The organism is Sphingomicrobium clamense (assembly GCF_019264355.1).
Lineage (GTDB): Bacteria > Pseudomonadota > Alphaproteobacteria > Sphingomonadales > Sphingomonadaceae > Sphingomicrobium > Sphingomicrobium clamense.
In genome coordinates, this window is the sequence record NZ_JAHVAH010000001.1 from 1 (window position 1) to 57671 (window position 57671).

The following is a 57671-nucleotide window of genomic DNA, read 5'->3' on the forward strand; positions in this document are numbered from 1 at the left end:
TTGCCGGAGCCGTCAACCTCAACGCGGAAGGCAACCGCGCCTGCCGGATCGGCCATGCCGCCCGAGCCGACGAGACCAACTACATCGGTGCCGTCATAGTAGAGATAGATGCCTTCGCCTGTTGCCGTGTCGGTCAGGCCGCTGTCGGCGCCCTCGGTGATAACGAGCGAATAGACCAGCGACTGCTGCCCGTCCGCGCCGGGATCCAACGTAAAGGCACCGGCGTAAGCATTGCCATCGTCGTCGGTGGCGAGATCGCTCTCGTCGACCGCCAGTGCCGGCGCGCTGAATTGGTTGAGGCTTACCGAGGGGCCGTCATCGTCGAAGTTGAGCGAGCCGCCAATGTCGACCGACTGGGTAGCAACGTCGCCGTCGCCGTCCGTGACGGTCACGGTCAGCGAGATGGCGCCGCCATCGACGTCGACCGTTTCGTCGTAATTGTTGGGGTTGTCCGGGTGGACGACCGCACGCTGCTGGTCGAGCGAGACGTTGCCCATGCCGTCGACGCTGACGACGAACACGACTTCATCCGAGCCGCTGGTGCGACCTTCGATCGTGCCTGCGCCGTCATTGTAGAGCAGGACCGACTGACCGGTCGCGGTATCGACCAGGCCGCTGTCCACGCCCTGCGACGAGAGTGTCAGGCTCCAGGCGGTCGAACCGCCATCGGCACCTTCGCTGATCGTGAACAGGCCCGCAAAGCTGGCGCTGTCGTCGGCGGCGAGGTCGGTTTCGTCGACCGAAAGGTCGGGAACGGCAACCTGCGTACGACCGATGGTCGGCGTGTCGTCGTCGGCATTGATCGTCAGCGTGCCATTGGCAGTGTCGCCATCGACATCGGTCACGGTGTAGCCGATATTGAAGACGACGTTGTTTTCATCACCGCCTGCAGCATGGTCGATCGCCGCATTCTGGGTGACCGTATAGCCGCCCGTCGCTGCGTCGAGCGTCACGGTTATGACCGTCACGCCACCCTGCTGGATCAGGATATCGTCACCGCTGGCGACAAAGGTGAAGCCCGCAGGCGCGCCCGCGGTCGAGAATTCGAATCCGATCGGCTGGTCAGCACCGGCGCCCGAAAGCGTTCCGGCAAGGTTGGCGCCATCGGGGTCGTCGCCGACACCGCCCGGATTGCCACCCGGAAGCGCGTCGTCATCGACGCGAACCATCGCGTTATCGCCGACGATCACATCGCTATTCTCGATCGAGATGGTCAGCGTCGCAGTGACGCTGTCACCGTCGCCGTCGGTCAGCGTATAGGTGAAAACGTCATCGACGCCGCCCGGCGTCCCGTCGTTACGGACGTAGGAGTAGTTTCCTTCGGAATCGATCGTCAGCACGCCGTACTGCCCGGCGACGCTTTCGCCATCTGCATCGACCATGCTCGAACCACCGGCACCTTCGATCATGGTGACCGATGCGCCATCGGCCCCCTCGACGTCCGCGCCTGCACCGCCGGCACCTTCATTGGTGCCTTCGCCGGTCATGACGTTGCCGGTCTCCGGACCATAGGTGCCCGCCGCAACCGTGTCGCTGTCGTTATTGGCCTCGGGTTCGTCATCGATGATGTCGATCGTTACCGTGTCAGTGGCAACGTCGCCGTCGGCATCGGTGATGCTGACTTCGAAGCTGATCGACGTATTGTCGCCCGACGTATTATCATCGAGTGTAATTTCATATTCAATAATATTGGCGACGGGATCGTAGCTGATAATGACCAGCGTTCCGCCATCGATGTCGATGACCTGGCCGGGGCCGGTTACGATGACATCATTGATGCGAACGACATTTTCGCCGTCGCCATCGACCCAGGTGATGGTGCCGACGACTGTTTCGCCAGTATCGCTATTATTGTTGGGGTCGCCGTCGGCGACTTCGCCCGAACCGGCGGGCTCGTCGCCGCGCGGCGGGAGACCGCCTTCGTCGACGACCGTGCCGCCATTGGGATCGGGGACGATCGTGATGTCGTCGCCCAGATCGTCGATGACAATCGTCAGCGTCGCGCTCGACTGGTCGCCGTCACCGTCTTCGATCGTGTACTCGAACACGTCTTCGACGCCGCCGGGCGAAAGCGGATCGCGGGCATAGGTGTAGCTGCCGTCCGGGTTCAGCGTAAGCGTGCCATACTGGCCGACAACGACAATCGCGCCGTTGACCATCGTGCCGTCGCCGCCGTCGCCGCTGGCCGAAACGACCGAGGCGCCATCGGCACCTTCGGTATCTTCGCCCGAGGAACCGGTGGTCGTGCCCGAACCGGTCATGACATTGCCGTCGGCAGCCATGCCGCCAGGCGCGATATAGTCGGCGTCGTCGCGGGCGACTGGGACGTCGTCATTGATGTTGATCGTCAGGTCGGCCGTGGCCGTGTCGCCATCTTCATCGGTGACGGTTACCTGAAACACGTCCTGCGTGTCATCGCCCGACGTATTGTCTGTAAGCTTGTAAAGGAAGTCGATTTCGCCATCGCGGATCGCGGTGATCGTCAGGGTGCCGTACTGGCCCTGGATGATCTGCCCGACCTGCGAGATCACGACACCGTTGACGACGAGACCATCGATCGCAACCACGTTCGGGCTGTCGGGCGAGAAGTAGACGAAGGTGCCTTCGGTGCATTCGCCATCCGAAGCCTCGTCCGAGCCGGCGGGTTCGTCCCCGCGTGCGGGCAGGCCAGACTCGTCGACGTCGGCGGTGGCATTCTGCGCGCCGGTCGGATTGTTTTCGCTCTCGATTTCGATTTCGGGAACGTTGTCCGGCTCATCTTCCTCGATGAACTGGCCGAGCAATTCGGGCTCGGGCGGCGAATAGTCGAGCGCGGTCGGGGGCAGAAGATCGCCAAGCGGCTGCGGCGGACCGAGGTCCGGCACGGCAACAGAGAAGTTGCCGCCCGACGACTGGGTCTGGCCGGCAGCAGGTTCGGGCTCTTCACCGATCAGCAGTGCAGCGAGGTTGGTGGGGGGAACCTCGACATCGCCAATGACCAGCTGCGGCACGAAGACGGCGCCGTCGACGATCACCCACTGGGTGCCGTCGGGAAGCTCGATGACCAGGTCGGTGCCGACCACCGCGATGTCGCCGAGGGCAACCTCCGCGGGTAGTACGACGAGGCCGTTGGCATCCGGTTCGACGCGGATCGCGCCGGGACGGATCGTCACCGGCTCACGCGCCGCATCCTGGTTATTGGCGATGGTTTCTTCGCTGTCCTGGACGTCGCTGTTGGCGTTCAAGTTGCTCATGTCTTCGTTTCGCATTTCCCACCCTTTGCTTGGTCGCACCGGGCCGGAGCCGCGGCACTACTGACACAGACAGGATGAGTCGGGCGTTGAATCAAAAGAGTTAATGCCCCCGCGCTCACCCCGCGTTTGCGAAGTCAGAAAGCACATGAATTTGGGAAAAAGCAAGTTGGCGCCTAATGGAGTGTCGACAATCAAACAGAGGTAGCTGATGCAATTCTGAAGTTAATCCGTTAACTTTCAAATATTTGTACTCATTAGTATTTTAATGATTATGATCAACATTAGTCTTTTCGATGTACGGCAGTCGTAGATCACACAACACTATCTAAGAATTAGTTCAGCTATGCAGACTTATTCTCCACGCGCGATGACCGTGTGATCTAAACGAAAGTGGTTAACCGAAATTCAACACGATATCTTCTATGTTCCTGGGGTCCTAGCTACGCCTTTCGACTTTGAAGCCAGCCCCCGAAAAAATGCACCGCTTCCGTCCCGAAACGAAACAAATGGTCGCATGAGCGCTCACAACCCGTCGAGTCGCCGATCATAGGCTCCGAGTCGGCAGGCCCATTGCGCGGGGCGGTCAATCGGCTAGCTTGGCCGCCGATGACCACGGGAGCACAGACTTGAAAATCGCCTGTATCGGTGGTGGCCCGGCGGGCCTCTACTTCGCCATCTCTCTGCTGCTGCGAGCGCCCGATGCGACGATCGACATCTTCGAGCGCAACGCCGAGGGCGTGACGTTCGGGTGGGGCGTCGTCTTCTCCGACCAGACTCTTGGAAACCTTCAGGAAAACGATCCTGTTTCGGCCAGGGTCATCGAGCACGAATTCGCGCATTGGGACGATATCGACGTGCATCTGGGCGGCCATGTCGAAACTAGTTCGGGCCATGGCTTCATCGGCATCGGACGCAAGCGCCTGCTCGAGATACTGGCCGATCGCGCCACCGAACTGGGCGCGAACATCCATTACGAGACAGAAGTCGATCCCGACGCGCTGGCCGACGACTACGGCCTCGTCATCGCCGCCGACGGCATCAATTCGCGCGTGCGCGCGGCGGACCCGCAGGGCTTCGGCGAGCATGTCGACGAACGCGCCAATCGCTTCGTGTGGCTGGGCACGGCGAAGGTCTTCGACGCCTTCACCTTCATCTTCGAGAAGACTGGGGCGGGCTGGGTCTGGGCCCACGCCTACCGCTTCGCCGATGATGGTTCGACCTTCATCGTCGAGATGTCGGAAGAAACGTTCGAGAAGCTCGGGCTACCCGACATGTCGCAGGCAGACGCCATCGCGCTGTGCGAAAAGATCTTCGCGAAGTATCTCGACGGCCATGCGCTGGTCACGAATGCAACCCACCTGCGCGGCTCGGCACAATGGCTCAAGTTCCGCCGCATCACGTGCGACACTTGGGCGAAGGGCAATACGATCCTGATCGGCGATGCCGCGCACACCGCGCATTTCTCGATCGGATCGGGGACCAAGCTTGCGCTCGAAGACGCGATCAAGCTCGCCGAGGTGCTGACGCGCGAGGGTCTGTCCTACGAGCAGGCGCTGGAAGAATATCAGGACGAACGCGCGCTCGAGGTGCTCAAGCTGCAGAATAGTGCGCGCAACTCGACCGAGTGGTTCGAGACGCTCGACCGCTATCTCGACTTCGAGCCGTGGCAGTTCGCTTATTCGCTGATGACCCGCTCACAGCGTATCAGCCACGCCAATCTGCGCGTTCGCGATCCCGATTGGCTGGGCGAGATCGAAAAGCAGTTCTGGAAAAAGGCGAGCGGGATCGAGAAAGCAGCGCCGCCGATGTTCGCGCCGCTCCAGCTGCGCGATATGAAGCTGGCCAACCGCATCGTCGTCAGTCCGATGGCGACCTATTCGGCAATTGACGGCGTGCCCAACGACTTTCACCTGATGCACTATGGCGAGCGCGCGCATGGCGGCGCCGGGCTCGTCTTCACCGAGATGACCTGCGTCTCCGAGAGAGGCCGGATCACGCCGGGGTGTACGGGGCTATGGAACGAGGAACAGGCCGCCGCCTTCAGGCGCATCGCCGACTTTATCCACGACCGAACGCCCGCCAAATTCTGCCTCCAGCTCGGCCATTCGGGCGCCAAGGGATCGACCCAGCTCGGATGGGAAGAAATGGACGCGCCGCTCAAGGCCGGCAACTGGCCACTGATTGCCGCGAGCGACGTGCCCTGGTCGCCGCGCAACCAGCACCCCACGCCGATGACCCGCGCGGATATGGACGAGGTGCGCGACCAGTTCGTCGCCGCCACCCGCCGCGCGATCGAGGCAGGGTTCGACATGGTCGAACTGCATTGCGCCCACGGCTACCTGCTTTCCAGCTTCATCACGCCGCTCCAGAACAAGCGCACCGACGACTATGGTGGCAGCCTTGCGAATCGTCTTCGCTATCCGCTCGAGGTCTTCGCGGCGATGCGCGAGGCGTGGCATGACGACAAGCCGATGAGCGTACGCATTTCGGCCAACGACTGGGCAGGCGATGAAGGCGTGACCCCCGACGAGGCGGTCGAGATCGCCAAGGCCTTCAGCGATGCCGGCGCCGACCTGATCGACGTGTCGGCAGGGCAGACCTGGGCCGACGCGCGACCCGTCTATGGCCGCATGTTCCAGACTCCTTTCTCCGACAAGATCCGCAACGAGGGCGGCATGACGACGATGGCGGTCGGCAACATCGCCGAACATGACCAGGCCAACGCGATCCTGATGGCGGGCCGCGCAGATCTCGTGGCCCTCGGGCGCCCCCACCTGATCGACCCGCACTGGACGTTGCGCGCGGCGGCCGACCAGCAATATCGCGAGCAATGGTGCCCGCCCCAATATGAAGGCGGCCTCGTCCAGCTGGCACGCCTGCTCGAACGCGAAAAGATGATGGCGGGCGACCTGAAGGCCTGACGCCCGCCAACACCGGCTATTTCGACATCACGCCGACGATCCGCGGCCCGTGGCCCGTGTCTTCGAATTCGACCTTCACGCGAACCTGCACGTCGCCCTTGTCGAAGGCCATCCAGATGCCGCGTTCGGTCTCCGCATAGCCTGCGGGCGTTCCGCCCGAGACTTCCTCACGCAGCTGGCCGAACACCTGGAGATGCGCATCCATCGGCATTTCGGAGACCAATTGCGGATGCACGGCTTGCCTCACGAAGGCTTCCCATCGTGCGCGGTCATCGACGAGGATCGCCTCGACCATATGCGCGGCGATACGGCCCTTTTCATTGTCGGGAGCGGGGCCGAAGTCGAGCGCCTCATCGTCGCCCTCCGACCGGCCCAGGTCGAGCCCGGTCAACGATTCGAGCGTCGCCACAAGCACGTCGTCGATCATCGCGTCACCGTCATTCAAATGGACGACGATGCTCGTGTTGCTGTCGGCGATGTTCCACCATTCGGTACGGAAGGCCGGATTGCCGCCATTATGCCAGTAAATCTCACCAAGCTTGGGCGACTCCCGGACGGCAAGCCCGTAGCCATAATAGAAGCCGTCCATTCCTTCGGAGACTCGCTTGGTCTTCCACGCGCTGGCGACCTGTTCCGGGAGATCTCCAGCCAGCAGCGCCTGCCCCAGCGTCAACAGGTCGCTGGCGCTCGACACCATCCCCCCGTTGCCGGTGAGCGCCCAGCTGACGGGGCGAAGCCCGCCCCAGCTTGCCTGTGACACGGGGCCGCGCTCCGGATCTGCGTCGGCGCGCTCCTCTTCATAAGCGGCCCAATAGCCAGTCGAGTTCATGCCGATACCTTCGAACATCCGCAGCGCGACGGTCTCGAATGGCTCGCCGGTCAACTGCTCGATGATGGCCGCGACCAGCGAAAACCCCGTGTTGGAATAGCGATAGGTTGCGCCGGGTTCGGAGAGCAGCTCCGTCCCGAATACGTCGGCCAGCATGGCGTCGCGATCCATCGGCTTGAGGTCGTGGCCATGTGCTCCGGAGAAGCCGGCAGTGTGGGTCAAAAGCTGCTCCACCGTGATGTTCGATTTGTCGGCCGGGACATTGTCGAAGTGGTCGGCGAGCGTCGACTGGGGATCCAATACGCCCTCGACCATCAGCTGCGACGCGACCAGCCCGGTCAGCGGCTTGGTCACCGACCCGATATCGAACTGGGTGTCGGGCGTGTATCCACGACCGCTGGCTGCATCGGCCTTGCCGAAGGACAGGAACGATATCTCGCCATCACGGGCAATCGCGACAAACCCGGAGGCGCCCCGGGCCTCGTATTCAGCCAAGCGCGGGGCAAGCGCCGCCTCTGCGTTGGCGATCGAGACGACCTGCCCTGCCATATTCTCCTGCGCGCAGGCTCCAACGGGCAGCATCGTCAGTGCCGCACCGATCGTCAGCCAGGATTGAAACTTGCTCTTCATCGAAAAACTCCTCCTCATGGGGTGACAGACGAGGCTAGGTTGCGCCACCATCGCCTCTCCGGTCCTGAGGTCAGCCTGTCGAAAGGATTTGAAACCTGTCGTCACTTCCCGCGCACCGCACCGTTCGAATCGGCGACGCCCTTTACGTTCCGGCCGAACGAACACTGACGCTCGGCGGGCGCGAGCAAAGGCTCGAGCCGCGCATTGCTGGCCTCCTCGACCATCTGCTCGACAGACCCGGCGAGACGCTGGGGCGCGAGGAATTGCTTGACGAGGTGTGGGGCGACGAGGGGAGCGACGAGGCGCTGACGCAGGCGGTCTCGCGACTGCGCCAATATCTGGGCGACCGCAGCCTCATCCGGACCGAACCGCGTAAGGGCTATCGGCTCATGGTCGAGGCAGTCCCCGTGCTGGAAGCGGGTCGCACGCCGCCGGCGGCCGCAAGGCCGTCACCGCGTTATTCGGCTCGGGTGGTCCAGTTGGCCTTCGTCGCGGGTTTCGTGATGGCACTTGTCATTGCGGCTCTGGGCTGGGCGTTCTTCGGCCCCAAGCCGGTAACCGTCTTCGAGGAAATCACCCAACCGATCGAACCCAACGCTCCGCCCGAAAGACGGACGGTCCGGTGCGAGGGTGACCCCGAACAGTGCGAACAAGAGTTCCGGCCGGTGGCGGACAACTAAAAAGGGCGGGAGCCCTCCGGCCCGCCACCCTTTTGTCTCACCGAGTCGCGATTTAACGCAAAGTTAACAGGATGTCGAGTCTTGGGCTCGATTACGACTTGCCGATCTCTGCGAGAAGACGCTCCGCCACCACCTCTGCGCCGCGCGCATTCACGTGCACGTCGTCATAATAGAGGTCGTTGGGAAGCGCGCTTTCGAGGTCCAGCAGCGATACGCCCTGCTCGGCCGCAACCTGGCGCACGACCTCGTTGAGCTTGCGGCGCTTGTCCGCCAGCCCCTCATATTTCTCGACCGTGCGATGCCGGATGCGGAACCAGTTTTCCTTGTCATAGTCGGTGCCGATGAACGGCATCGTCGCCAGCGTCAGCTTGAAACCGAACCGCCGCGCCGTCTCGCACATGAGCGCGAGCAGCGGGGCGAGAGCCTTCGCATTCTCGTCGAAATCGTCGGTGCCATAGTCGCGGTCATCGATCGGGACGAGCGGCGAGTAGCGCTTGTTGCCGAAATTCCAGAAGCCGCCTTTCTCGATCAGCGCGAGCACGTCGTTCGACGGCAGGACAAAGATGACGTGCTTGGGGTCGTGCGGGAGGACCCGGTTCAGCAGTCCATTATAGATGTTTAGCGTCGTGCTGCCCGAATAGCCGCCATTATAGGCAACCCCGTCAGCCATCCGTGCATTCATCACGTCGCAAATGCGCTTGCCCTGCTGGATGAACGAGCATTCGACGAAGCTGTCGCCCAGCACATAGATGCGATCGCCCTGCCGCTCGCGATATTCGGGCGCGATCAGGAAGCCGTCGGCATCGGTCTCGATCAGATAGTCGTCCTGTTCGATCGTCCCGTTGGTCTGCTGCAGGTATGGCGGCGTCGGCGAGACTGTCCGGCTGACGTTCGCGCCAAATTCCTTCAGGCGAATTGAACGACGCACCGGCGGCTTGGCGGGTTTAGCAGGCGCCGCTTTGGGCGCTGCCGTCGCGGTCAGCCATTCGGGCTCGCGCGCGTAGCCCAGCTCGTCAAAGTCTCGCGCATAGGCCTCTTGGACCAACTCGACGGTCCGCTTGTTGAAGAACTCTGCCAGCCGCGACGTCGACCCGGTCTTGGACGGCGACGCGTTGACGTCCTCGGCCACCTTTTCCTGCGGCTTACCGGTGATCTTTGTCACCAGCTTGTCCATATCGGCGTCGAAACTCTCCTGCTTGCCGATAAAGTCGTAAGGGATGACGCCGACCAGCGCGTCCACGCACTGGACCCGCCAGTGATTATTCTGCTCGGCGGGCGGCTGCGCGCAGACCGTCTCGATAAACTCCTCGAACGAGGGTGCGTAGCCGACGGGCTTGCCCATCGCGCGGACAAACTGCGCATGCGGGCGCGACTTCTTGTCGGCGATGCGATCAAGATAGCAGGACAAGAGCCGCGAATAAGGATCTCGCACGAATGTGAAGCGCGTGAACTGAGGATCGTCGAGCACATCCTGCATCATCGTCTCGCCAAGCTGGAATGGCGAAAGCAGCGGCGACGCAGCGCGGTCGTGGACCGAAGGCATGCGCGCGCGGCGCCCCGCAAGGTCGATCGTGTAGAAGACGTGCTTCACGGTCGAGTTGGCGGCCTTCCCGACTGTATGAAAAAGATATTTGTTGCGAAGCGAGATGTAAGTGTGATCGTAAAAATCGCCGATCGGCTTGATTTCGGCGATCCGGGAGAACAGCCCTGATCGCGCCTGGTCCTGGTCTTCTTTCGGCATAGAGTCGCTCAATATGATCCCTTTTGTGGTGCGTTAGAACGCCTACTGTCCGGGCGCTAGGCCAACCCCAAAATTTCGTTCAGATGCGCAAAGATCTTATCGTGGCCATAGCGCTCGACCATCTCCGCGCGGTTGCTTTGCAGCTGCGCGATGCGCTCATCCTGGTCGAGGTTGCGAAAAGCGATGATCCGGCTTGCCGCGTCATCGGCATCGCTCACCACCCAGTCGGGCGGATAGACCTGGTCGGCATCTTCCCAAGGCCAGACGAGGGGCTGGCATCCGGCCAGGACTCCGTCGGCCAGAGCGTAGTGAAACGATTCATGGTCGCTTGGCGAGAGGATGTGATCGACTGTCCCATACCATTGCGCGACGTCGTTGCCCCATCCGTCAAAGATCACCTTGTCCTTGATCAGCGGGTCGGTCTTCAGTCGATGATATTCGATCAGGAAATGCTTGAGTTCTTCGGCGCGACCCGGCGCATGCATGAAGTCGAGCTCATCGGGCCGATGTCCCTTGATGTGCAATTCCGCATCGACCTTGCGCCGACCCAACTCGGCAAGCACGTCGAGCGCCCGGTCGAAGCGCTTGCTCTGCGGCACCATCCCGACAAGCCCGAGTCGAACAGTGTCGGTCTTCGATGGCGGCGAGAAGATATATTCGTCGTCGAGCAGGAAGTTGGGCACGAGCACGGTCTTCTCTTCGGGCCACCCATAGAGCTCCATGGCCCGGCACCGAATGCGATCCGACACGAAGATGAACTTCTCGACCTTATCGGCATCGATGCGGGACGCGAAGCGGCGTGCCTTGTCGCGAATTTCCTGCGCATGGCAGCGCACGAACAGCCGCTGGTCGTAGCGCACATTCTGAGAATGCCACACCGCATTGGCGAGCCCCCATTCGCAGAAAATCGTGTCCGCCCACTCGGCGTCCGCTTCGGTGCGCTCGAGGTCGGCCGGGCGCCCCCAGTCCCAACGATCGACCTTCACGTGATGGCCGCTTGCCTTGAGATGCGACACATAGGGCTCAACGAATTTCAGCCCATGGCCCGACACGAGCAACCTGGGCTTGGACCTGTCCTTGGGGGTGTTGATTCCCTCGCTGACCAGCCGTTTGCCGATCGTCTTCTGGCTGTAGGTGTCCTTGACCAGTTTTGCCCGTTCGACCGGGCGCGGCATAAAGGTCGCGACGATTTGCGCAACGTCCTCGTAATCCTTCGCGTAGAAGGCATAGTCGTCGCCGAGCACGTTGCGGTTGATGGCATTGGGATAGCAAATGCACCGCGCGCCCTGCGCCACCATCTCGATAAGTTTGGTCGACAGTTCGAGCGTATTCTCCTCAAGTGTCGCCGGGCGCCAGCACCAGACGAAATCCATCTTGTTCATGGTCGCCATCGACTCGCGCCGGTTGAGGCCGTCGTGGAAGGTCGCGTCGAGTGCCTCGAGCCGTTCCATGATCTCGCCGCGCAGTCCATGGATGTGCACGCCGCCCGATTTGTTGGAGAATTTGTTCGAGACGATGGTCAGTTCGACATCGAGCCCTTCGGCCCGCATCGTCTCTGTCCAGTCGAGCAGTTCGAGGATCCCCCACAGCGGGTTGATCTTGCCGGCATAGCCGATCCGGATCGGTCCTTCGTCGCGCTTGCGATCCTTGGGCTTGGTGAGCCGGATCGGCGGGATCGAAGGCGGCAGCAGGAAGGTGTCGACCTCGCGCCCCGCCAGCTCGACGAGCGCGTTGGACACTTCGCGATTTTGCACCAGCAGCTTGGCAGCATGCGTCGCCGCGATGCGCACGGCCGACAGCTTCTCTTCCGGATAGTCGATGCCGTCTTCGCCGACTTCGTAAAAATCCGTGAGATAGGCAAATCCGCGGTCGCGTAGCTGGCGCGTGGCGAACAGCTCTTCGGCCACTGCGCACCCGCGCACGATGACGTTCCGGAGCGCCGGCAGCCGGTCGTCGAGGCATCGGATGACGGCGACCGCCTCGCGGATCGAGAAAGCGCCTCGATTGCGCACCGCGCCCGGTCCGACCACCGTCAGGCGATCGCGGTTGCGCACGTTGCTGAGGACGATGTCGCTTTCGACGTTGAGGCGCGAAACAAGAATGCATCGCCCCTTTGCAGTCAGCATCGAAAGGACCGACGACAACCATACTGACGAGCCGTCCACCGCATTCACGTTGATGTCCGCGTAGACGACCGAATTGGTACGCTCGGGATTTTCGAGTTCCGCGACGAATTCGTTGACGCGATAGGCAAACGACTCCTCGGGCGTAATGACTGCCGCCGGCACGAAATTGGTGATCGAGGCCCGATCGACATTGATCCAGCGGTCGAGCGACGAGCCGATCTCGAGCACTGCCCAGTCCTGTTCGTCCACGACCGTGAAGTGTACCGCGTTGCGATAGCGACCGCGGCCTCGCGACACGACCGGAAGGGATGAGCGAAGATCGGAACCAAGGCGGTCATAGCCAAGCACGCGCTCCTCGATCCGCTCGTCGAGCGGTTCATCGAACTCGAAATGCGCGGTGAGCGCATCGCTGTGCTTTGCAAGCGTGGGGTCCGAATGGACGAGGTCGACCGTGTAGCGTCCCGGCTTCATTCCGAAAGTCGCAATGCGGATCGAGCCGGTCGGCCAGATCGTGAACGGCTCGGAGGGCTGGCGCAGCGACAGGAAAATGGGCCGCCCGTTGCTGGCCGGAAGCTCCAAGTCGGGCTGGTGCTTGAGCTTCGCCAGGCCGCGCGAGAAAACCTCGCGCTGGCGCTGCCAACTCAGTTTTTCGATCCGAAGCTCACCATCGCCATTGGTCCGCAGGGCGATGACGATCCGCGCGACATCGGCGCCCGGCCGGTAGAGGAGAGGTCCGCGACGGCGCCACCTGACCGTGCCGGTTCGTTTGCCCGCCGCATCATATTCCAGCACCAGAAGCGAATGCTGGACATCCTCGTCGGCCTCCGCCTCCAGCTCGAGGATGTGCATTTCCTCGGTCGAGACCGGGATGCCATTCTCGCTAGAAATCGACGCATAGGATATCGGCGGCACGCCTAGCGTGATGTAGCAGGAACCGCCGTCCTCGACGCGAACCCGGCCGACCAGTTCTTCTGCGTTCGTCGAAGCAAGGTCGGCGTCGCAGCTCGGCCCGAGCTGCCACTGCAATTTCTGCTCTTCTTTATTGGCCTGCGTGAACCACGCCATGAGGGTAACTGTCCTGAACGGAGGAGATGCTGGATGACTGGCTTGTTAGCCGTCAGGGACATTTTGTCTACAGCACATATGACAAGCCGCGCCTAGGGAGCGAGCGCCCGCCCCAACACATTCTCCCACTGCGATATCCGCCCGGTGCGCGCTTTGCGATCGCCAGCCGGCTCGAAACTTACAAATACCGGCAGCATCGCCGCGACGGCCTCACCGATCCCTTCGAACAGGCCCGCGCCCGCTGCGGCAAGCATGGCTGCGCCGCGTGCGGTGCTCTCGACATTGGAGGGGCGCTCGACTGTCAGGCCCAGCATGTCGGCAAGATCCTGCGCCAGCCAGTCGTTTGCGATCATGCCCCCGTCGACCCGCAGCGACTCCCACGCCGCGCCGTCGGCGGAGAACGCCTCTGCCAGGTCTCGGCACGACATGGTCACCGCCTCGAGTGCTGCGCGGACGAGATGCGCACGGGTGACGCCAAAGGTCAGGCCATGGACCGATCCGGTCACGTCCGGTCGCCAGTGCGGCGCCCCCAGCCCGGTGAAGGCGGGAATAATCGTCACCCCGCCATTGTCGCTCACGGATCTCGCGAGCGCTTCGGTCTCATCGGCGGTGTTGACCAGCCCCGCCATGTCGCGCAGCCATTGGACGAGACTTCCCGCCACGAACACCGAACCTTCGAGCGCGAACAGCCGGTGCTTGCCGTCATCGAGCAGCAGGGTCGACAGCAGGCGGTGCTGGGAAGACGGTCTCTCCTGTCCAGTCGAAGCGAGCGCGAACAATCCGGTCCCGAAAGTCGCCTTGGTCGCGCCCGGCATCAGGCAACCCTGCCCGATCGTCGCCGCCTGCTGGTCGCCCACCGACCCGGTCACCGGGATGGACGCCCCAAACAGCGTCGTCTCTCCCAAGTCCCCGCACATCGGTACGATTTCGGGCAGGAAGCGGGGAAGAATGCCGAACAAGTCGCACAGCCCTTCGTCCCAACGCACCTGTTCGAGGTCCATCAGCAAGGTGCGCGAAGCGTTGCTGGCATCGGTGACGTGTCGGCCGGTCAGCTTGAACAGTAGCCAGCTATCGATCGTCCCGAACGCAAGCTGCCGGCAGTTCGCCACCTTGGGCACATTGTCGATCAGCCAGCGCATCTTCGTCGCGCTGAAATAGGGGTCGAGCAGCAGCCCGGTGCGGGCCTGCACTTCGGCTTCGTGCCCCGCCTTGCATAGGGCCGCGCAAGCGTCGGCGGTGCGCCGGTCCTGCCAGACGATTGCCGGCGCCAGCGGTTCGCCGGTTTCGGGGTCCCAGGCCACGACCGTCTCGCGCTGGTTGGTGATGCCGATGCCGTCGATAACCTCGGCGCCGCCCGCTTTCGCGACCATCTCCTGCGCGACCGCGAAGGTCGCTTCCCAAATCTCGCTCGCGTCCTGTTCGACCCAGCCGGGCTGCGGGTAGCGGTTCTCGATCTCCCGCTGCGCGATGCCGTGTATCTGTCCCGTCCCGTCGAACAGCAGCGCTCGCGTCGAGCTGGTGCCTTCGTCAAGGACGAGGATCATTTTCCGGTCCCGTAGGCGCGCAGGAACACCTCGACCGCGCCCTCGATCCGGTCCTGGTCGCGGTCGGGGTCGATCCTGCCGCAAAAGCGGCGCTCCATTTCGCCGAAGCCCTTGACCATCGACACGAATTGCTCGGCCGCGAGCATCGTGTCCTCGACCTCCAGCTCGCCTGCATCGACCGCCGCCTGGATCATGCCCGCCATGTGGATGCACATCGGGCGCGGGCCGGCGTTCATGAAAGTGTCGCCGATGGTCGGGTCGCGATCGGACTCGGCGGCGATACGTCGATCGAAACGCATGATTTCCGGGCGCGAGACGAAATGGTGGAACGCCTCGCCGAGCAGGGTGAGCCGTTCGCGGATCGGGCGACCTTCGCCGTCGGGGGCGATCTGCATGGCGCCCGACATGCGCGAACATTCATGCTCGACCGCCGCGCTGAACAAAGCGGGCTTGCCGCCGAAATGATTGTAGACCGTCACCTTCGACACCCCGGCATCGGCGGCGATCGCCTCGATCGAGGCGGCTTCGTAGCCGACGTCGAAGAAGGCTTGCGCGGCGGCGTGGATGATCGCCTCGCGCTTGGCCTCGCTCGACGGACGCTGCGTCGGTTTGCTGGAAAGGGGGTTTGACAAAGTGAACGGCTCCGTTCAATTAAACGCTCGCGTTCAATAATGGACCCGAGTCGCCCGAAAGGCAAGGAAGCCCGCCCGAGATGATCTGGATCGCAATCCGCATGCTGACCGGCGACACGCAGAAATTCTTCGGACTCGTGTTCGGGATCGCCTTCTCGACGCTGCTCATCACCCAGCAGCTGACCATTTTCGTCAACCTGCTCGAGCGCGGGGCGAGCGCGGTCTACGACATCAAGACGAACGATATCTGGGTGATGGACAAGGTCAGCCGCACCCCCGACGTCGCCTACCCCATGCCCTCGACCGCACTCGATCGCGTGCGCGGGGTGCCGGGCGTGAAGTGGGCGGTCCCGCACCTGCGCGCGGGCGCGACGATCCGCACCCCCGAAGGCGACCTGGAAGGCGTGACGGTAATCGGGGTCGACGACACGACGCTGATCGGGATGCCGCAGAACATGCTGGAGGGCGACCGGTCGATGCTGGCAGCGCCCGACACGGTGTTCATCGACGATGTCGGCGCGACCCGCCTGTTCCCGCCCGGCGAGGAGTTTCTCGGCACGCGGCTGGAGCTCAACGACCGCCGCGCAGTGATCCGCGGGGTGACCGACAACATCCCCACCTTCACCAGCCAGGTGACGCTCACCACGCGCTACTCGAATGCGCTCGGCTACGTGCCGGGCCAGCGCAACCGTCTGTCCTTCATCCTGGTCAAGGCGAACGAGAGCGAGGATGTGCAGGCGCTCGCCGACCGGATCGAGGAGCAGACGGGGCTCCGCGCCCGCACCCGCGACCAGTTCGCGCAGGACGGGATCGACTTCATCATCGAGAATACCGGCATCCCACTGAACTTCGGGATCACCGTGGCGCTCGGCTTCGTGGTCGGAATCGCGATCGTCGGGCTGACCTTCAGCCTCTTCATTCGCGACAATATCAAGCAATTCGGCGCGCTGAAGGCGATCGGGGTCCATAACGGCAAGATTCGCGCGATGGTCGCGGCGCAGGCCGGCATGGTCGGGCTGATCGGCTACGGGCTCGGCCTGCTCGGCGCGACGCTGTTCATCGAGGCGTTTGCGGGCGACCCGACCTTCAAGGGCTTCTACACGCCGTGGCAGATCCCGCTGCTCAGCCTCGTCTCGGTCGCGGTGATCATCAGCGCCACCGGCTGGATCGCGCTGCGCGGCGTGCTTAAGACCGAACCCGCGGCGGTGTTTCGATGAGCGCGAACCCCAGCAATGGCGCGGCGATCAGCGCGCGCGGCATCGTCCGCGATTTCCAGGCGGGCCAGCAGGTGATCCGCGTGCTGCACGGGATCGACGTCCACATCCGCAAAGGCGAGCTGACCTATGTCGTGGGCGAGAGCGGGTCGGGCAAAACGACGCTGATCTCGATCATGTGCGGCATCCTGTGGCCGACCGAAGGCAGCGTCGAAGTGTTCGATACCGACATTTACGACCTGTCCGACCGCGCGCTGGTCGACTTTCGCCTCAACAATATCGGCTTCATCTTCCAGCAGTATAACCTCATCCCGACCATCGATGCGGCGTCCAACGCCGCGGTCCCGCTAGTCGCGCAGGGCATGGACCGGCTGGAGGCGCGCGCGCGGGCGGTCGCGATGCTCGAGAAGCTCAACATCGCCGACCAGGCCGACAAGCTGCCCAGGCAATTGTCGGGCGGACAGCAGCAGCGCGTCGCCATCGCCCGCGCGCTGGTCCACGAGCCCAAGCTGGTCGTGTGCGACGAACCGACCGCGGCACTCGACGCCAGTTCGGGGCGGCGCGTGATGGACCTGCTGCGCGAGGTGGCGGTCGCCGAAGACCGCGCCTGCATCATCGTCACCCACGACAATCGCGTTTTCGATCTCGCCGACCGTATCCTCGTGCTCGAGGACGGCCGGATTACCCATGACGGCACCGAAGTGCCGGCATCCGAATTTGGAGAGCATTAACATGGCCCGCAGCCTCTTCAGCCGCCTGAGCCTGACCCGCCACATCCTGCCCGTGATCGCAATGATCGGGGTGGCGATGGCGATCTACTTCATCGTCGTCCAGTCGCCCGACCGCTCGATGGCCGAAGCGACCGAGACGCCCGCGCGCGCCAATGGCGAATTTGCCGGCAAGCCGCGCGTCGCCGGCGCGGGGATCGTCGAACCGTCGAGCGAGACGATCGAGGTGGGCACGGCGCTGTCGGGACTGGTCGAGGCGGTGCTGGTGACGCCGGGCAGCGTCGTGACCAAGGGCGACCCGCTCTTCCGCGTTGACACGCGCAGCCTGCGCTCGCGCGTCGCCGAGCTCGAGGCCGCAGCGCGGCGGGCACAGGCCGCGATCGCCGAGGCCGATGCCGCGCGCGCCACCGCCGCGCGCCAGCTCGATCTCTACCGCTCGATCGACGACCCGGCCGCGGTCAGCCGCGCCGAAGTCATCCGTGCCGAAGGTGATGCGACGAGCGCCACTGCTCGCCGCCGCCTGGCCGAAGCCGAGCTGGCATCGGTCCGCGCACAGCTCTCCTCGGCCCGCACCGAGCTGGGCCGCGCGACGGTGCGCGCGCCGATCAGCGGCGAGATATTGCGCGTCGACATTCGCCCGGGCGAATTGGTCAATGCCGGCCCCGGTGGCGGCGGGCCCTATATCCGCATGGGGCAGACCAACCCGCTCCACGTGCGCATCGACGTCGACGAGGACGAGGCGCTGCGCGTAGCCGAAGGCGAGCCCGCCATCGTCAGCCCGCGCGGCGGTGCCGATACGCGCGTCGAGGCGCGCTTCGTGCGGATCGAGCCGCTGGTCGTGCCCAAGCAGAGCCTGACCAATTCGGCCGCCGAACGCGTCGACGTGCGCGTCATGCAACTGATCTACGCACTGCCCGCAGACGCCGGTTTTCGCGTCGGGCAACAGGTCGATGCCTTCATTCCCGCCAAGGAGGCGGCCGCCCAATGACCGCGCGCTTCCTCCTGACCGGCGCCGCCGCGCTGGCGCTCGCCGCCTGCGCGGGGAGCCCGGCACCGTCGCCCACGCCCGACATGGTGCAATTGCCCGACCGCTTCGCGCTGGCGCCCGCGGCAGCCGATGCGGAGGTCGCCGAAGCACAGTTGCAGGCGTTGCTCCCCGAAGATCCGGCGTTCGATGCCTTGGCCGCGCGCACACTGGCGGAAGGTCCAGACCTGCTCGCCGCGATCGCGCGGATCGAGGCGGCTCGCGCAGGCGCGGCCCGAGCGCGCGCCGAGCGGCTGCCGAGCGTGGGCTATGATGCGGGGGTCAGCGCAACGCGCACCAACCCCGACCAGTTCGGCGCGAGCCTGCCGCCCGGGGTCGAGATCGACACCGAGCGGACCAGCTATGCCGCCAACCTGACCGCGCGCTGGGACGCCGACCTGTTCGGGCAGCTCAAGGCGAGCGAACGCGCCGCGGGATTCCGGCTCGACGCTGCAACCGCGCAGGCTGCCGCCGTACGCCTCGCGCTGGTCGGCGAGATCGGGTCGGCGGTGATCGACTGGCGCACGCTCGATGCACAGGCCAAGGCGCTGGCCGCCGACGCTTCCTCGGCGCGTGAGCTGGAGCGACTGGCGCTGGTGCGCGAAGAGGCTGGGCTTGCGCCCGGGATCGACAGCGAGCGTGCCGCCGCGCAGGCCGCGGCGAGCGAGGCGCGACTGGCCGCACTCGAAAGCCAGCGCGCGCTATTGCTCGGACGGCTGATCGCGCTGACGGCGCTGCCTGCGCCCGAGGTGATCGCTGCGTTCGGGGCGGGATCGCTCGATGCGGACCTGCCCGAAGCGCCTGCCGCCCTGCCCTCGACGCTGCTTGTCGCGCGCCCCGACGTGGCGGCGAGCGCCGCGCAACTTGCCGCCGCCGATGCCGAGGTGTTGGCGGCCGCCGCCGCGCGCTTCCCCAAATTGTCGTTGAGCGCGGGCATCGGCTTGCTCGCCTTCGCGATCGGCGACCTGTTCGACGCCGACAGCATCGTCGGCAGCCTTGCGGCGGGCATCGCCGGACCGCTGCTCGATTTCGGACGCATCGATGCAGAGATCGACCGCGCCGAAGCCGAGACGCAGATCGCCTTCCAGCAATATCGCGGGACCGTGTTCACCGCGCTGGGCGAGACGGAAAGCGCCTATTTGCTGATCGAAGCCGCCGACCGCGAGGCGGACGCCGCCGCGCGCCAGGCCGCCAGCGCCAGCCGCGCCGCGCGGCTCACCCGCATGCGGCTCGACGCGGGGCTCGCCAACCTGTCGCAGGCGCTCGAGGCGCAGCGGCTGGCCGATGCCGGCAATGCCGAGGCAGCAGCGGCGTTGGGCCGTGCGCAGCGGGCGCGGCTCCTGCTGTGGCAGGCGCTCGGCGGCAGTGCGCTCGACTAGTCGGTCGTCGCGTGCGAGGCGGCGCGCATGGCGCCGACGAGGCAGCGGAAATCGCTCTGCTCGTCGGTTGCGCCCGCGATGGTCAGCCCCGTGTGCGGCTGGTGCAGCGCGAGCACGCCCCAGAAGCCCGAATGCGACCAGCTGGTGTTGCCGTCGGGATTAGTGTTGGCGAACAGGCCGAGCCGGTAGCGGTCGGCATTTTCATGCTCGCCCTGCCAGCGCATCGCCTCCAGCGTCTCTGCGTTCTCGAATAGACGGCCTTCGTTGATCGCGCGGAACAGCGTCGCGAGATCGCGCATCGACATGACCAGTCCGCCGCCTCCAAAGGCGTCGGCCGAGCCATGGACGTCGGTCACGTCCTCGCCCCCGACATGCTGGCGCCCGCGCCTGGCACGATCCGCTTCGAACACGTCCCACCAGCTTTCGCGAAGCCTGAGATCGTCAAGGTCGAGCAGGTCGCGGACGGCAGCGGCAAGCGGAAGGCGCGTCGCGCGCTCGATCATGTTGCCGACCAGCACGTATCCCGTGTCGCTATATTCGAATTTCTCGCCCGGCGCGCCGACCGGATCGCCATAGTCTGCCATCAACGCGACCTGTTCGTGGACGGTCCAGCGATGGTCGGGGTCGGCGAAGACGGCGGGGGCGTAGCGCGGGTCCTCGGCATGGCTGTAGAGCCCGGCGCTGTGGCTCAGTAGCTGGCGCAAGGTCATCGCGCCGGGGTCGTAGCCGTCGCCTTCGAGAATGTCGGTGAGCGCGGGATCGAGCCGGTCGGCGATGGGCGCGTCGAGGTCGAGCCTGCCCTGCTCGACCAGCCGCAGCGCGGCGGCGGCGGTGACGGTCTTGGTGGCCGACGCGGTGCGCAGCGGGGTGGCGGCGCTGATCGCCTTGCCGTTGGAAAGCTGCGCGCGACCCTCGGGCGTGATCATCGCGATGGCGATGGCGCTTTCGCACTGCAGTGCGGCGTCGCGGCCGGCGGTGAGGCGGGTCTCGATGTCGGTCGTCATCGCCAGCGCGGCGAGAATGGTGATGTTCATGCGCAAGTCTCCCTTGCGCACGAACACAACATGGCCCGGCAAAAGCGGGCAAGGGTCAATCGATCAACGGGGGGCTACTCGCCGGTGGCGTCTTCGACCGTGCGCACAAGCCGCTGCGGCGCGCAGGGCTTGGAACAGAAGGAGGCGGTCGGGAATTCGGCAGTGAGCTCTTCGGGGAGCGCGTGGCCCGAATGGAAGATGATCGGGACCTTCATCTCGGTCAGGCAATGCGCGACCGGGTGGACCGTCTCGTCGTTGAGCTGGACGTCGAGGACCGCGCAGTCGGGGCGGTTGGCCTTGATCGTCTCGAGCGCGCAGGCGACGTCCTCGCACGGGCCGATAATGTCGCAGCCGGCATCCTCGAGCGTGTGGGCGATATCGAGCGCGATGATATATTCGTCCTCGACCACGAGGACGCGCTTGCGGCCGTTCAGTCCTGCCTCCGGCTGCCGGGCGGAATCGAGAGCGTTAATGTATAGGCCCCTTCGTCACTCTGCTGGTCGAGTGTCGCGCCGATCTGACGCGCGGATGCCGCGACCAATGTCGAACCAAACCCTTCGGCCTCGGCGCGGTTCCGGCGCTCGGTCACTTTCTCGTGCCATGTGACGGTGACGCCAGCGTCGTCATTTTCGGCCCACTGGATCGAAAGCGAGCCGTTGCGGTCGCCCAGCGCGCCATATTTGACCGAGTTGGTCGCGCTTTCGTGGAGGATCAAAGCGAGGCTGGAGAGCGCGGCGGTTTCGACCGCGATCTCGGGGCCGTCGATGGTCAACTTGGGGTGGTCGGCATAGGGCTCGAGCGTCGCGGAAATGAGCGCGTGCAGCGTCCCCGGGCGGTCTTCGCCATGGTCGTTCGTGAGCGAATGCGCGCGCCCCAGCGCGGCGATGCGGTCGCGCAGGGTGGTCGCGAGTTCGTCCGCCTTGTCGGTTTCGCGTGCGGCGAGGCCAACCAGCCCGCCGATGATCGCGAACAGGTTTTTCACGCGGTGGTTCATCTCGCGCAGCATCAGTTCGCGCATGGCAAGCGCCTCGACGTCGCGGGTGATGTCGAAGAGCACGCCGATCATCGCCTTGGGATCGCTGCCCTCGACCATACGGCCCATGCCGCGCAGCGTGCGCGTGTCGCCGTCATCGCTCATGATGCGATAGGTCATGTCATAGTCGGATTCGCCGGCGATCGCGCGGCGCAGCGACGCTTCGACCTCGCCGCGATCTTCCGGGTGGATCCGCTGGATGATCTCGCTCACGGCATATTCGTCTTCGCCATGCGCGTAGAGAAGCCGCTCCGAATGATGGTCGAGATGGACGCGGTCTTCCTCGACGAAATATTCCCACACACCGATGCCCGCGACTTCCAGTGCAAGCCCGAGCCGTTCGCGTTCCTGCGCCAGTTCGCGCGCGAGTTCCTTGGCGGCGGTGATGTCGGTGAAGACGAGCGTCGCGCCTTCGACATTCCCGTCCATCGCGCGGTAGGGCATGACGCGCAGGAGATAGATATCTCCATCGGGGGTCGTGACCTGGCGTTCGATCGCGGGATGGCCGGCGATGACCGCACGCGCGTCTTCGAGATATTTCTTGCCCGAGAAATTGGCGGTCATTTCATCGAGCCCACGCCCGCGATCGCCGTCCTGGAATGGGAAGAGATTCTCGGCCGCCTCGGTATAGCTGCGGATCTTCAGGTCGGCATCGAGGACCACCACGGCGAGCTGGGTGCTGTCGAAGAAATTCTTGAGATCGGCATTGGCGACGGTGAGCTGGTCGACCTTGGACTTCAACTCGTCGTTGACCGTGGTCAGCTCCTCGTTGGTCGACTGGAGCTCCTCGTTCATCGACATCATTTCTTCGTTGGAGCTCTTCAGTTCCTCGTTGACCGTCTCGAGCTCCTCGACCGTCGTGCGGAGGCGATGGCGCGCGATGCGCAATTCATCCTCGAGGATCTGCACCTGGCCATCGCTCGGCCCCATGTCGGTGAGTTCGTCATCCTCGCCGGGGCGGAACGGGGCCACGTCTCGGAAGACCAGCAGCACCTGCCCGTCGGGGAGCGGGTCGGCGATGACGTTGATCGCCTGCTTGCCGAAATCGGACACGACCTCGACGTCGCGCGCGACCACGCGGCTGCGTTCGGACTGCGACTGCCGGATGAGAGGCAAGAGGATCTCGCGCAAGCCCGGCCGCGCCAGCGAGGCGGCGCTCGACGGGCCGGCCTGAATGCCGGGGAATTCGAAATAGCGGCTGAGACGACCGTAGCTCGCTTCCATGTCGCCATGCATGTCGACGACCATCGCGGCGGGCGAATAACGCTCGAGGAGGCGTTTGACCGCAATGTCGGCTTCGCCCTTGGGCGTGGCTTCGCGCAGGCGCGCCTGCGCACGCTGGAACCGTCCTCGCGGCGGCGCCGAACTGTGCAGCTCGACCGGATAGTTGCCGCGGCCCTCGAGGCGGCGGAAGATACGCGCTTTCTGGTCGACGGGTTCGAACAGGTTGTCGAACCGCCCGATCGTCTCCGAGGGGCCGAGGAATAGATAACCGCCCTCGACGATCGAGTAATGGAGGAGCGGGATGACGAGCTGCTGCAGGCGCTCGCCAAAATAGATAAGCAGATTGCGGCAGCTGACGAAGTCGAGTTTCGAAAAGGGCGCGTCCTTGATCAGGCTGTGGTGCGAGAAGCGCACCATTTCCATGATCCTTGGAGACACCGCCACGGACTCACCGGCGACGACGGTAAATTTCTCGCGCATGTTATCGGGCATGTCGGCGAGCGCCGCGGGCGGATAACGACCGGAACGCGCGATGTTGAGCATGCGGTCGTCAATGTCGGTGGCAAAGATCTGGACGATCGGGCGGACCTCTTGCCGGTCGGCTTCGTCGGCGATCATCATGGCGATCGAATAGGCTTCCTCCCCGCTCGAACAACCGGGGATCCAGACCCGCAACTCGCCGGTCGGCTGGTCGCCATATTTTCTGACGAGCGGTTCGATCACGATCTCACGCAGCAGTTCGAAATGTTCACGGTCGCGGAAGAAGCGGGTGACGTTGATCAGGAGGTCACGGAACAGCGCCTCGCATTCATCGACGTCGGCGCGGATGCGGGCGAGATAATCCTCGGCCTTGACGATATCGAGCACCTACATGCGGCGTTCGATGCGACGCTCCAGCGTGGAGCGTTTGTAGCCCGAGAAATCGTGCCCGATGAGTTCGTGAACAGTCGAGCAAAGCATGTCGATGTGACTAGCGACGGTGGACGAGCCATCGGCTGCGCTCTCGTCCCGCTTGCGGCGAAAATAATCGCCGATCGTGTCGATCAGCCCGCTGGGTTCCTTGACGAAATCGACGAGGCCCGTGCCCACCGCGGCAAGCGGCATGCCGTCATAGCGCGCACTGGTCGGCTCCTGCGCAAGCGCGATCCCGCCATGTTCCTTGATTGCGCGCAAACCGACCGCACCGTCGGCGCCGGTGCCCGACAGCACGACGCAGGCAGCCCTGTCACCGGCTTCCTCCGAAAGCGATTCGAAAAAATCGTCGATCGGTCTGCGCAGTCCACGGGGCCGCTCGAATTCCTTCAGGATCAAACTGCCATCCTCGATGGCGAGGCCGTGGCCGGGCGGGATGACATAGACATGGTCGGGCTCGGGCGTCTCTCCGCCGCGCACCTGGCTGACGGTCATGGACGTTTCGCGCGACAGGAGCTGCGCCATCAGGCTTTCGTGATCGGGGTCGAGATGCTGGATGACGACGAAGGCCATTCCGGTCGGCCCATTGGGCGCGCCGAGCATCTCCCGAAGCGCTTCCAGCCCGCCGGCCGACGCGCCGATACCCACGATCGGCAGGGGACCGGATTCCTCCGCCGATTTACCTTCGGACATACCTGACTCCCGTCCGCGAAAGGAAGTTTGGTACGGCTGCGCATCGAGATTGTGAAGTCCTGCGCATCCGCGGCCTCTACTGCAGCATGCCGGCACGGTCCGCTTCGTCAATCAAAAGCCGGCCCTGCGCGATCGACGCCGCGGCTTCCGCCATCGACTGATAAGAGCCGACGATCATCTCGCGATGCCCGCTCCCGCTCATGTCCACGCGCATCCGGTCGCCCCGTTCGTCGTGTTCGAGCAATTCTTCGGGTGCCGCGCGTGTGATGTCGAACTGCGAGCCAAGAATATATCGTGGCGTGCCACCCGGCCCCTTGAGCCGGGTCAGCGTCACCAGGTTGACGAACGGGTCGCCATTCGCGCGGAAGTTGATCAGTTGGACGCGAATGCGCGGCCGCTGCGGATCGGCCATGAATTCGCGCAACCTCATCACGCCCGGCTGGCGCGTGAGATGGTTTTGCATGAACCGACAGTTGCGACCGACAACGTTGTCGCGCGCATAGCCCGTCAGGGCCACGAACCGTTCATTCGTCTCGACGATGCGCGCTCGCGGGTCGTCAACGCGCGCGAGGGTCAGGGCGACGTTCGCGCCCTGCACATAATCGGAAACGCCCTTTGGCAAGTCCGTCAACGCAATCCTCGATCCGGAATCTCGGCAGACGCAACAAAAGCTTACTCGTCACCACATGGAGCAAGGAACGAGAGTAGGATAGCCCTGTTCCCGCTTGGCACTACGAATCCTGCCTTCCACCGCCGTGCGCACCGTCCGGGACGCGCATTTCACCGCGGCCCAGAGGACGGATCGACGACGTCATGACGACGAGACATAAATGTCACAGATCGGTCGAATGTGAACGTTCATATTGACTCGACCCCACCAGTCTTTAGTGAACGTTCACATGGAGAGATGGCGGCCATGCGCTACGCGTGCGCCCAATTCCATGGGGAGGAATTTGATGAAGATTAGCCGTAGCCACACTCATATGCGGTTCCTGGGCGGGGCTTCGGCCATCGCGCTCGGCTTTGCGCCGCAGGCTGCACTGGCGCAGGACGCCGGCGAAACCGACACGGGTACGGACGCCGAAGTCAACGAAGCCGGCGCCGACAACCAGGACGAAGACGCCATCGTCATTTCGGGCATTCGCGCATCGCTGCGCGCCGCGATGGACATCAAGCGCGACGCGCAAGGCGTCGTCGATGCGATCTCGGCCGAGGATATCGGCAAGTTCCCCGACACCAACCTCGCCGAATCGCTCCAGCGTATCACGGGCGTGTCGATCGACCGCAACTCGGGCGAAGGCTCGACGGTCACGGTTCGCGGCTTCGGCCCCGACTTCAACCTGGTGCTGCTGAACGGTCGCCAGATGCCCGCTTCGGGCCTTGGCAGCTGCTGCGAAGCACCCGCCTCGCGTAGCTTCGATTTCGCCAACCTCGCCTCCGAAGGCGTCGCCGCGGTCGAAGTCTACAAGTCGGGTCGCGCCACGCTCCCCACCGGCGGCATCGGCTCGGTCATCAACATCCGCACCCCGCGTCCGCTCGACCGCCCCGGCTTCCAGGGCAGTGTCGGCGCCAAGGCGGTGCTCGACACGGGCACCTTCGAGGGCACCGACATCACGCCGGAAATCTCGGGCATCATCTCCAAGACCTTTGCGGACGACACGGTCGGCATCCTGCTCGCCGGTTCGTACCAGCAGCGCAAGGCGGGGCTTGCCCAGTTCAACGCAGGCTGGCGTGAAGGCTATGTCGGGTTCGAAAACAACTGGGGTTCGCTTCCCGTCGACGAGAGCGACTGGCGCGGCAACTTCGCCCAGACCGAAAACCGTCCGGGCCCGACCGACATCTACCAGGTCACCCAGAATGCGGGTTACGACTTCACCACGATCGACCGCGAGCGGATCAACGGCCAGGCCGTGATCCAGGTGGCGGCGACCGACACGCTCAGCGCGACGGTCGACTACACCTTCTCGCAGAACACGATCGATGCGCGCACCAACTCGATCGGCGTGTGGTTCAACCACAACCAGACCTCTTCGAGCTGGACCGACGGCCCGACCGCCGGTCCCAACTTCTACGCCGAAAGCTTCGGCCCGGGCGAAGGCAAGGACCTTGCCATCACCGGCGCGGTGGCGGCCAACCGGTCGATCAACCACTCGATCGGTGGCAATATCGAATGGTCCAACTATAGCGGGCTGAGCTTCGAGCTCGACGCGCACCATTCAACCGCCGAGAGCAAGCCGACCTCGCCTTACGGCTCGAACATCGCCGTGGGTTCGGCAATCTTCGGGGTCGAGAACCAGCGCGTCGACTTCACCAGCGAAATGCCGGTCATCTCGGTCAACATGTATCCGGGTTCGGAAATCCAGGCGTCGAACATCCGCCCCGCGGGTAACGCCTTCCGCAACGCCTACATGAAGAACGAGATCAACCAGGTCGCGCTGCGCGGGGCCAAGGAGTTTGACGACGGCTTCATCGACAGCCTCGACTTCGGCGTCTCCTACACCGAGAACAAGGTGCGTTCGGCCTATGGCTTCCTGCAGACCGACAGCTGGGGCGGTACGCTGCAGGCCGACGAATTGCCGGACGAGTTCTACCAGATCACGGGTCTCCCGGGTCACCTGGCGGGAATGGAAGGGTCGAACGATCCCTCGATCATCCAGAACTATTTCCAGATCGACACCGAAAACCTGATCGAATTCCTCGACGACCAGGTCGGCATCTGCTCGATGCCGTGGGTCGGCACGCCGTCGGGCACAGGCTGTCTCGCCGAATTCTCGGTCGACCGCCGCACGACCGAGAAGACCATCGCGCCGTACGTCCAGTCGACGCACCAATTCTTTACCGACAGCGGCAAGGAAGTGAACTTCCGCTTCGGCCTGCGCTACGAGCAGACCGACGTCGAATCCGAAGCGCTGGTGCCGGTCCCGACCGGCACGGCCTGGGTCGCGGGCAATGAGATCGCGATCCTCTATGGTGGCGAGAGCGACTTCACGACGCTCGAGGGCGATTACGACTTCTGGCTGCCGGCGATCGACTTCGACATGGAAGTCATGCGCGACGTCGTGGTCCGCGCCTCGTACAGCCACACGATCACTCGACCGCGCTACGACAGTCTGCAGGGCGGCATCACGCTCGCCTCGCCGATCCGCGTGGGTGGCGGGACGGCCGGCTCGGGCAATCCGGGACTGCTGCCCTACCTCTCCAAGAACGTCGACCTGTCGGCCGAATGGTATTACGGGCCCGCGAGCTACGTCTCGGTCGGCATCTTCGACAAGGAGGTGAAGAACTTCATCTCGTCGAACACGATCGAGACCAACTGGTTCGGGCTCACCAACCCGGCGCTGGGTCCGGTCGCGCAGGAAGCGATCGCGGCGGTGGGCACCACGGCGCCCTTCTCGGACATCGTCGCCTATGTCGCGGCCAACTATCCGAACCTGATCGACCCAGATACGGGCGGCATTTTGGGAACCAGCTCGGACCCGCTGGTGAACTTCATCACCACGCAGCCGACCAACTCGAACCAGACGGCGAACCTGTCGGGCTTCGAATTCGCGATCCAGCACAACTTCTGGGACAGCGGCTTCGGGACGATCCTGAACTATACGATCGTCAATTCGGACACGTTCTACGACAACACGCTGCGCTACACGATCCCGCAATTCGCGGTGACGGGGGTCAGCGACAGTGCCAACGCGGTGCTGTTCTACGACAAGGGACCGATCCAGGCGCGTGTCGCCTACAACTGGCGCGACGGCTTCCTGTCGGGCTACGGGCTCGATCCCTTCTATGTCGAGGCGTACGGGCAGGTCGATGCCAGCGCGAGCTACGATTTCGGCAACGGGATCACGGCGTTCGTCGAGGGCATCAACATCCTCAACGCCGACCGGCGCGGGCACATGCGCGACGAGCAGGCCATCTTCTTCGCGGCACCGGGCTATGCCCGATACGCGGGTGGCGTGCGCTTCACCTGGTAACCCGCAAGGATTGCCGGGCCGTCGCCTGACGAGAAACAGGGTCGCCACGCATATTCGCGCTGGCGGCCCTTTTTCTTGGGATGGAAGGCGGTATTTCGCCCCTGCCGCACGGCGGATAGATATGCTTTAGAAGGCGGCGACACTTCATTTCGCCACAGGATGTTTCATGGCCAACCACGTCATCGTCGACAGCAACACGCACCGCGATCTCAAGATCGATCTCGGCTTCGGCGAAGAACTCGGTGACAAGGTGATGAGCGCGTTCGTCGTCCCCGAGGAATTCAGGAGCGTCCAGGCGGACTATCCGATCCTGTTTCGCAAGGACCTCGAGAGCGAGGAATTCGCCGCGGTCGCGCTGTTCGGGTTCGAGCAGGACGAGAACCTTTTTCTCGAGGGAAACCGCTGGGACGCGCCGCGGCGTCCGCTGTCGATGGAGGTCCAGCCCTTCCTGATCGGCCGGCCAGCCGATGGCGACGGGCCCGGGCAGGTCCATATCGACATGGACCATCCACGCACCGGTGCCGAGGACGGCCAGCCGCTGTTCGATGCCGACGGGAAGCCGACCGACTATCTCGACGATATGGCTGGCAAGCTCGGCGCGCTCGATCAGGGCTTCAGGGCCTCTGCCGGCTTTTTCGACGCCTTGAAGCGCTACGAGCTGCTCGAACCCTTCACGCTCGAAGTCTCGCTTGCCGACGGGTCGAAGAATAACCTCGTGGGCTTTCACATCCTCAACGACGACAAGGTCGCCGCGCTCCCCTCCGGGGCGCTCGGTGAGCTGCACGAGGCAGGATACCTGTTGCCCATTTACATGGCACTTGCCTCTTTGTCGCAGCTCCAAGCGCTGGTCGATCGAAAGAGCAAGAGGATGGGGCTTGGCTAGCGCCGCCCTCCCCCACGTCCCCGAGCGCGAGGCCAAGGATGCCGACGCGCTCGATGCGCTGCTCCGGGGCGCGCGCGAACCTTTCGTGATCCGCGGTCTTGCCGCCGAGTGGCCGCTGGTCGCGGCGGGCAAGACATCTTCCAAGGCCGCGCGCGACTATATCGAGCGCCATCATCGCGACCGCCCGTTCGCGGTGTCGGTCGGCGATCCCAAAGCCAAGGGGCGCATGTATTATGATGAGGCCATGGGGATGAATTTCCGCATGACCAATGAGAAGCTGCCCCAGGTCTTCCAACAGATCGACCGGCTCGAGGGCGAGCCCAACGCGCCGAGCATCTATTTCGCCTCGATCGACCTGCACGACTTTTTCGACGGGCTTCACGAGGCCAATCATGTCGACCTTGGGACACGCGACCCGCTTGCAAGCATCTGGATAGGGACCGCGACGCGAATCGCCGCGCATAACGATTTTCCCGACAACCTGGCGGTGTGCGCGGTCGGCAAGCGGCGCTTCACGGTCTTCCCGCCCGAGCAATTCCGCAACCTCTACCTCGGCCCGGTCGACAATACGCCCGCGGGGCGCGCGATCAGCATGGTCGATTTCCACAACCCCGATTTCGACGCCCATCCCCGCTTTCGCGACGCGCTGCAGCACGCCCAGGTCGCCGAGCTCGAGCCGGGCGACGCCGTGTTCGTGCCCTCCATGTGGTGGCACCATGTCGAAGGGCTCGCCGGCTTCAACGTGCTGGTCAATTACTGGTGGCGCGACACGCCCAAATATCTCGGCCAGCCGCAAAATGCGCTCAACCATGCCATGCTCGCCATCCGCGACCTGCCCAAGGAAGACCGCGAAATCTGGCGCGACCTGTTCGACTATTACGTCTTCGAGGCCGGTGACGAGGTCACCGCCCATATTCCCGATCATGCGCGCAGCGTGCTCAGCCGGCTCGACAAGGAGCAAGCCGGCCGCATCCGCGCCTTCCTGCTGAGGGCCCTAAGCCAATGAACACGTCCCATGTCCGTCGTATCGTCATTGCCGGTGGCGGCACCGCCGGCTGGATGGCGGCCGCCGCATTGTCGCGCACGCTCGGCCGCGTCGCCTCGGTCACGCTGATCGAATCCAAGCAGATCGGAACGGTCGGAGTCGGCGAGTCGACGATCCCGCCGCTCGCTTTGTTCAATCGGCTGATGAAGATCCCCGAAGCGGAGTTCATGCGCGAGACGCAGGCGACCTTCAAACTGGGCATCGAGTTCCACAACTGGAAGGAAGATGGCGATGTCTACTTCCACAGCTTTGGCGAGACGGGGAAGGATCACTGGTCGGCGGGCTTCCAGCACTTCTGGCTTCACGGCCAGCAGAACGGCCATACGCAAAGTTTCGACGACTATTGCTACGAGCTGGTCGCGGCCTACGAGCGGCGCTTCTCGGCCCATCCCGACCACCGCATGAGCTATGCCTACCAGCTCGATGCGACGCGCTATGCCGGCTATTTGCGCAAGCTTGCCGAGGAAGAAGGTACGACCCGGGTCGAGGGCAAGATCGCCAAGGTCGACCTAAACCCCGAGACAGGACATATCGCCTCCCTGTCGCTCGAGGACGGGCAGACGGTCGAAGGAGATCTCTTCATCGACTGCACCGGCTTTCGCGCGCTGCTGATCGAGGGGGCGCTCCACGCCGGGTTCGACGACTGGACTCACTGGCTGCCGTGCGATCGCGCGATCGCGGTGCAGACGACGAGCGATGGACCGCCGGTCCCATACACGAAAGCGATCGCGCACGACGCGGGCTGGCAATGGCGCATTCCGCTCCAGCATCGCACGGGCAACGGGCTCGTCTATTGCAGCGCCTATCTCGACCAGGACGCGGCCGAGGAACGGTTGATGGGCAACCTGCCGGGCGAGACCATCACCAAGCCCAATTTCCTGCGCTTCACGACCGGCGTGCGGCGCAAGCAATGGTTCCGCAACTGTATCGCCGTGGGCCTGTCGGGCGGGTTCATGGAGCCGCTGGAATCGACCAGCATCCACCTTATCCAGCGCAACATATTGCGCCTCATCCGCATGCTGCCCGCGGGCGAGATTTCGGACCGCGACATTGCCGAGTTTAACGACCAGGCAATGGAGGACATGGTGCAGATCCGTGACTTCCTGATCCTGCACTACAAGGCGACCGACCGGCGCGATTCCCCCTTCTGGCGCCAATGCGCGGCGATGGAGATCCCCGACAGTCTCGACCAGAAGATCGAGCTGTTCCGCGAAACCGGCCGCGTTTTCCGTCGCCACGAGGAACTGTTCGCCGAGAGCAGCTGGCTACAGGTCATGATGGGCCAGGGGATCATGCCCAAATCCTACCATCCCATCGCCGCCAAGCTCGACAAGCGCGAGCTCGACGTGTTCCTCCGTACCATCCGCGAACGCATCCAGCACGAAGTCTCACGCCTGCCGCTACACGAGGAATTCGTGAAGGAATATTGCGGGGCGGAAATGCCGGTTTAGGCGCTGAGCAAAACGAGATTGCCCTCGCTCGCGCCCGGTCGTCTCCGCTTCGCTGTGACTCCGAGCCCGCGAAGGATCTTGGCTCCTCGCCCCATCAGCCAGCAAAAAGGGCAGCCAATTCTGGCTGCCCTTTTTGCTGGCTGGCGGAGACGGAGGGATTCGAACCCTCGGTACGGGATTTTCCCGTACGCCGGTTTAGCAAACCGGTGGTTTCAGCCACTCACCCACGTCTCCGCTGAGCCGGCCTTCTGGCTGGAAGCCGCGCATTAGCGAAGAGTCGCAGGCGGTTCAATGGTGCGTTTTGCACCTGCGGAGCCTTTTCGCTGGCGTAACGTTGGGACCGCAACAGGAGACAGTATGCCGTATTCCCCCGACCCCGCCGACGCGTCCAAGCTTCGCTTCGAGGATAATCGCCTGCTCGCGATGTTTCCCGAGGCGGTGAAGGAGGCGCTCGGTCCGCATGCCGAATATGTCCATCTCAACCATGGTGACGTGCTGTTCAAGTCGGGCGAGGACATCAAACATACCTATTTTCCTTACGCGCCGACGATGATCTCGCTGCTCGTCGACCTCGACGATCGTCGCCGCGTAGAGGTCGCGTCGATCGGCATGGAAGGAGCGATCGGCGGGATCGTCAGCTGTGGCGAACTACCCGCTTTCTCGCGCGCGCAAATCTCGGTGGCAGGCGGCGCGCTCAAGGCCAGCCATGAGAAGATCGAGGAGTTAAAGGCGGAATCGCCCTTCCTGCGCAATCTCTACTGCCGCTATGCCGACTATCTCCTCTCGCAGGTAATGCAGTCGGTCGCGTGCAGCGCCTTCCACCCTATCGAGGCGCGCGCCGCGCGCTGGCTGTTGACGGCGCAGGATCGTGCGGGAAGCCGGCTGGAGCTGACGCAGGAAGCGCTCGCCGGGCTCCTCGGTGTCCAACGGACCACGGTCAATGCGGTCGCGCGCGAGCTGCAGGAAGACGGGCTGATCAACTATAGCCGTGGGGTCATCACGCTGACCGACCGCGATGAGCTCGAGCATCGCACGTGCGAATGCTATCACCGGGTCGAGGATCATTTCAAAGCGGTGCTTGGCGGCCAGTCCTTCGACTGGATCGACCATTGCGAGAAAAGTTGAGCGCTATTCGGTAAAGTGCCAGCCGAGCGTCTGACCGGCGAGAAAGGGCGTGAGCGCATCCGCGCCTTCACCGATGACGTCTTCGACCAAGGTCGGCGCCCTCGACAAGGTCACCGTGCCCTCGTTCAGCGGTAGGTCGTAGAAAGCCGGGCCATGCTCGCTCGCGAAGCCTTCGAGCCGGTCGAGCACGCCTTCCTCTTCGAACACCTGCGCATAGGCCTCGAGCGCGTAGGGCGCGTTGAAGATGCCCGCGCAGCCGCAGTCGGAGACCTTGCCGCTCATCGGATGCGGCGCGCTGTCGGTGCCGAGGAAGAATTTGGGATTACCCGAGGTGGCTGCCTCGCGCACCGCCAGCCGGTGCTCCTCACGCTTGACCACGGGCAGGCAATAGGCGTGCGGGCGCAGGCCGCTCTCGAACAGCGCGTTGCGGTTGAGCATCAGGTGCTGCGGTGTCACGGTTGCGGCGACATTTTCCCCCGCCGCCATCACGAAATCGACCCCGTCCTTGGTGGTGATATGCTCGAACACGACCTTGAGGCCGGGAAAGTCCGCGAGCGTGGGGATCAACACCTTGTCGATGAACACCGCCTCGCGGTCGAACACGTCGATCGCCGGATCGGTGACCTCGCCGTGCACGCAAAGCACCATCCCGATCTTTTCCATCTCGGCCAGCACGGCGCGGATGTTGGCGATATCGGTGACGCCGAGCGCGCTGTTGGTCGTCGCGCCCGCAGGATAGAGCTTGGCCGCGACCCAACTGCCGTCGGCATGGCCGGTCGCGATCTGCTCGGGCAGCGTCTCGTCGGTGAGGTAGGCGGTCATCAGCGGCTCGAAGTCGCTGCCCTCGGGGAGCGCGGCCATGATGCGGCTCTTATAGTCGCGCGCGGCCTGCGCGGTCGTCACGGGCGGCGACAGGTTGGGCATGATGATCGCGCGCTTGAACTGACGCGCGGTGTAGGGCGCGACGCGCTCCAGCATCGCGCCGTCGCGCAAGTGGAGGTGCCAGTCGTCGGGGCGTCGGATCGTGAGCTGCATGCGCTTGCCTTAGGCCGTGAGGCTCCCTAGCTCAACACGCATGACCATGCTTTCAGACCGCGCACTGCTTCGCCTGTCCGGCGAGGGGGTTCGCGAATTCCTTCAGGGTCTCGTGACCAGCAACGTCGCCGGCGACCTGCCCGTCTGGGCCGGGCTGCTGACGCCGCAGGGCAAGTGCCTCTTCGATTTCTTCGTGTGGGAAGATGGCGAAGACTTGCTGCTCGACTGCGAGGCGGAGCAGGCCGATGCGCTTGCACGCCGCCTGACCCTCTACCGCCTGCGTCGACCGATCGGCATCGCGCGCGATGAAACGCTGGCAGTGCACTGGTCGCCCGACGGGGATAGCGACCCGCGACTGCCGGCGCTGGGCAAGCGCTGGCTCGGTGCGCCGGGCGAAGAGGCCGAGGGCTATCTCGAGCATCGCCTGCGCCTCGGCGTGTGCGAGGGCGTTGCGGAGCTGGGCGACCTGCTCTGGCTCGAGACCAATGCCGCCGAGCTGACCGGGGTCGACTTCAAGAAAGGCTGTTTCGTCGGGCAAGAGAATACCGCGCGGATGAACTGGCGACAGAAGATCAACCGGCGCCTGTTCGTGGTCGAAGGTGATGGCGAGGGGCTGAAGGTTCGCGCGCATTATCCCGAGCTTGGCCTTGCGGTCGTGCATGGGCGCGCTGCGGAGCCTCCGAAGAACGCGATCATGCCCAGCTGGCTGAAGGCCGCGCTGCCCGAATGAGCGTCGCCCTGGCCCTGGCCCTCGCCGCGCAGGACGCGCCGATCGTCATCACCGGTCGCGGGCTCGACGAGCCCGAGGGCGGGCAGGTCGTCCTGATCGAAGAGGACAAGGTCGACGAAGAAGCGACGGGTCGTCTCGAAGGCGTGCTGTCCGAGGTCGCGGGGCTTTCCTTCTTCCGCCGCGCCGATGCACGCTCGGTCCATCCGACCGCACAGGGTCCGACTGCACGCGGACTGGGCGGAAATGCCGCCAGCCGCATCGCGATCACGCTCGACGGGGTGCCGCAGGCCGACCCGTTCGGAGGCTGGATCAATCCCGCCGCGTTCGATCCGGCGACGCTCGGCCGGGTGATCGTCGCACGCGGCGCGCGGCCCGAACCCGGCGCGATCGGCGGGCAAATCTACCTCGAAAGCCCAACCGCGGGTCCGCGCAGCGCCGCGCTTGCCTATGGCAGCGACGACAGCTGGGATGCGTCGGCGGTGTGGGGCGCCGAGGTCGGCCAGGGCCTGTTCGTGGCCAGCGCAGGCTGGATGCGATCGGACGGGTTCGTGCCCATCGTGGCGGAGGATCGCGGCCCCGCCGACCGCGGCGCAGCGTCGGACCAAAAGGTTGCGCGGCTTCGCCTGTCCTATCCCGTCGGACGGGTGGAAACGCAGGTCGGCCTGACCGCGTTTGACGACGAGCGCGACCGGGGCGTCGACGGCACCGACAATCGTGCGCGCGGGCTCGACCTTTCCGCGCGGCTGGTCGGACGCGACGGCGCGGGCTGGTCGCTCACCGGCTGGTGGCAGGACCGCGATTTCGAAACGCGCTTCGCCGCAGTCGACGGCGACCGCGAGACGCCGCGCGTCGTGCTCGACCAGTATGACGTGCCCGCGACCGGCGCGGGCGCACGGGGCGAAGTCGGCTGGCGCGCGGGCGCTGTCGACGGAAATCTGGGCGGTGAATGGCGCCGTGCCGAAGCCACGGTTGCTGAACGCTTCTTCTTCGTTGCGGGTGACCCGACTCGCGAGCGACGCGCGGGCGGCGAGACTCGTCTGCTGGGACTCTTCGGCGGCGCCGAGGTCGAGCGCGAGGCCTGGTCGCTGGCCGCAACGATCCGCGCCGACCAATGGCGGTTTTCCGACGGGTTTCGCGCCGTCGACGTGCTTGCTGGCGGGAGCCTCGAGGACAGTCATTTCGCCGACCGATCGAGCTGGCAAGAAAGCGGCCGCATCGATGCCGCCTTCCGGCCAAGCGAGCGCGTTACTCTTCGCGCGGCTGCAGCGCGCGCCGTGCGTTCCCCCACGCTCAACGAGCTGGTGCGTCCGTTCCGCGTCGGCGCCAACGCGACCGCCGCCAACGAAAACCTCGTGCCCGAGACAAGCGACCAGATCGAACTGGGGGTCGACTGGGCCGACGAAGGCAGCAGCGTGCGCGCCACCGCCTTCGCCGCGCGTCTCGACGACGGCATCTTCAACGTGCCCGTCAACATGGGTCCCGGCCTGTTCCCCGGGGTCGGCTTCGTCTCCTCGGGCGCGATCCTGAGCGAGCGCCAGAACCTACCGCGCGTCAAAAGCCACGGGGTCGAGGTGGATTCCGTGCATGCGCTCGGCCCGGTCGACCTGCGGTTCAGCTATGCCTTCGCGGACCCGAAACTGGCCAAAGGCCCCTTTGCCGGCAATCGCCCGCCGCAAGTCGCGAGGCATCAGCTGAGCGCCGGGGTGGGTTGGGACGACGGCGAGGGCCGCTCGGCCGCGCTGCGGCTGACCTATGCCTCCGGCCGCTTCGAGGATCTCGAAAATGATCGGCCCCTCGGTGACGCTGTCAGCCTCGATGCCGCCTTGCGCTGGCCGTTGACCGACATGCTCCAGCTCGAAGCCCGCGGCACCAACCTCACCAACGCGCGCGCACTCGCCGGATTTGCCAGCGACGGCGCACGCGAGCGGACCGCGCCGCGCACCTTGTGGATCGGATTGAGAGTAGGCCGCGACTAGGCGCTGGCGCCGTCGACCTCACGCACCGGCAGGCTCTTCGCAAGCTCGGGATCGAGGAGGCGCCCGTTGACGCCCATGCGATCGGGCCGCTCCATGTCGTCGTAGGGCCACTCGTCAAGCAGCGTCCAATGCGTGACCACGCCGCAGGAAGGGCAGTGCCACAGTGTCAGGCAGGGAGGCTCGTCGCTCATGTCGTTTCGCACATACCCGTCTACCTTGCCCGCGACCGCGACTGAATTTTCCGGATAGCGGAGCGCGAGGAAACCGGTCTTGCGGCAGACCGAACAATTGCAGCGGATGATCTCGTCCGGCGCATGCGGGAGCGTGATGGTCACGCCCCCGCAATGGCAGGACAACTCCACCTTTACGCCTTGGCGAGGTTGCGCAGGACGTAGTGGAGGATGCCCGAATTCTTGTAATATTCGAGCTCGTTATACGTATCGATGCGGCACTTGGCGGTGAAGCGGACTTCCTCGCCATTCGCGCGCTTGGCGACGACCTCGACATCCTGGCGCGGTTCGAGATCCGCCAGCCCTTCGATCGAGAAGGTTTCGCTGCCGTCGAAGCCGAAGGTCGCGGGACCCTCGCCGTCCATGAACTGGAGCGGCAGGACGCCCATGCCGACGAGGTTCGAACGGTGGATGCGCTCGAAGCTCTCGACGATGACCGCTTTGACGCCCAGCAGGATGGTGCCCTTCGCCGCCCAGTCGCGCGACGAGCCGGTGCCATATTCCTTGCCGCCCAGCACGACCAGCGGGGTACCGTTTGCCTGATGCGCCATCGCGGCGTCGTAAATCGCCATCTGCTCGCCGGTCGGGCCCTTGGTGAAGCCGCCCTCGACGCCGTCGAGCATCCGGTTCTTGATGCGGATATTGGCGAAGGTGCCGCGCATCATGACCTCATGGTTGCCGCGGCGCGCGCCGTAGGAGTTGAACTCGCTACGGGGCACCTGGTGCGCCTCGAGATAGCGACCGGCGGGGCTGTCCGCCTTGATCGCGCCGGCGGGCGAGATGTGGTCGGTGGTGATGCTGTCGCCAAACAGGGCAAGCGGCTTGGCGTCGGTGATGTCCGTGACCGCGCCCGGCTCCATATCCATGCCCTGGAAGTAAGGCGGGTTCTGGATGTAGGTCGAGGTCGGCGGCCAGTCGTAGGTGTCGCCGCCCGTCACCTCGATGCCCTGCCAGCGCTCGTCGCCCTTGTAGACGTCGGCATAACGCTGCGAGAACATGTCGCTGTGCACGTGCGCATCGACCAGTTCGCGTACCTCGTCATTGGTCGGCCAGATGTCCTTCAGGAAGACGTCGTTGCCGTCCTTGTCAGTGCCGATGACGCAGGTCGTGATGTCCTCGCGCGTATTGCCGAGCAGCGCGTAGGCGACCACCAGCGGCGGCGACGCGAGATAGTTGGCGCGCACGTCCTGCGACACGCGCCCTTCGAAGTTGCGGTTGCCCGAGAGGACCGAGCAGGCGACGAGGTCATTCTCGTTGATCGCCTTCGAAATCGGCGCGGGCAGCGGGCCCGAGTTGCCGATACAGGTGGTGCAGCCATAGCCGACAAGGTCGAAACCGATGGCGTTCAAGTCGTCCGAGAGGCCCGCCATGTCGAGATAGTCGGTGACCACCTGGCTGCCGGGTGCGAGCGAGGTCTTGACCCACGGCTTGCGGTTGAGGCCGAGCGCGTGCGCTTTCTTGGCGACGAGGCCCGCGGCGATCATCACGTCGGGGTTCGACGTGTTGGTGCAGCTGGTGATCGCGGCGATCACGACGTCGCCGTCGCCGACCGTATAGTCTTCGCCTTCGACCTCGACTTCGTGGCCCTTGCCGCCGTGATACTGCGTATCGATCAGCTTCTTGAACTCGCTCGCCATGTCGGAAAGCAGCACGCGGTCCTGCGGGCGCTTGGGACCGGCAAGGCTCGGCATGACGCTCGACATGTCGAGTTCGAGCGTGTCGGTGAAGACGGGTTCCGGAGCCGACGCGTCGCGCCACATGCCCTGCGCCTGCGCATAGGCCTTGACCAGCGGCACGTCGTCGCCGCGACCGGTCAGCTCGAGATAGTCGAGCGTGCGATTGTCGATCGGGAAGAAGCCGCAGGTCGCGCCATATTCGGGCGCCATGTTGGCGATGGTCGCGCGGTCGGCGAGCGACAGCGCGTCGAGGCCGGGGCCGTAAAATTCGACGAAGCGGCCGACGACGCCCTTTTCGCGCAGCATCTGCACGACGGTCAGCACGAGGTCGGTCGCGGTGACACCTTCGGCCATCGCGCCGTCGAGGCGGAAGCCGACGACTTCGGGAACCAGCATCGAGATGGGCTGGCCGAGCATCCCGGCTTCGGCCTCGATGCCGCCGACGCCCCAGCCGAGCACGCCGAGGCCGTTGACCATCGTGGTGTGGCTGTCGGTGCCGACCAGCGTATCGGGATAGGCGACGGTTTCGCCCGTCTGGTCCTCGGCCGACCACACCGCCTTGGCGATATGCTCGAGGTTGACCTGGTGGCAGATGCCGGTGCCCGGGGGCACGACCTTGAAGTTGTCGAACGCCTTCGACCCCCATTTGAGGAATTCGTAGCGCTCCTTGTTGCGCTCATATTCGCGCGCGACGTTCGCTTCGAACGCGACCGGGGTGCCGAACTCGTCGACCATGACCGAGTGGTCGATGACGAGGTGGACGGGAACCTGCGGGTTGATCTTCTGAGCATCGCCGCCCAGCGCCTTGATCCCGTCGCGCATTGCGGCGAGGTCGACCACGGCGGGAACGCCCGTGAAATCCTGCATCAGCACGCGTGCGGGGCGATACTGGATCTCGCGGTTGATCCGCTTTTCCTTCTGCCAGTCGACGATCGCCTGGACGTCGTCGATGGTCACCGTGTTGCCGTCCTCGAAGCGCAGCATATTCTCGAGCAGCACCTTCATCGAGAAGGGAAGCCGGCTGACATCGCCGAGCTTCTCGCCGGCCTTGGCGAGCGAATAATAAGCGATGGTCTTGCCGCCAACGTCGAGCGTCGAGCGAGTGCCGAGAGTATCCTGCCCAGTGGGGATCATGGTGTTGGTGTTCCTCTAGTCTGAATCGGTTGCCGCATGGGAAACGGCGCGTTGGGCGCGCCACTAGCAGCATGGGCCTCAATTGACAAAGGGGTGAGCAAGGCCAGTCGTTCCATTTGCCGGATCGCGGGAAGCCGCCATTCTCGGACCGACTCGGACCCGCGTGATAGGATGGCGATCATGCCCGGCTACGACAGTGAAACCTGCCACAAGAAGGCGATAGAAGCCCGCGGCGCTGCCGAACACAAGAATGGCGGCCGCGACGCACGGGTCGCCGGCCACCTCGCCCTCGCCTGGGACGCGCTCGCAAAGGCGAAGAAACGGCGCGAGCAGGGGCTCCCCAAGTCCAAGCACTGATTTGCGCTTGTAAGGCACGCCCGCGCCGCTAGCGTGGCGGCGATGAAGAAGCTTGCCGTCCCCTTCCCCCTCGTCGCGCTTGCGATTGCCGCGGTTACCGCGCTGATCCTGCTGCTGATGGGGCAGCCCGCCATCTGCACGTGTGGGCGGGTCGACCTGTGGGCGCCGGGCGCGAGCGGGCCGACGACGAGCCAGATGCTCGCCGACTGGTATTCACCCAGCCACGTCATTCACGGCTTTCTCTTCTACGGGCTGATGCACCTCGTCTGGCGCCGCGCGAGCGTGGAGAAAAGGTTTATCGCCGCGCTTTCGCTCGAGGGGCTGTGGGAGATCGTCGAGAATTCGCCCTGGGTGCTCGAACGCTATCGCTCGGTGACGATCGAGGTCGGCTATTTTGGCGACAGCGTGCTCAACTCGATGAGCGATCTCCTCATGATGGCGATCGGCTTCTTCCTTGCGCGCAAGCTCCCGCTCTGGGCCAGTATCACCTTCATCGTCGCCGCCGAAGTCATCGTCGCCATCGCCATCCGCAACAATCTGTTCTTCAGCAGCCTGATGCTGATTGCGCCCCAGCAGTCGGTGCTCGAGTGGCAGGCGGGCGGCCCCTTCCCGCTGCCCTTCTGACGTCGCGACTTTCCGCCGTTCATCGAAGCCAGACGCCCGCCTGGCCGTCCGTCGTCTAAACATCGGTCTTTATCGAAAGCGTGTAACCTTTCGCGTGCAGCCGGCGTATACGGAAGTTGTCGGAGCCGTTCCGCAGGCGACACCGACCTGATCGACCTTTAGACGCGTTGATTGGGGGTAGAGTGAGCGTATTCTGCGAAGTCTTGGGCCGATCATCCTGACGAGAATGAAAGGATGATCTGATGACGTACAAGAATAGCATTCCGATAATCGCACTCGCGCTGGTCGCCATCCCGACGACCGCCATGGCGCAGGATCCCGTCGCGATCGAAATTCGCGCGACGTCCGCGCTGGCCGAGTGGCAGCACGACACGAACCGCCAGCTCGATGCCGGCCTTGCCCGCGCGCCCTCGCTGCGCGGCGGCCGCGCCAACGAAGCGGTCGTGCAAGTCGCGTTCGACGTCAACGGTAAGGGGGAAGCGGTCAACATCCGTACGCTCCCGGGTGACTTCAACCCGGCTGCCGAGCAGGCGGCGCTCTACGCAGTGCGCTCGCTCGACACGCTCGACGAGTTGCCGGAGATGGCCAACGGGCGTTCGGTGCTCGCCAACATCATCCTCGCCAACACGCCCGCCTCGCGCGACCGGCTCGCCGACAAGCTTGCCAAGATCGAGAAGAAGCGCCTCGCCAGTAGCGGCGCGGTCGCAAGTTACGTGACGATCGGGGCGATCCCGACGCTTCTCGCGGACTGAACGTCACGCGCGAACAGGCGGCCGTCGCCCGGACACTGCGGAAGGTTCGGGCGGCGGCCGCCGCTAGTCTGGTTCGCCAAATTCACGCCGCTGTCACGACATCGACGCAGAATTCCGGACTTCACATTAATTTTTCCGGTTGATCCAGCGATCCATTGCAACGGCAATCGCTGCAATGGCGAATGGCGACAGCATGACTAGAGCAGCTGCTCCCATCGGAACTCCGCTACCATCTGGTTCACGCTGGTAAGCAATTCCCAAGGACAAGAACCAGCCTCGCACGACAATCGTCGCAAGAATGGACCAAAGCCATGGTGAGCGCGATGAGCTACGAAATGCGAGTACCATCATCGGAATACTCACGAGCGCCGCGTTAGCGACGAATACTAATGGCTCGTCAGTTGAAACGGGCCGATCGAGGAAAACGGAGAAAAGAACTCTTTCGGTCGCGACGATTGCGATAGCGACGGTCAGCGCCAAGACAATGAAAGGCGGGCGTCCCTTAGGCGATATCCGTGTCAATTAGTCGCCAAGCGCCGCGTCTTCGCGCGCGGTGAGGTCGGCGCCCAGTTCGGCCACGGGGCGCAGGGTCGCGCTGCCGCCGCTGGTGGCGAAGGTGCGGTGGAGGCGCAGCGTCTGTTCGACCTCGGCCTCCTGCATTCGCAAATAGGCGCGATCGAAATCGCCCGACAGCGAAAGCCGGTCGAGCTTGGCCTGGTGATCGGGCGTCAGGCTCGCGCTCGGCAACATGTCTAGGCGACGGCCGGCAAAGCTCAGCTGGCCCGCGATCCCCTCGCCATGGCTCTTGCGCATTTTCGCGAGGGCAAGCACTTCCGGATCGCGCGATCGCTCCATCGCCAGTTCCGCGGACTTTACCGCGAACAAGGCCGCCGACGACGCCGCCGCGAAGTAGGCTGCCGAGGTCAGCGCGGGGGAGACGTTCGTCGTGGTGATGGTCGCGCTCGCCGCCGGCGCGGGTGCCTTGGAGGCGCAGGCCCCGACCACCAATGCCAGTCCCGCAACGCCTGCAATCCGCAGTCTCTGTCCCATCACCACTCTCCCTGTTGGTTAGCGCCCGATCATCGTCTCCGGCCGCACGACGCGGTCGAAGGTCTCTTCGTCGACCAGCCCCAGTTCGAGCCCCGCTTCCTTGAGCGTCAGCCCCTTCTCGTGCGCATATTTGGCGATCTTGGCGGCATTGTCATAGCCGATCTCGGGCGCGAGCGCGGTGACCAGCATGAGCGAACGCTCGACCAATTCCTTGATCCGATCCTCGTTGGCCTCGATCCCGTCGACGCAACGCTCGGCAAAGCTCACCATGCCGGTCGCCATCAGCTCGATCGAGCGCAGCACGTTGGCGCCGATTAGCGGCATGAAGACGTTCAATTCGAAATGACCCTGCGCGCCGCCGATGGTGACCGCCTGCTGGTTGCCCATGACCTGCGCGGCAAGCATCGTCAGGCTTTCGCACTGGGTCGGATTGACCTTGCCCGGCATGATCGAGCTGCCCGGCTCGTTGGCGGGCAAGGAAAGCTCGCCGAGCCCCGAGCGCGGGCCCGAGCCGAGGAAGCGGATGTCGTTGGCGATCTTGTTGAGCGCCACCGCGAGGCTGTTGAGCGCCCCGTGGAAGAAGACCATCCCGTCCTTGGCCGCGAGCTCGGCGAACATGTTGGGCGCTTCCTCGAACTCCATGCCGGTGATGTCCGAGATTGCGGCGACCATGTCGGGCGCCCAATTCTCCGGCGCGTTGAGCCCGGTGCCGACCGCCGTCCCGCCGATCGCGAGCTTCATGATGTTGCCCTTGAGCGCGCCTTCGATCCGCGCCTTCGCGCCGATCAGCTGGGCGACATAGCCCGAAAACTCCTGCCCCAGCGTCAGCGGGGTCGCGTCCTGCGTGTGGGTACGCCCGATCTTGACGATATGGTCGAACGCCTCGGCCTTGGCCTGCAGCGACTTGATAAGCCGGTCGAGCGCGGGGACGAGCTGGTCGCGCGTCGCCAGCGCGGTCGAGACATGCAGCGCCGTCGGAAAGCTGTCGTTCGAGCTCTGCGAGCGATTGACGTGGTCATTCGGGTGCACCGGCGACTTGCCGCCGCGCGTTCCCGCCAGCGCTTCGTTGGCGATCCCCGCGATCACCTCGTTGACGTTCATGTTGGTCTGCGTGCCGCTACCCGTCTGCCAGATGGTCAGCGGGAACTGGTCGTCATGCTTGCCCGACGTGATCGCGGTGGCGGCATCGTCGATGGCCGACGCGATCTCGTCTTCCATGCCGTGCGTCTTGTTCACCCGCGCCGCAGCCTGCTTCACGATGGCCTGTGCATGGACCAGTCCGATGGGCATCCGCTCGCGATCCGAAAAGGGGAAATTCTGCAAGGATCGCTGCGTCTGCGCGCCCCAATAGGCGTCGGCGGGGACGTCGATGGGGCCGATGGAGTCGGTTTCGATACGGGTGTCGGTCACTGGGGGCTCCGAAAGTCTGAAATGGTTTCGGCGCGGACCTAAAACGCACAGCCGACAGAGTCGAGAAGCGAGCTACTTCTTTTTCGAGAAATCGACCGAGACGACGTTGCTGCCGTCTTCGACCGGCTCGGGCTTGGGCCGCTCGGCTTCGGGCTCGTCGGCGTCATTGTCGACTTCGACATCGGCAGCCTGGAACTTCAGGCTGAATTCGACCGCGGGGTCGACAAAATCGGTCACCGCCGCGAACGGGATGAACAGGGTCGAGGGCACGCCGCCGAAGCTCAGGCCGACTGTGAACCCCTGGTCGGTGACCTTGAGGTCCCAGAATCGATGCTGGATGACGATCGTCATCTCGTCGGGGAAGCGCTCGATCAGGTGGCCGGGAATATCGACCCCCGGGCTCTTGGTGCGGAAAGTGATGTAGAAGTGGTGGCTGCCGGGCAGCTCGCCCGTCGCCTCGACCTCGCTCAGCACCCGTCCGACGACCGCGCGCAGCGCTTCCTGCACGATTTCGTCGTAGGGAATCAGGCTTTCGGGCGGTTCCGACATGCCCCGCCAATGGACCCGCACCCGAAACGGGTCAAGGCCGAAGCGACGACATTGACGGATGCGCTGCTGCTGTGATTGATCGGTAGGAAGACCGCCCTGGATGGGGCGCAGCAAAGGAAGTTTCGCATGCCAATCGACGCGACGCAGCCCTATGACGATAGCAATATCTTCGCCAAGATCGTGCGGGGCGAACTTCCCTGCACCAAGGTCGACGAGACCGAGCACAGCCTTGCCTTTCACGACATCAACCCGCTCGCGCCCATCCACATCCTGGTGATCCCCAAGGGGCCCTATGTCAGCTGGGACGATTTCTCGGCCAAGGCGACCGAGGCCGAGATTGTCGACTTCACGCGGCTGGTGGGCAAGGTCGCGCGCGACAATGGCTGTGTCGAGCAGGGCTACCGGATGCTCGCCAACATCGGCAAGCGCGGCGGGCAGGAAGTGCCGCACCTCCATGTCCACATCTTCGGTGGACAGCCGCTCGGGCCGATGCTCGCCCGCTAGCGCATCTCGAGAAGCATCCTCCCTTGCCCTCGGCCCGCTGATCGTTAGGGTCGGCCAAAAGTTTCTCCGGGAGGGATAATCAATGGTTTCCACGACAGACGGTGCCGCCATGGGTAGCGCGACCGCCAAGGACGGCTGGTCCAGCCGCGCCGGCTTCATTCTTGCAGCCATCGGTGCTGCGGTCGGTCTCGGCAATATCTGGCGCTTCCCGACGCTGGCGGGCGAAAGCGGGGGCGGCGCCTTCGTGCTTGTCTATATCGGCTTCGTCATCCTGCTCGGCCTGCCGCTGGTGCTGTCCGAAATCAGCATTGGCCGGATCGGGCAGACCGACGCGCTTGGGTCGTTCGAGCGGGTCGCGGAGAAGTCGGGCGCGTCGCGCTCGTGGCGCGGCATCGGTGCATTGGGCGGGATCGCCGCCTTCCTGATCCTTTCCTTCTACTCGGTCGTCGCGGGCTGGGTGCTTTACTATGCGGGCGTGATGGCGGGCGAGCTCGGCTCGGCGATCGCCTCGGGCAATCCGCTCGGCGGTGCCTTTGCCGGCGAAAGCGTCGACGACATCCAAGTCCGGCTCGGCGACATGCTGGGCAACCCCACGCTCCTCCTCGTCATGCACGCATTGTTCATGGCCGTGACCTGGTTCGTCGTCTCGCGCGGTGTCCATTCGGGAATCGAAACGGCGGCCAAATATCTCATGCCCGCCTTCTTCGTCCTGTTGATCGGCATCACCATCTACGGCGCCTTCGAGGGCAATTTCGGCGAGGCCATCGCCTTCCTCTTCACCCCCGACTTCTCGAAGCTGACGCCGCCGGTGATCAACGCCGCGCTCGGCCAGGCACTCTTCTCGCTCTCGCTCGGCGTTGCGGGGCTGATTACCTACGGCTCCTATCTGTCGGGCAAGGACGGGCTTGGCGGGACTTCGGCGACCATCGCGCTTGCCGACACCGGCGTCGCGCTGATCGCGGGCCTGATGATCTTCCCGATCGTCTTCGCCGCCGGGCTCGATCCCGCGGGCGGTCCGACGTTGGTCTTCCAGTCGCTGCCCGTCGCCTTCCAGTCGATGCCCGGCGGTGCGCTGGTCGGCTTCCTCTTCTTCGTCCTGATCGGCGTCGCCGCGCTCACCAGCTCGGTCTCGCTGCTCGAGGTGCCGACCGCGCTCGGCATCGGCGAGAAGAAATGGACCCGCGGCAAGTCGGCGACCGTCATGGCGCTCGGCGCCTTCCTGATCGGTATCCTGGCGCTGCTCGGCTATAACGTGCTGAGCGACGTGCGGCCGCTCGCCTTCTGGTCGATCTTCGAGAATGCCGACATCCTCGATTCCATCGACGGCTTCACCGGCAAGGTCATGCTGCCGCTCGGCGCATTGCTGACGTCGGTGTTCGTCGGATGGATTGCGGATCGCAAGCTGATGGCGACCGAGACCGGCCTGTCGGCGGGTGCGCTGGCGCTATGGCGCTTCCTGGTCGCATGGTTGTGCCCGATCGCGGTGGCTATCGTGCTCGTCACGGGCCTGTTCCCCGCGATCCTCGGTTAGTCGAAACCCTCTTCGCAGGGTCCTGACCCTGCGCTAATCTCCCTTTCGCTTGCGCACCGGCAATCTCGCCGCGCGCGAAGCGGAAGGGGGACTTTCCATGATCTTCGGGCGCGTCAAATCGCTGGACGCCATTCGGGCCGCTGCAGAGAAGAAATCGCTGCACCGCTCGCTGGGCGCCCTGCAACTCACCCTGTTCGGCATCGGCTGCATCATCGGCACGGGCATCTTCGTGTTGACTGCAGCGGGTGCGCAAAAGGCCGGTCCCGGCCTCATGATCAGCTTCGCGATCGCGGGCTTCGTCTGCCTTGTCGCAGCGCTCTGCTACGCCGAGCTCACCTCGTCGGTGCCGGTGTCAGGCTCCGCCTACACCTACACCTACGCGACGATGGGCGAGGTGCTCGCCTGGATCGTCGGCTGGGCGCTGATGCTCGAATATACCATCGCCGCGGCCGCCGTATCTGTCGGCTGGTCGGGATATTTCGCGGGCACCATCCTCAACGAATTCATGGGCATCTCCTTACCCACAGCGCTCTCTGCCGGGCCACTCGCGCTCGGCGGGGTCGAAGGCGGGTTCATCAACCTGCCCGCGCTTCTCATTGCCCTCCTCATCACCTGGCTGCTGATCATCGGCACCAACGAAAGCGCCAAGGTCAACGCCGTGCTGGTGGCGATCAAGGTCACCGCGCTGACGATCTTCATCGCGCTCACCGTGCCCGCCATCGAGCTTGCGAAGTTCAACCCGTTCCTGCCTGCGGGCGTGTTCGGGGGGATCGGCACCGGCGTCGGCGTGGTCGGCGCGGCGGCGACGATCTTCTTCGCTTACGTGGGCTTCGACGCGGTGTCGACCGCGGCCGAGGAAACCAAGAACCCGCAGCGCAACGTGCCCATCGGCATCGTCGGATCGCTGCTCTTCTGCACTGTCTTCTACATCCTCGTCGCGGCGGGTGCGATCGGCACCATCGGCGGCCAGCCCATCATGGGTCCCGACGGCACGCCGTGGCCGGCAGGGTCGGAAGAACTCGCGCGCCAGTGCGCGATGCCCGAATATGCGGGCGCTTTGGTCTGCTCGAACGAAGCGCTCGCGCACGTGCTGCGCGAGATCGGCTATAGCTCCATCGGCAACATCCTCGGCGTCGCGGCCTTCCTCGCGCTGCCCTCGGTGATCCTCGTCCTGCTGTTCGGCCAGTCACGCATCTTCTTCGTGATGAGCCGCGACGGGCTGCTGCCCCCGAGCTTCGCCAAGATCCATCCGAAGTATAAAACCCCCTATTTCGTGACGGGCGTCACCGGTGCCATCGTCGCGGTCGGGGCTGCCTTCCTGCCCGTCGGACAGCTGGCGGACATTGCCAATACTGGCGTGCTGCTCGCCTTCACGATGGTTGCGGTCGCGGTCCTCGTGCTGCGCAAGCGCGAGCCGGATATGGAGCGCAGCTTCCGCACCCCGCTGGTCTGGTTCGTCGCGCCCGCCACCATCTTCGGCTGCATGTTCCTGCTGGTGAACCTGCCGCTTGAAGCGCTGCTGGTGCTGCCGGTCTGGACCGTGGTCGGGCTGCTCGTCTATTTCGGCTACAGCCGCTCGCGCAGCCATCTCGGCCGCGGGCTTACCGAAGTGCACGAACCCGAAATCCACGACATCGAGCCGTCCATCCCCGGAGTGGACGAGCGCGATCCGCTGGATCCGCCCAAGACTCCGCCGGTCTAAGGGCCGAGGATCACTCGAGGAGAAGGGGAGGTTCCGGCCTCCCCTTTTTCGTTATGGCTTAGGCCAGCACGCCCGCCGACAGGATCTTGAGATCCTCTTCGGGGCGCGCGCCATAATGCTGGATGACTTCGGCCGCGGCGATCGCGCCGAGCTTCAGGCATTCGTCCAGCTCGCGGCCCTGCGCCACGCCGGCGAGGAAGCCCGCGGCAAACAGGTCGCCCGCGCCGGTCGTGTCGACCAGTTCGCGGATCGGCTCGGCGCGCATGCGGGCACGGTGGCCGCCCTCGACTGCGATCGCACCCTTCTCCGAGCGCGTCACGACGAGCGTCGGGACATAGGGCGCGACCTCGTCGACCGCTTCGTCGAAGTCGCCCTTGTCGGCCAGCTCGACGATTTCCTTCTCGTTGGCGAACAAGATGTCGATCTTGCCGTCCTCGATCAGGCGCAGGAAGTCGCCGCGGTGGCGCGAGATGCAGAAGCTGTCGGAGAGCGTGAAGGCGACCTTGCGGCCCGCCTCGCGCGCTGCGTCCATCGCCTTTTCCATCGCTTCCTTGGCGTGCGGCAGGTCCCACAGATAGCCTTCGAGATAGGTGATCCCGGCGTCCGCAATCGCCGCCGGGTCGATGGCTTCGGGCGCGAGCTGGTTGGCGGCGCCGAGGAAGGTGTTCATCGTGCGCTGCGCATCGGGGGTGACGAGGATCAGGCAGCGCGCGGTCGCGCCGACGTCGCTGCGCGCTTCGGTGAGGAAGTCGACGCCCGCCGCCTCGATGTCGTGGCGATAGATGTTGCCCAGCTGGTCGTCGGCGACCTGCCCGATATAGGCGCAGCTGACCCCCAGCGCGGCGATGCCTGCGGCGGTATTGCCCGCCGATCCGCCCGACACTTCGCGCCCCGGGTTCATCAGGTCGTAGAGCCGCTCGGCCTCGTCCTCGTCGATTAGGCGCATGGAGCCTTTGTCGAGACCCTGTTCCTCGAGGAATTCGTCGGTCGCGTCGGCGATCACGTCGACGATGGCGTTGCCGATGCAGAGAACGTCATACTTGGCGGTCATAGATACGGTTTCCTGAAAACTGTTCGCGCCGCCCCTATGCGCCGCCTTGGCTCTTGGCAAGTTCGCGCGATGCGTTATAGTTAAATAATACAGTTGCTTGAACAGGGGATCGTCATGAAATTGTTCGCGTTTGCCGCTACCGCCCTCCTCGCCTCGCCCGCCGCCGCGCAGGAGCCCGAAATCCTCGACCTGCGCCAGTATGACGAACGGCTCGCGGTCGAGCCGACGCAGCTGCTCAGCCTGGGCACCGCGCACCTGTCGGGGTGGAGCGAGTTCGTCGACCGGCCGCAGCTCGACGCGGCGCTCGATCCGCTGCTTGACCGACTCGAGGCCTGGGCGCCCGACACGATCATGATCGAAAATATCTCGGGCGCGAATTGCGACCATCTCGAACGCTATGGCGTCTTCTATGCGGGCGCTGCCGACACTTATTGCCGCGATGTGGGCGATGCGGGCGAGTTTACCGGCCTGTCGCGGGTCGAAGCCAATATCGCGATGCTCGAAACGCTGATGAAGGGCGGCCCCGAAGACACGCCCCAGGCGCGCCGCGCGCTCGCCGCCACGATGCTCGCCGCGGGCGAGCATTATAGCGCACTGGTCCAGTGGCTGCGGCTGCCCGAGGCCGAGCGCGCCGCAGGCGAAGAGCTGAGCGAGGCGATGGTCGGGCGGCTCGACAAGCTCTCGACCAGCCTCAACGAAAGCGCTTCGATCGCGGTGCCGCTGGCGGTGCGGCTGGGTCACGAACGCGTCTGGCCGGTCGACGACCACAGCGCCGACCAGCTCTACCTGCGCAATGCCGAAATCTTCGGCAAGCGGATGCGCGAGATCTGGTCGTCGGGCGACACCAGCGCGCGCGAGAAATATATGGCGCTGACCGAGAAGGTGAAGGCGGACCGCGACATCGTCTCCTTCCTGCGCGAGATGAACTCGCTCGAGGCGCAGGACATGACCATCAACAACGATTTCGCCAAGGGGCTTGCCGACGACCAGCCCGAGGGCGTGGGGCAGGACTATGCCAATTGGTGGCAGGTGCGGAACATGCGCATGGTCGCCAATATCGTCGCCGCCGCGGCGATGAACCGGTCGCAGCGCTCGCTCGCCATCGTCGGGGCCAGCCACAAGGCCTATTACGACAATTATCTCGACACGATGCACCATATCGAGCTGGTCGACACGGTCGACTTCCTCGCCCCGTAAGCGCCAGTCCGAGTCCTGCATGCGCCGGATCGAGCTTGCCTCGGACGGCGGTGCGGGGCATCGCTAGCCCATGCGTTTCCTCGCCCTTGCCCTGCCCCTGCTGCTCGCCGCCTGTGCCTCGGGAGAGCGCCAGCCGGCCGCGCGCAGCGCCCCGCCGCCCGAACCGCCGCAGGTCCAGCAGGGCGGGTTGCTGATCGGCTTTACCGCGACCCAGCTGGCGCAATTGTTCGGAACGCCCGACCTGCGCATCGTCGAGGGTGACGGGATCAAGCAGCAATATCGCGGCCCCTGCATCCTCGATGCTTATCTCTACCCGCCGGTGCGCGGGCGCGAGCCGGTGGTGATGCATGTCGATGCGCGTGGCCCGAGCGGCAACGACGTACCGCGCGAGGATTGCGCCGCGGTCCTGCAGCAGCTCAGGTAGCCAGCCTTTCGCGCAAGCGCGACATCGCCCAGCGCGCGGCGTCGGCGACCACCGGATCGGGGTCGGCAAGGTGCGGTTCGACATGCGCGATCATCGACTTCTCCCCGCTATTGCCCGCCGCGATTAGGCAATTGCGCACCATCCGGTCGCGCCCGATCCGCTTGATGGGCGAGCCGGCGAACAGCGCGCGAAAGCCCGCATCGTCGAGCGCGAGCAGGTCGGCAATGCTGGGCGCGGCCAGTTCGGCACGCGGATGGAACTGCTTGTTGGCCTGCGCCGCGTCGGCAAAGCTGTTCCACGGGCACACGGCGAGACAGTCGTCGCAGCCATAGATGTGGTTGCCGAGCTGTTCGCGATATTCCTCGGGGATCGGTCCGTGATGCTCGATCGTGAGGTAGGAAATGCATTTGCGCGCATCGATCCGCCCCGGCCCGGTGATCGCGCCCGTGGGGCAGGCATCGATGCAGGCGGTGCAGCTGCCGCAATGCTCGCTGGCAGGCGCGTCGGGTTCGAGCGCGAGGTCGGTATAGATCACGCCGAGGAACAGCCAGCTCCCGTGCGTGCGGTTCAGGAGATTGGTGTGCTTGCCCTGCCAGCCGACGCCCGCTGCCGCCGAGAGCGGCTTTTCCATCACCGGCGCGGTGTCGACGAAGACCTTGAGCTCGCACCCGGTCTCCTCGACCAGCCAGCGCGCCATCGCCTTGAGCTTCTTCTTGACCACCTTGTGATAGTCGGCGCCTTGCGCATAGACGCTGATCCGCCCCTTGGTCGGCCGATCCGCCAGCCGCATCGGGTCCTGCGCCGGGGCATAGCTCATCCCCAACGCGATCACGCTTTTCGTTTCCGGCCAGAGCGATTTGGGGCGCGCGCGCTGCTCCTTGCGCTCCTCCATCCAGCCCATTTCGCCGTGACGCCCCTCGGACAGCCATTCGGCCAGCCCGTCGGCGGCTTGCGGCGCGGCATCGGCGTCGGCAATGCCCCAGGCGCAGAAGCCCAGCTCTTCCGCCTTGGCGCCGATCGCCGATTTGAGACTTGCCACCATACCTGTGGCCTCTAACACTAAACGGCATGGAGAACAGTCAATACGCGGCCGAAGCCCGCGACATGGTCAAGCGCTTCGACGGCAAGCTCGCGGTCGACGGCGTCAGCTTTTCGGTTCCCAGGGGTTCGATCTTCGGCTTTCTCGGCCCCAACGGCGCGGGCAAGACCACCAGCCTTCGCATGCTGCTGGGTATTATCGACCCCGACGAGGGCAGCCGCACGCTGCTGGGCGCCGACCAGCCGCTGACCGTCGCGCATGACGTCGGCTATCTCCCCGAAGAGCGCGGCCTCTACCCCGCCATGCCCGCCAAGGAGGCGATCGCCTTCATGGGCGCGCTGCGCGGCCTGCCGCTCAAGGAAGGGCGCGCGCGGGCAGTCGACCTGCTCGAAAATGCGGGGCTGGGCGAATGGACCGACAAGCCGATCCGCTCGCTGTCGAAGGGGATGGCGCAGACGGTGCAGCTGCTCGGCACGATCGTTCACGGTCCCAAATTGCTGATCCTCGACGAGCCCTTTTCGGGGCTCGATGCCATCAACCAGGGCAAGCTGGAAGACATGATTCGCGCGCAGGCAGAGAAAGGCACGACGGTCATCTTCTCGACCCACGTCATCGCGCATGCCGAGCGCCTGTGCGAACAGGTGGCGATCATCGCCAAGGGCAAGATCGCCTTTGCCGGCGCGGTCGCCGAGGCGCGAGCGCGGCTCCGCCCCATCGTCAACCTACGAACCCGCGCCGACGAGGGCGCGTGGAAAGAGGCACTGCCCGCCGACGCGAAGAAGGTCGGGCACGAATATCATTTCGAATTGCCCGCGAGCGGTCCCGAACCGCTGCTGAAGGCGCTGATCGACGGCGGTGCGGGGATCGAGACACTCTCGATCGAGCGCCCGGGCCTGCATGACGCCTTTGTCGCTATCGCGGGCGAAGCCGCGGCGGCCGAGATGGAGGAAGGCAATTGACCCGCGCCGAACGTCTGCGCTGGACGTTGCGCTCGGCCTATACGGTCGGACGCCGCGACTTCATGGCGACAGTGATGAGCAAGGTGTTCCTGCTCTTCCTCCTCGCCCCGCTCTTCCCGCTTGCCGTCGGCCTCGCCTCGGGCAGCATGGGCGAACGGCTGGTCGAAAGCAGCGGACCGCCCAAGGTCGCGGTGGTTGCCGACGAAGAGAGCTTCGCCGCGCTCGAGGCGGCGCGCGAGCGACTGGGCCTCCTGGCCGGTGACCGTCCCTTCGTCGAGTTGGTGCGCTACGACGCGGCGGCCGACCCCGCGGCGCAGCGCGAGGCGCTGCTGGCGGCCGAGGACGACCCCGTCGTCGGCGTGCTCGAAGGCGGGCTGGAATCGCCCCATTATTATGGCGCGACCGAGGAAGACGGGCGTGTCGCGCGCACACTGGCGACCTTCGTCGAGACTGCGCGCCACAGCCTTGCGCAGGCGCCGCCCGAGCCCGCGCCCTTCCAGTTCACCTCGACCGAGCAGAGCGGCGGCACCACCTCCAAGATCCGCGAGCTGATGGGGCTTGGCGGGCAGATGGTGATCTTCGTGCTCGTCCTGCTGCTCGCCGGCATGATCATGAGCCAGATGCTCGAGGAAAAAGGCAACAAGGTGATCGAGGTGCTTGCGAGCTCGATTCCCGTCGATGCAATCTTCCTCGGCAAATTGTTCGCCATGCTCGCCATCTCGCTGGTCGGGATCACCGTCTGGATCGGGGCGGGGATCGTCGGCATCTCGCTCTGGCTCGACGAGGGGTTGGCGGGCCTGCCGCCACCGCCCGCGGTCGGCTGGACCGCCTTTGTCGTCCTGCTCGTCGTCTATTTCGCGATGAATTACCTCCTCATCGGCGCGGCCTTCCTCGGCATCGGGGCGCAGGCCTCGACCGTGCGCGAGGTGCAGACACTGTCGATGCCGATTTCGATGGGACAGATCATCCTGCTGTTCGCGGCGCAGGCGATGATCGGCGCGCCCACCAGCACCGAGGCGATCGCGGCGGCGGTCTTCCCGTTGACCAGCCCGCTGGCGATGATCGCGTTCGCGACCCAGCGCCCCGAAATCTGGCCGCACCTCGCCGCGATCGCGTGGCAGGGGTTGTGGGTCGTGCTGATCCTCAAGCTCGCGGCGCGTTTCTTCCGGCGCAGCGTGATGAAATCGGGCCGCCCCTTCCGCTGGCCGTGGCAGAAGAAGGAAACGGCGCCCGTTTGAGCCAGAAGCATCACGCCTCCTCGGTTCTCGAAGCCGCCTTCGTCATCGCCCGCCGCGACTATTCGGCGACGGTGCTGTCGAAGACCTTCCTCTTCTTCCTGATCGGGCCGATCTTCCCGCTGCTGCTGGGCATCGTGTTCGGGAGCATCGGCAGCCAGATCGCGCAGTCGGGGCAGACCCCGACCATCGCGGTGATCGGCAGCGAGAGCGAATTCGCATTGCTCCAAACCGCACGCGACCGCGCCGAGCCGTTCCTGTCCAACCAGGGGCTGACGCGCATCATCCACCGCCCGCCCGAGGACGATCGAGAAGAGCAGCGCCAGCGACTGCTCGCGGGCGACGATCCGCCGGTCGTCGCGGTGCTCGACGGCGGGCTCGACACGCCGACGCTCTACGGCTCGGTCAACGTCAACACGCTGCCCGTGCGGCACATGGCGGGTTATCTGGAAAGCGCGCGGCAGTTGCGCGCCAACGCGCCGCCCGAGGCTGCCGAGTTGCAGCTCGTGTCGACCCAGCGGGTCAAGGGCGCGACCAACAACAACCGGATCAAGATCGCGCAGGCGGGGCAGTTCGGACTGTTCTTCATCACGCTGCTGCTCGCCACGATGCTGCTGTCGCAAATGCTCGAGGAGAAGGGCAACAAGGTCATCGAGGTGTTGGCGAGCGCGGTGCCGGTCGACGGTATCTTCATGGGCAAGTTGTTCGCCATGCTGGCGGTGTCGCTGACCGGCATCGTCATCTGGCTGGGCGGGTCGATCGGGCTGTTCTTCGCGCTGTCGAACGAGGGAATGGACGCGCTGCCGCCACCGCCCGCGGTCGGCTGGCCGGCTTTCTTCGCCTTCCTGCTGATCTATTTCGCGATGGGCTATTTGCTGATCGGCGCGGCATTTCTCGGCATCGGCGCGCAGGCCTCGACCCCGCGACAGGTGCAGGTCATGTCGATGCCGGTGACCATGCTCCAGGTCATGCTGCTGTTCGCGGCGATGCAGGGGGTGGGCGATCCCTATGGTAGCGAGGCGATCTGGACCGCCATCTTCCCGCTGACCAGCCCGCTCGCGATGATCGCACGCGCCGCGCAGGTAAGCGACATCTGGCCCCACGTCGCGGCGATCGCGTGGCAGGCGCTGTGGATCGCGATCATCCTCAAAGTCGCCGCCCGCGCCTTCCGCAAGAGCGTGCTCAAGACGCGGACGCCCTGGCGCTGGCCGTGGTCGCGGGGGAAGGCCTAAGCTACTCGCTCGGTGCGGGGCCGATCTGTGCCCAAAGTTCGATCTTGATGCCGTCGGGGTCGAGGATCCAGGCGAACTTGCCGTAGGGTTCGTCCTGGCGGCCCAGGATTTCCACGCCCTTTTCCTCCAGCTCTTTCTGGAAGGCATCGAGGTCGTCGACCCGGAAGTTGATCATGAAGCCGCGCGTGCCGGGGTCGAAATAGGTGACGTCGTCGGCGAAGCTCGACAGGAGCGAGAAGGGGTCGTCCTGGGGCTCGTCGCTCCAGCGGAAGACGGGGCCGTATTGGCCGCTCAGCCCGAGCACGTCCTTATACCATTTGGTCGCCGCCTCGACGTCCTTGCGCTTGACGAACACGCCGCCCAGTCCCGTGATCCCTGCCATATCGCTTTCCCTCTGATGGTCGCGCTGCCATAGCTCAAAGCGATGAGCCGCACCAACCCCGTCGCCCCACCGCCCGTCGACACGCGCGCCATCTGGGCGATTGCGATCCCCGCCATGCTGACCAATGTCGCCACCGCGCTGATCGGGCTGGGCGACATGTGGATCGTGGGACGGCTGGGCGACGCGCCGACGCAGGGCGCGGTCGATATCGGCGCGCGTCTGTTCGCGCTGCTGTTCGTCACGATGAATTTCCTCAAGACCGGCACCACCGGGCTCGTCGCGCAGGACGGAATGCGATCGGGGGTCGAGGCGCAGGCGCAGACGCTCGCGCGCGGGTTGGTCGTCGGGCTCGCGATCGCAGCGACGCTGATCGTGCTCAAACCCGTGCTCATGCCCTTCCTGCTCGCCATGCTGGGGGCGGAGGGCGAGGTGCTTGCCGCCGCGCGCGTCTATGCCGAGATCCGCTACTGGTCCGCGCCCGGCGTGATGGCCAACCTGGCACTGGTCGGCTTCCTCGTCGGCACGCGCCGGGTGAAGGCCGCGCTCACTATCGAGGTCGGCTACAACATCCTCAACGTCGCGCTCGGCTACTGGCTCGCCATCACACAGGGAATGGGGATCGCGGGCATCGGCTGGTCCAGCTTCATTGCCGAATATGCCAAGCTCGCGGTGGTGCTCGCCTTCGTCCTCGCCACGCCCGCCGGACGCCCCTTGCTCGCCGCGCTCAAGCGCCGCGCCACGGTGCGCTGGGCGAATTTGCGCCCCTTCCTTTCGGTCAATCGCGACCTGTTCCTGCGCACGCTGATCCTCATCACCTCGCTCGCCGCGCTGACGCGGCTGGGTGCGGAGCGCGGGGCGGTCGTGCTGGCGGCCAACGGCATCCTATTCCAGCTCTTCACGCTCCAGGCGCTGTTGCTCGACGGGTTCGAAAATGCCGCGCAGGTGCTCAACGGAGAGCGCAAGGGCGCCGCCGACCGCGTCGGCTTCCTGCGCGTGACGGGCGCGATCATGAAGCGCGGCTTCATCGCAGCAACCCTGCTCTCGATCGCCAGCCTGCTGGTCCTCGCGCCCGTCATCTGGAGCTTTGCCGCCACCGAGGAAGTCGCCGCGACCGCCTTCACCTTCGCGCCGTGGCTGGTCTTCCTGCCCTTCGCGGGCGTCGCCAGCTTCATCTTCGACGGGGTGTTCGTGGGCGCCAGCTGGACGCGCGCGCTGCTGCTCTCGATGCTCGGCGCGGCACTCCTCCTCGCCCTGTCGCTGTGGCTCACCTGGCCGCTGGGCAATAACGGGCTGTGGATCAGCTTCGCGCTGTTCCTCGCCGCGCGCGCCGCGATCCAGTGGGCGATGCTCCCCCGCCTCGCCGCGCGCATCGACGAGGACCCGGCCTTGCAAAGCGGAACCGCCTGACGCAGCCTCCGCCCGTCGACTATAGGAAGTTGCCTTGCGTCTCACCGTTCTCGCCGCTGCCCTGACAGGCCTCACGGTCGCAACGCCGGCCGCGGCAGCGCCTCCTGACAACGTCGAGCAGCAGCCCGGCCTCGACCTCTTCGATATCCGGACGAGCGAATGGGTCTCGCTCCACTTTTTCGCGTTTCACGCCGCGCGAGCGATGGAGGGTGGCGACTATGGGTATACGGCAGTTCCGCTGCGCCCCGAGGACGCCGCGCTACTGGAAAACCCGACCATCGCGGCCGAGTTCGCGCCCCTCGCCGAGGCCTATGCTCCACTATTAAAAGGACGCCTGTTTCGCGGCGGGCTTTTCAGCGTCGTCAAGG

The 57671-nt window shown here is 64.9% G+C and carries 47 protein-coding genes and 1 tRNA gene (1 of these 48 running past the window's edge); 26 read left to right on the forward strand and 22 right to left on the reverse strand.

The annotated features are described in order from the left end of the window. Positions 1–3233 (reverse strand): DUF5801 repeats-in-toxin domain-containing protein (locus KTQ36_RS00005; RefSeq protein ID WP_255553892.1); only part of this gene is annotated, 3233 nt, incomplete at its 3' end. Positions 3234–3859: 626 nt separating this feature from the next. On the opposite strand from KTQ36_RS00005, the gene KTQ36_RS00010 reads away from it, so the two are divergent. Continuing rightward, the gene (locus KTQ36_RS00010; protein WP_218631754.1) at positions 3860–6154 is read left to right on the forward strand and encodes a bifunctional salicylyl-CoA 5-hydroxylase/oxidoreductase; all 2295 of its coding nucleotides are present in this window, start codon (positions 3860–3862) and stop codon (positions 6152–6154) included. A gap of 16 nt (positions 6155–6170) precedes the next feature. On the opposite strand, the gene KTQ36_RS00015 is transcribed toward KTQ36_RS00010, so the two are convergent. Further along, positions 6171–7613, reverse strand: coding sequence for a serine hydrolase domain-containing protein (locus KTQ36_RS00015; RefSeq protein ID WP_218631755.1), 1443 nt, complete (start codon positions 7611–7613; stop codon positions 6171–6173). Between the two features lie 164 nt (positions 7614–7777). On the opposite strand from KTQ36_RS00015, the gene KTQ36_RS00020 reads away from it, so the two are divergent. Beyond that, positions 7778–8293: a winged helix-turn-helix domain-containing protein gene (locus tag KTQ36_RS00020; protein ID WP_255554593.1), complete on the forward strand. Its 516-nt coding sequence runs from the start codon at positions 7778–7780 to the stop codon at positions 8291–8293. Between the two features lie 91 nt (positions 8294–8384). On the opposite strand, the gene KTQ36_RS00025 is transcribed toward KTQ36_RS00020, so the two are convergent. The 4 genes from KTQ36_RS00025 to KTQ36_RS00040 form a co-directional block, all read right to left on the reverse strand. Continuing rightward, positions 8385–10034, reverse strand: coding sequence for a sulfotransferase family 2 domain-containing protein (locus KTQ36_RS00025; protein WP_218631756.1), 1650 nt, complete (start codon positions 10032–10034; stop codon positions 8385–8387). Positions 10035–10090: 56 nt separating this feature from the next. Continuing rightward, entirely contained in the window at positions 10091–13225 is a 3135-nt protein-coding gene (locus tag KTQ36_RS00030) for a glycosyltransferase family protein (protein WP_218631757.1), read from the reverse strand. A 92-nt stretch (positions 13226–13317) separates the two neighbouring features. Next, positions 13318–14769 (reverse strand): glycerol kinase GlpK, encoded by a 1452-nt coding sequence (gene glpK, locus KTQ36_RS00035; protein WP_218631758.1) that lies wholly within the window; start codon positions 14767–14769, stop codon positions 13318–13320. After that, positions 14766–15401, reverse strand: coding sequence for a TetR/AcrR family transcriptional regulator (locus KTQ36_RS00040; protein WP_218631759.1), 636 nt, complete (start codon positions 15399–15401; stop codon positions 14766–14768). Before KTQ36_RS00040 ends, glpK begins: the two co-directional genes overlap by 4 nt. A gap of 80 nt (positions 15402–15481) precedes the next feature. Here KTQ36_RS00040 and KTQ36_RS00045 point away from each other — a divergent pair, with 80 nt between their 5' ends. Genes KTQ36_RS00045 through KTQ36_RS00060 form a run of 4 tightly spaced genes read left to right on the forward strand, consistent with a single transcriptional unit; the run spans position 15482 to position 19746 of the window. Then, entirely contained in the window at positions 15482–16618 is a 1137-nt protein-coding gene (locus KTQ36_RS00045; RefSeq protein WP_218631760.1) for an ABC transporter permease, read from the forward strand. Beyond that, on the forward strand, positions 16615–17346 hold the full coding sequence (locus tag KTQ36_RS00050; RefSeq protein WP_218631761.1) for an ABC transporter ATP-binding protein: 732 nt from the start codon (positions 16615–16617) through the stop codon (positions 17344–17346). The genes KTQ36_RS00045 and KTQ36_RS00050 overlap by 4 nt, the downstream gene beginning before the upstream one ends. 1 nt (position 17347) lies before the next feature. Further along, positions 17348–18331 (forward strand): efflux RND transporter periplasmic adaptor subunit, encoded by a 984-nt coding sequence (locus KTQ36_RS00055; RefSeq protein WP_218631762.1) that lies wholly within the window; start codon positions 17348–17350, stop codon positions 18329–18331. After that, positions 18328–19746 (forward strand): efflux transporter outer membrane subunit, encoded by a 1419-nt coding sequence (locus KTQ36_RS00060; protein WP_218631763.1) that lies wholly within the window; start codon positions 18328–18330, stop codon positions 19744–19746. Before KTQ36_RS00055 ends, KTQ36_RS00060 begins: the two co-directional genes overlap by 4 nt. Here the strand turns inward: KTQ36_RS00060 and KTQ36_RS00065 are convergent. From KTQ36_RS00065 to KTQ36_RS00080, 5 genes are all read right to left on the reverse strand, one after another. Further along, a complete protein-coding gene (locus tag KTQ36_RS00065; RefSeq protein WP_218631764.1) occupies positions 19743–20780 on the reverse strand; it encodes a serine hydrolase domain-containing protein in 1038 nt (345 codons plus the stop codon). The two genes, KTQ36_RS00060 and KTQ36_RS00065, sit on opposite strands and share 4 nt — an antisense overlap. Before the next feature lie 74 nt (positions 20781–20854). Further along, positions 20855–21190, reverse strand: coding sequence for a response regulator (locus tag KTQ36_RS00070; RefSeq protein WP_218631765.1), 336 nt, complete (start codon positions 21188–21190; stop codon positions 20855–20857). Positions 21191–21210: 20 nt separating this feature from the next. Then, positions 21211–23904: a CheR family methyltransferase gene (locus tag KTQ36_RS00075; RefSeq protein ID WP_345777641.1), complete on the reverse strand. Its 2694-nt coding sequence runs from the start codon at positions 23902–23904 to the stop codon at positions 21211–21213. Further along, positions 23905–24642, reverse strand: a complete 738-nt coding sequence (locus KTQ36_RS11245) for a chemotaxis protein CheB (RefSeq protein ID WP_255553893.1) — start codon at positions 24640–24642, stop codon at positions 23905–23907. A gap of 76 nt (positions 24643–24718) precedes the next feature. Then, on the reverse strand, positions 24719–25240 hold the full coding sequence (locus tag KTQ36_RS00080; protein WP_218631766.1) for a PAS domain-containing protein: 522 nt from the start codon (positions 25238–25240) through the stop codon (positions 24719–24721). 358 nt (positions 25241–25598) lie between these two features. On the opposite strand from KTQ36_RS00080, the gene KTQ36_RS00085 reads away from it, so the two are divergent. The 4 genes from KTQ36_RS00085 to KTQ36_RS00100 all read left to right on the forward strand — a co-directional run bounded on the left by KTQ36_RS00085 (position 25599) and on the right by KTQ36_RS00100 (position 31992). Continuing rightward, positions 25599–28613, forward strand: coding sequence for a TonB-dependent receptor (locus KTQ36_RS00085; protein ID WP_218631767.1), 3015 nt, complete (start codon positions 25599–25601; stop codon positions 28611–28613). Positions 28614–28779: 166 nt separating this feature from the next. Further along, positions 28780–29496 (forward strand): SapC family protein, encoded by a 717-nt coding sequence (locus KTQ36_RS00090; protein WP_218631768.1) that lies wholly within the window; start codon positions 28780–28782, stop codon positions 29494–29496. Beyond that, positions 29489–30502: a cupin-like domain-containing protein gene (locus KTQ36_RS00095; RefSeq protein WP_218631769.1), complete on the forward strand. Its 1014-nt coding sequence runs from the start codon at positions 29489–29491 to the stop codon at positions 30500–30502. The genes KTQ36_RS00090 and KTQ36_RS00095 overlap by 8 nt, the downstream gene beginning before the upstream one ends. Further along, complete coding sequence (locus KTQ36_RS00100) at positions 30499–31992, forward strand: tryptophan halogenase family protein (protein ID WP_218631770.1); 1494 nt, start codon at positions 30499–30501, stop codon at positions 31990–31992. The genes KTQ36_RS00095 and KTQ36_RS00100 overlap by 4 nt, the downstream gene beginning before the upstream one ends. Positions 31993–32133: 141 nt before the next feature. Here the strand turns inward: KTQ36_RS00100 and KTQ36_RS00105 are convergent. After that, a tRNA-Ser gene (locus KTQ36_RS00105) sits at positions 32134–32226 on the reverse strand. A 123-nt stretch (positions 32227–32349) separates the two neighbouring features. On the opposite strand from KTQ36_RS00105, the gene KTQ36_RS00110 reads away from it, so the two are divergent. Further along, positions 32350–33117, forward strand: coding sequence for a Crp/Fnr family transcriptional regulator (locus tag KTQ36_RS00110; RefSeq protein ID WP_218631771.1), 768 nt, complete (start codon positions 32350–32352; stop codon positions 33115–33117). 3 nt (positions 33118–33120) lie between these two features. On the opposite strand, the gene pyrC is transcribed toward KTQ36_RS00110, so the two are convergent. After that, a complete protein-coding gene (gene pyrC, locus KTQ36_RS00115) occupies positions 33121–34152 on the reverse strand; it encodes a dihydroorotase (RefSeq protein ID WP_218631772.1) in 1032 nt (343 codons plus the stop codon). A gap of 40 nt (positions 34153–34192) precedes the next feature. Here pyrC and ygfZ point away from each other — a divergent pair, with 40 nt between their 5' ends. Continuing rightward, on the forward strand, positions 34193–34882 hold the full coding sequence (ygfZ, locus tag KTQ36_RS00120; RefSeq protein WP_255553895.1) for a CAF17-like 4Fe-4S cluster assembly/insertion protein YgfZ: 690 nt from the start codon (positions 34193–34195) through the stop codon (positions 34880–34882). After that, positions 34879–36858: a TonB-dependent receptor gene (locus tag KTQ36_RS00125; protein ID WP_218631773.1), complete on the forward strand. Its 1980-nt coding sequence runs from the start codon at positions 34879–34881 to the stop codon at positions 36856–36858. Before ygfZ ends, KTQ36_RS00125 begins: the two co-directional genes overlap by 4 nt. Here KTQ36_RS00125 and KTQ36_RS00130 read toward each other — a convergent pair. Next, positions 36855–37220, reverse strand: coding sequence for a GFA family protein (locus KTQ36_RS00130; protein ID WP_218631774.1), 366 nt, complete (start codon positions 37218–37220; stop codon positions 36855–36857). The two genes, KTQ36_RS00125 and KTQ36_RS00130, sit on opposite strands and share 4 nt — an antisense overlap. A 2-nt stretch (positions 37221–37222) precedes the next feature. Continuing rightward, on the reverse strand, positions 37223–39898 hold the full coding sequence (acnA, locus tag KTQ36_RS00135) for an aconitate hydratase AcnA (RefSeq protein ID WP_218631775.1): 2676 nt from the start codon (positions 39896–39898) through the stop codon (positions 37223–37225). 180 nt (positions 39899–40078) lie between these two features. Here acnA and KTQ36_RS00140 point away from each other — a divergent pair, with 180 nt between their 5' ends. From KTQ36_RS00140 to KTQ36_RS00150, 3 genes are all read left to right on the forward strand, one after another. Then, positions 40079–40255: a hypothetical protein gene (locus KTQ36_RS00140; protein WP_218631776.1), complete on the forward strand. Its 177-nt coding sequence runs from the start codon at positions 40079–40081 to the stop codon at positions 40253–40255. 42 nt (positions 40256–40297) lie between these two features. Further along, complete coding sequence (locus KTQ36_RS00145) at positions 40298–40879, forward strand: DUF2585 family protein (RefSeq protein WP_218631777.1); 582 nt, start codon at positions 40298–40300, stop codon at positions 40877–40879. Between the two features lie 242 nt (positions 40880–41121). Further along, a complete protein-coding gene (locus tag KTQ36_RS00150; protein ID WP_218631778.1) occupies positions 41122–41631 on the forward strand; it encodes a hypothetical protein in 510 nt (169 codons plus the stop codon). 126 nt (positions 41632–41757) lie between these two features. On the opposite strand, the gene KTQ36_RS00155 is transcribed toward KTQ36_RS00150, so the two are convergent. From KTQ36_RS00155 to KTQ36_RS00170, 4 genes are all read right to left on the reverse strand, one after another. After that, positions 41758–41994, reverse strand: a complete 237-nt coding sequence (locus KTQ36_RS00155) for a hypothetical protein (protein WP_218631779.1) — start codon at positions 41992–41994, stop codon at positions 41758–41760. A gap of 159 nt (positions 41995–42153) precedes the next feature. Further along, positions 42154–42681, reverse strand: coding sequence for a DUF4142 domain-containing protein (locus KTQ36_RS00160; protein WP_218631780.1), 528 nt, complete (start codon positions 42679–42681; stop codon positions 42154–42156). 18 nt (positions 42682–42699) lie between these two features. Beyond that, a complete protein-coding gene (gene fumC / locus KTQ36_RS00165; protein ID WP_218631781.1) occupies positions 42700–44091 on the reverse strand; it encodes a class II fumarate hydratase in 1392 nt (463 codons plus the stop codon). 72 nt (positions 44092–44163) lie between these two features. Next, a complete protein-coding gene (locus tag KTQ36_RS00170; RefSeq protein WP_218631782.1) occupies positions 44164–44640 on the reverse strand; it encodes an SspB family protein in 477 nt (158 codons plus the stop codon). Between the two features lie 126 nt (positions 44641–44766). On the opposite strand from KTQ36_RS00170, the gene KTQ36_RS00175 reads away from it, so the two are divergent. The 3 genes from KTQ36_RS00175 to KTQ36_RS00185 all read left to right on the forward strand — a co-directional run bounded on the left by KTQ36_RS00175 (position 44767) and on the right by KTQ36_RS00185 (position 48377). Then, positions 44767–45144, forward strand: a complete 378-nt coding sequence (locus KTQ36_RS00175) for a histidine triad nucleotide-binding protein (RefSeq protein WP_218631783.1) — start codon at positions 44767–44769, stop codon at positions 45142–45144. An 82-nt stretch (positions 45145–45226) separates the two neighbouring features. Beyond that, positions 45227–46675: a sodium-dependent transporter gene (locus KTQ36_RS00180; RefSeq protein ID WP_218631784.1), complete on the forward strand. Its 1449-nt coding sequence runs from the start codon at positions 45227–45229 to the stop codon at positions 46673–46675. Between the two features lie 97 nt (positions 46676–46772). Then, positions 46773–48377 carry an amino acid permease gene (locus KTQ36_RS00185; RefSeq protein ID WP_218631785.1) on the forward strand — a complete coding sequence of 535 codons (1605 nt, stop codon included), beginning with the start codon at positions 46773–46775 and terminating at the stop codon, positions 48375–48377. Between the two features lie 58 nt (positions 48378–48435). Here KTQ36_RS00185 and KTQ36_RS00190 read toward each other — a convergent pair whose 3' ends face one another. Further along, positions 48436–49428 carry an adenosine kinase gene (locus KTQ36_RS00190; protein WP_218631786.1) on the reverse strand — a complete coding sequence of 331 codons (993 nt, stop codon included), beginning with the start codon at positions 49426–49428 and terminating at the stop codon, positions 48436–48438. Between the two features lie 114 nt (positions 49429–49542). On the opposite strand from KTQ36_RS00190, the gene KTQ36_RS00195 reads away from it, so the two are divergent. Next, positions 49543–50625, forward strand: coding sequence for a DUF5694 domain-containing protein (locus KTQ36_RS00195; protein ID WP_218631787.1), 1083 nt, complete (start codon positions 49543–49545; stop codon positions 50623–50625). A gap of 70 nt (positions 50626–50695) precedes the next feature. Further along, a complete protein-coding gene (locus KTQ36_RS00200; protein WP_218631788.1) occupies positions 50696–51049 on the forward strand; it encodes a hypothetical protein in 354 nt (117 codons plus the stop codon). Here the strand turns inward: KTQ36_RS00200 and queG are convergent. After that, the gene (queG, locus tag KTQ36_RS00205) at positions 51042–52091 is read right to left on the reverse strand and encodes a tRNA epoxyqueuosine(34) reductase QueG (RefSeq protein ID WP_218631789.1); all 1050 of its coding nucleotides are present in this window, start codon (positions 52089–52091) and stop codon (positions 51042–51044) included. The genes KTQ36_RS00200 and queG overlap by 8 nt on opposite strands. 26 nt (positions 52092–52117) lie before the next feature. On the opposite strand from queG, the gene KTQ36_RS00210 reads away from it, so the two are divergent. Genes KTQ36_RS00210 through KTQ36_RS00220 form a run of 3 tightly spaced genes read left to right on the forward strand, consistent with a single transcriptional unit; the run spans position 52118 to position 55514 of the window. Further along, positions 52118–53047: an ABC transporter ATP-binding protein gene (locus KTQ36_RS00210; protein ID WP_218631790.1), complete on the forward strand. Its 930-nt coding sequence runs from the start codon at positions 52118–52120 to the stop codon at positions 53045–53047. Then, entirely contained in the window at positions 53044–54285 is a 1242-nt protein-coding gene (locus tag KTQ36_RS00215; RefSeq protein WP_218631791.1) for an ABC transporter permease, read from the forward strand. Before KTQ36_RS00210 ends, KTQ36_RS00215 begins: the two co-directional genes overlap by 4 nt. Next, entirely contained in the window at positions 54282–55514 is a 1233-nt protein-coding gene (locus KTQ36_RS00220; protein WP_218631792.1) for an ABC transporter permease, read from the forward strand. The genes KTQ36_RS00215 and KTQ36_RS00220 overlap by 4 nt, the downstream gene beginning before the upstream one ends. Position 55515: 1 nt before the next feature. Here KTQ36_RS00220 and KTQ36_RS00225 read toward each other — a convergent pair whose 3' ends face one another. Beyond that, complete coding sequence (locus KTQ36_RS00225; protein ID WP_218631793.1) at positions 55516–55896, reverse strand: VOC family protein; 381 nt, start codon at positions 55894–55896, stop codon at positions 55516–55518. Between the two features lie 42 nt (positions 55897–55938). On the opposite strand from KTQ36_RS00225, the gene KTQ36_RS00230 reads away from it, so the two are divergent. Continuing rightward, positions 55939–57303, forward strand: a complete 1365-nt coding sequence (locus KTQ36_RS00230; protein ID WP_218631794.1) for an MATE family efflux transporter — start codon at positions 55939–55941, stop codon at positions 57301–57303. Positions 57304–57337: 34 nt separating this feature from the next. Next, positions 57338–57671, forward strand: partial view of a hypothetical protein gene (locus KTQ36_RS00235; RefSeq protein ID WP_218631795.1) — the start only. Its footprint extends 629 nt past the window's final position; the window shows 334 of its 963 coding nt (coding positions 1–334); the start codon lies at positions 57338–57340; its stop codon lies beyond the right edge, outside the window.

Excerpts from the sequence above, each read along its gene's own strand:
- KTQ36_RS00015 (WP_218631755.1), bottom strand. The coding sequence starts at position 7,613 with ATGAAGAGCAAGTTTCAATCCTGGCTGACGATCGGTGCGGCACTGACG.
- KTQ36_RS00025 (WP_218631756.1), bottom strand. The coding sequence starts at position 10,034 with ATGCCGAAAGAAGACCAGGACCAGGCGCGATCAGGGCTGTTCTCCCGG.
- KTQ36_RS00030 (WP_218631757.1), bottom strand. The coding sequence starts at position 13,225 with ATGGCGTGGTTCACGCAGGCCAATAAAGAAGAGCAGAAATTGCAGTGG.
- glpK (WP_218631758.1), bottom strand. The coding sequence starts at position 14,769 with ATGATCCTCGTCCTTGACGAAGGCACCAGCTCGACGCGAGCGCTGCTG.
- KTQ36_RS00045 (WP_218631760.1), top strand. The coding sequence starts at position 15,482 with ATGATCTGGATCGCAATCCGCATGCTGACCGGCGACACGCAGAAATTC.
- KTQ36_RS00050 (WP_218631761.1), top strand. The coding sequence starts at position 16,615 with ATGAGCGCGAACCCCAGCAATGGCGCGGCGATCAGCGCGCGCGGCATC.
- KTQ36_RS00055 (WP_218631762.1), top strand. The coding sequence starts at position 17,348 with ATGGCCCGCAGCCTCTTCAGCCGCCTGAGCCTGACCCGCCACATCCTG.
- KTQ36_RS00060 (WP_218631763.1), top strand. The coding sequence starts at position 18,328 with ATGACCGCGCGCTTCCTCCTGACCGGCGCCGCCGCGCTGGCGCTCGCC.
- KTQ36_RS00065 (WP_218631764.1), bottom strand. The coding sequence starts at position 20,780 with ATGAACATCACCATTCTCGCCGCGCTGGCGATGACGACCGACATCGAG.
- KTQ36_RS11245 (WP_255553893.1), bottom strand. The coding sequence starts at position 24,642 with ATGTCCGAAGGTAAATCGGCGGAGGAATCCGGTCCCCTGCCGATCGTG.
- KTQ36_RS00085 (WP_218631767.1), top strand. The coding sequence starts at position 25,599 with ATGAAGATTAGCCGTAGCCACACTCATATGCGGTTCCTGGGCGGGGCT.
- KTQ36_RS00090 (WP_218631768.1), top strand. The coding sequence starts at position 28,780 with ATGGCCAACCACGTCATCGTCGACAGCAACACGCACCGCGATCTCAAG.
- KTQ36_RS00100 (WP_218631770.1), top strand. The coding sequence starts at position 30,499 with ATGAACACGTCCCATGTCCGTCGTATCGTCATTGCCGGTGGCGGCACC.
- KTQ36_RS00110 (WP_218631771.1), top strand. The coding sequence starts at position 32,350 with ATGCCGTATTCCCCCGACCCCGCCGACGCGTCCAAGCTTCGCTTCGAG.
- pyrC (WP_218631772.1), bottom strand. The coding sequence starts at position 34,152 with ATGCAGCTCACGATCCGACGCCCCGACGACTGGCACCTCCACTTGCGC.
- ygfZ (WP_255553895.1), top strand. The coding sequence starts at position 34,193 with ATGACCATGCTTTCAGACCGCGCACTGCTTCGCCTGTCCGGCGAGGGG.
- KTQ36_RS00125 (WP_218631773.1), top strand. The coding sequence starts at position 34,879 with ATGAGCGTCGCCCTGGCCCTGGCCCTCGCCGCGCAGGACGCGCCGATC.
- acnA (WP_218631775.1), bottom strand. The coding sequence starts at position 39,898 with ATGATCCCCACTGGGCAGGATACTCTCGGCACTCGCTCGACGCTCGAC.
- KTQ36_RS00140 (WP_218631776.1), top strand. The coding sequence starts at position 40,079 with ATGCCCGGCTACGACAGTGAAACCTGCCACAAGAAGGCGATAGAAGCC.
- KTQ36_RS00145 (WP_218631777.1), top strand. The coding sequence starts at position 40,298 with ATGAAGAAGCTTGCCGTCCCCTTCCCCCTCGTCGCGCTTGCGATTGCC.
- KTQ36_RS00150 (WP_218631778.1), top strand. The coding sequence starts at position 41,122 with ATGACGTACAAGAATAGCATTCCGATAATCGCACTCGCGCTGGTCGCC.
- KTQ36_RS00160 (WP_218631780.1), bottom strand. The coding sequence starts at position 42,681 with ATGGGACAGAGACTGCGGATTGCAGGCGTTGCGGGACTGGCATTGGTG.
- KTQ36_RS00170 (WP_218631782.1), bottom strand. The coding sequence starts at position 44,640 with ATGTCGGAACCGCCCGAAAGCCTGATTCCCTACGACGAAATCGTGCAG.
- KTQ36_RS00175 (WP_218631783.1), top strand. The coding sequence starts at position 44,767 with ATGCCAATCGACGCGACGCAGCCCTATGACGATAGCAATATCTTCGCC.
- KTQ36_RS00180 (WP_218631784.1), top strand. The coding sequence starts at position 45,227 with ATGGTTTCCACGACAGACGGTGCCGCCATGGGTAGCGCGACCGCCAAG.
- KTQ36_RS00185 (WP_218631785.1), top strand. The coding sequence starts at position 46,773 with ATGATCTTCGGGCGCGTCAAATCGCTGGACGCCATTCGGGCCGCTGCA.
- KTQ36_RS00190 (WP_218631786.1), bottom strand. The coding sequence starts at position 49,428 with ATGACCGCCAAGTATGACGTTCTCTGCATCGGCAACGCCATCGTCGAC.
- KTQ36_RS00195 (WP_218631787.1), top strand. The coding sequence starts at position 49,543 with ATGAAATTGTTCGCGTTTGCCGCTACCGCCCTCCTCGCCTCGCCCGCC.
- KTQ36_RS00200 (WP_218631788.1), top strand. The coding sequence starts at position 50,696 with ATGCGTTTCCTCGCCCTTGCCCTGCCCCTGCTGCTCGCCGCCTGTGCC.
- queG (WP_218631789.1), bottom strand. The coding sequence starts at position 52,091 with ATGGTGGCAAGTCTCAAATCGGCGATCGGCGCCAAGGCGGAAGAGCTG.
- KTQ36_RS00210 (WP_218631790.1), top strand. The coding sequence starts at position 52,118 with ATGGAGAACAGTCAATACGCGGCCGAAGCCCGCGACATGGTCAAGCGC.
- KTQ36_RS00225 (WP_218631793.1), bottom strand. The coding sequence starts at position 55,896 with ATGGCAGGGATCACGGGACTGGGCGGCGTGTTCGTCAAGCGCAAGGAC.
- KTQ36_RS00230 (WP_218631794.1), top strand. The coding sequence starts at position 55,939 with ATGAGCCGCACCAACCCCGTCGCCCCACCGCCCGTCGACACGCGCGCC.